This window comes from Meridianimarinicoccus roseus, from assembly GCF_003172915.1.
Lineage (GTDB): Bacteria > Pseudomonadota > Alphaproteobacteria > Rhodobacterales > Rhodobacteraceae > Meridianimarinicoccus > Meridianimarinicoccus roseus.
Genome location: NZ_QGKU01000030.1, coordinates 1 through 57175, shown reverse-complemented (window position 1 = coordinate 57175; position 57175 = coordinate 1). Strand labels below are relative to the sequence as shown.

The following is a 57175-nucleotide window of genomic DNA, read 5'->3' as shown; positions in this document are numbered from 1 at the left end:
CACACACCCGTCACCTTGTAGAGCATGGGTTTCAGGCTGTGCGAATTCTCGACAACCAGCTTGAGCGAGAAGTCCGACACCACGAACGCATAGGTGAGGGCCGAGAAGCTGAACGCGGTCAGAAGGAGTTGTGCCGTGGCGGCTGGAGCGGCCATCGCCATCCAGCCCGCCCAGCCTTTGTGCGCGCCCACCATCGGCACAACCGCCTGAACGAGTGCCACGCAGGCGGCCAGCAGCAACGCGAAATGCCCAAGCTCTGCAATCATGTCAAATCCCTGCCCTGTTTTCGTGACGGTGCGGTCGTGATCACCGCGGTCGGCTCGCCGCCCGGCGTTGGGCGACATGGTAGGCCCCCAAGGCCGGATCGCCAAGGGAAACACCGCCGCAGGTGGGCCCGTCGCCAGTTCTCACCATAGCGCCTTGGCAGCCCGAAGCCCGATCCCCGTTCCGCAAACCGGCCCTCGGTATGGGCGGCGTAGGTCAGCTTTCCGGTTCCTGATAGACGCCCTGTTCCTTGAGCGCGTCCACGACTTCCTTCGGCATGTAAGTCTCGTCGTGTTTGGCGAGAATCTCGGACGCCTCGAACACACCGTCCACCAGTCGCCCGGTGCCGACCATGCCCTGCCCCTCGCCGAAAAGGTCCGGCAGCACGCCACGGAAGGTGACCTGCACCGACGCGCCGCCATCGGTGACGACGAAGCGGATCGTTTCGCCCTGCCCGCGCTCCAGGGTGCCTTCCTCGACCAGCCCGCCGATGCGGAATGTCTCGGTCGGTTGCGGAGGCTCGGCGATCACCTCGGACGGGCTGCGGAAGAAGTTGATCCCGTCGCGCATGGCATAGCCGATCATTCCGGTGGCGATGACAAGCGCGACGGCGGCAAGCGCGATGACTTGGATGCGGCGTTGTTTCTTGAGGCTTTTCATGTGCGTTACGGAAACACCGGGGCCAGCATCAGGCCCGTGGTCTCCTCCTCTCCCAACATCAGGTTTGCGTTCTGAAGGGCCTGTCCGGACGAGCCCTTGGTCAGATTGTCCAGCGCGGCGATCACGATGGCGCGGTCCGGCCGACGGTCGCCGACCACGCCCAGATGGACGAAGTTGCCACCGCGCACGTGGCGCGTGGATGGATGCGTGCCGAAGGGCAGCACTTGCACGAACGGCTCGGCCTCATAGGCGCTGGTCAGTTCCGCATGGATCGCGGCCGGATCGCCCTTGACATAAACGGTGGCGAGAATGCCGCGATTGGCGGGCAGAAGATGCGGGGTGAACTGCACTTCCACCTTGCGCCCGGCAAGCGCGCTGAATTCCTGGTCGAACTCGCCAAGGTGACGGTGCACCCCGCCGACGCCGTAGGCATGGGTGCCCTCCGACAACTCCGCATGCAGCAGGTTTTCCTTGGGCGACCGGCCCGCGCCGGAAACGCCGGTCTTCAGATCGATGATGATGTCGTCGAGATCGACCAGCCCCGCTGCGATCAGCGGGCGCAACGCGAACTGTCCGGTCGCCGCGTTGCACCCGGTGCACGCCACAAGACGGGCTGCGCGGATCTCGTCACGGTAGAATTCCGTCAGACCATAGACCGCCTCGGCCTGCAATTCGGTCGCGACATGCGGCTGGCCATACCATTTCTGGTAGGCGGCCGGGTCGCGAAGCCGAAAGTCGGCGGACAGGTCAACGACCTTAAGATCGCGCGGCAAGCTATTGATCACGCTCTGTGTCGTTGCGTGGGGCAGCGCGCAGAACACAAGGTCCACGGCACTGAAATCGATTTCATCGATCTTGACCAGCGCGGGCAGGTCGAGGTGTCGCAGATGCGGAAACACGCTACCCATGTCCTGACCCGCCTTGCGGTCGGCAGACAGTGCGACGATCTCCATCGTCGGGTGGGTGGCCAGCAGGCGGACAAGTTCCGCGCCGGTGTAGCCGCTGGCGCCAAGGATGGCGATCTTGTGGGGCATGAGTTCCCTTTGACTTGTCAAATATCTAGGGCCGTCGGCGGGCCGTTGCAATTCACGCTGCGTCGAAGGTGATCTTTCGTCGCAAGAACTGCGTCGCCTTGTCCGACACCCGGTCCGGCCGCCCGGTGGTCAGGAACCGCCCCGCCGCGCCTGAGCCGAGCATGCCGGGGTGGCGGCGAAGATAATCCGCGAGGCTTTCGGCCACGATGTTGGCCTGGCTGTAGACCTTTACCTTCGGGCCAAGCGCGGCCTGAAAGGTCGTTTCCATCAACGGATAATGCGTGCAGCCGAGGATCGCCGCCTCGGGATGCGGCATCCGGCGTTGCAGCGCCTCCACGTGGCTGCGCACCAGTGCCTCGGCGAGGATCTCGTCTCCGGCTTCGATCGCGTCCACCAGTCCGCCACATGGCTGCGCCTCCACGTCCACGCCAATGGCGCGGAAGGCCAGTTCCCGCTGGAAGGCGCGACTCGAGACGGTTGCAGGCGTGGCGAAGAGCGCGACATGCTTGACCGCAACTTCACGCGGAGGCGAGCTGTCGCCCCACTGCCGTTCGGTCAGAACCTCGATCAGCGGCACAAAGACACCCAGCACACGCTTGCCTTGGGGCAATCCCGCCTCCTGCATTCGGCGCAGCGCCGCGGCCGAGGCGGTGTTGCAGGCAAGGATCACAAGGTCGCACCCTTCGTCCCAGAGCCGCTCCACCGCGGCGACAGTCAGGCGGTGTACGTCGTCTGCGTCGCGCACCCCGTAGGGCGCGTGGGCATTGTCCCCGAAATATACGAAAGGCACGTTCGGCAGGCGCCGGGTCACCGCGTCAAGCACGGTCAGCCCGCCCAGCCCGCTATCGAATATGCCAACGGCCATCTATTGCCTGTACCTGTCCTCGAACTCGAATCCGTAGCCCGGGTCGCTCATCGGCTCGGGGGACAAGCCATAGGTCTCGCGGCGCAGGAAGTCCATCATCGCCCGCGCGTCATGGATATAGGGCTGGAGCGCCGATTGCGGGATCGGTTCTCCAATCACCAGGTCCACGGGTTTATTGGTGCGGGCCTTGAACTCCTTGATGAGCAGGCCCATCCGCAACGTATAGTGCAGATGGCTGGCGAGCTGGAACACCCGCGAATTATGCCCGCAGAAATAGACCGGCACGATCTGCGCATCCGACCGCGCAACCATGCGCGCGGTGAACGACCGCCAGTACGGGTCCATAGGCTGCGAGAACGGCTTGGCCGAGGTGGACACGGTGCCACCAGGGAACACCCCGATCGCCCCGCCTTGCGACAAGGCGCGAACGGCGGTCTTGCGAGTCTGCAGGTTCAGCGCCATCGCATCGCGCGTTTCATCGAAGCTGATCGGCAGGATCACCTTGTTCAGGTCCTCGGCCTTGCGGAAGACCTGATGCGCAAGAATGTGGAAATCGCCCCGCACCTCGCTGAGGATGCGCCCCATGATGAGCCCGTCAAGAATCCCGAAGGGATGGTTCGCGATCAGGACCAGCGGCCCGGTGCGCGGGATGTTGTCGAGCGATCCGCCAATGATGTTCAGCGACAGCCCGTAGCGTTCGGTCATCACCTCCCAAAAGTCGCGGCCCTGCGCGACCTCGGTCTCGTAGCCCTGCGCGCGGCGGATCAGTTTCAGGCGCCCTGTCGCGTTCTCCATCACGCGGATCAGCGCTCGCCCGCCGCGTGTTGCGGCGGAATACGAATAGCTGATCTCGCGCGCCACGTGTTTGTTCGAAGCGATTTGTTTCTCGGGCACCTGCGTTTTCCAGACATGACTGAACCGGTGCGCCGGAATATCATCCGGAATGACGCATCGGCAAGAGGGCTGTCGCGCATCTGTTACATTGGCCGCGCCCTGCCCGCCCGGTCATTCCGCCGCATGCCGGGCCTGCGGCACTGACATCGCCTCGAAAGCGTCCCACAGCGCGGCACGTTCGGCCGCCGCGGCCTCAACCGCCGCCCGCTTGACCGGTCCGAAACCGCGGATCTTGCGTGGCAGGCGCGCAAGCTGCAAGAACACCGATCGGTTGTCCGGTGTCACGCGTGACAACAGGCCAGCCATGTCGGCCTCGAACTCGGTGATCAGGCGCCGTTCCATCCGGCGCTCCGCGCTGTAGCCGAATGGGTCAAGCGCCGTGCCGCGCAAGAACTTCAGCTTCGCCAGGAAACCCATTGCGCTGACGGCCTTTTCCGAAAAAGCGCGTTTCTTGGGCCTGCCGTCCGCGCCGGTTTTCGACAACACCGGGGGCGCAAGGTGGAAGGTCAGTCGCGCAGCGCCATCGATCTGCGCTTCGATCCGCCCGCGGGTGTCCTGCAACAGGCGCGCGACCTCGTATTCGTCCTTGTAGGACAGCAGCTTCTGATAGCTGAAGGCGACCGCCTCGCGCAGTTCCGCGTCATCGATCGGGTCCACCATCTGCCGAAAGCGCCGGGCAAGGCGCGCCGACTGGTAAGCGGTCAGATGCGCCGCCCAAAGGTCGATCTTGCCGTCGAGGTCCAGCGGGCTGTCCTGCGGTACCTTTGTCAGTGCCTGCACCGCGCTCGGATCGTGCGCCGCCCAGCGGCCAAGGTCGAAGGCGCGCAGGTTCGGCTCCACGGCCGCCCCGTTCAACTCGATCGCGTTGCGCAGCGCCTTGGGACCGAGCGGGATCAGCCCGCGCTGCCACGCCGCGCCCAGCAGCACCATATTGCTGTAGATGCTGTCACCCAGAAGCCGTTCGGACAGCACCGTTGCGTCCAGCATAAGCGCTCGGCCGCCCAGAAGACCGGTGATCGCCCCGCGCAGGCCGTCGCCCGGCAGGCGGAATTCGGGATCGCGGGTGAACGCGCCGGTGACCGTCTCGTGGGTGTTGCAGACCGCACCGGTGCGCACGCCGTCCAGCAACGTCAGAGTCTTCTGCCCCGCGGACACCACCAGATCACCGCCGATCAGCGCGTCCGCCTCGGCGGTGGCGACGCGGACGGCGCTGATCGCCTCGGGCCGGTCGGCGATCCGGCAATGGATATGCACCGCGCCACCCTTCTGCGCGAGACCGGCCATTTCCATCATTGCAGCCGCGCGCCCGTCCAGATGCGCGGCGGTGGCGAGGATCGCGCCGATGGTCACGACACCCGTGCCGCCCACGCCCGTCACGACGATGTTGTGCGTGCCGCGGATCGTGGGCAGCGCGGGCGCGGGCAAATCGTCGGGCAGGTCCAGCGCGCGGGTCGCGGCGCGTCGCGGGGTGCCGCCGGTCACTGTCACGAAAGACGGGCAGAACCCCTTCAGGCAGGAATAGTCCTTGTTGCAGGCCGACTGATCGATGGCGCGCTTACGCCCCATCGCCGTTTCGATCGGAACCAGCGCCACGCAGTTGGATTGCACGCCGCAATCGCCGCAGCCTTCACAGACCGCCGGATCGATGAAAAGCCGCTGGTCAGGGTCGTCGAAAGCCTTGCGTTTTCGGCGGCGGCGCTTTTCCGCAGCGCAGGTCTGCACGAAGATGATCGCCGACACGCCGACCACTTGCGCCATCTCGCGCTGGACCTCCGCCAGGCTTTCGCGCGGATGCACGCTGGCCCGGTCCGGCAGCGCCGCGCGGTCCACCGGTTCCTTTTCGTCGTGCACCACGGCGATCCGCTGGACGCCCATTGCCGCAAGTTCCCGCGCGATCTGTTCCGGTGTCAGACCGCCATCGTTCTTCTGTCCGCCGGTCATCGCCACCGCGTCGTTGAAAAGGATTTTGTAGGTGATCGTGGTGCCCGCCATCAGCGCCGCCCGGATCGCCTGCACCCCGGAGTGGTTGTAGGTGCCGTCACCCATGTTCTGGAAAACGTGCCGCCGCTTGGAAAACGGCGCCTCACCGATCCAGTTCGCGCCCTCGCCGCCCATATGGGTGAAGCCGGACGTGCTGCGATCCATCCACAACGCCATGATGTGACAGCCGATCCCGGCATAGGCGCGGCTGCCGTCCGGAACGACGGTGGAACTGTTGTGCGGACAGCCCGCGCAGAAATAGGGCAGCCGCGCGGCAAGGTCCGGCTGTGCCTCGGCAGCGAGCGCGGCGCGCTGGCGTTCCAGCGCCGCGGCGATCGCTTCGGTGGCGCGCCCTTCCTCGGTCAGGATCTCGCCCAACCGCACGGCGATCGTCACCGGGTCGAGCGCATAGTCGGCGGCGAAGAGCGGCGCGCCGTCCTTGAAGCCGCCATGCACCCGCCTGCCCCGGCGATCGTCGAAGATCGCCTCCTTGATCTGCACCTCGATCAGCTTGCGCTTTTCCTCGACCACGACGATCAGGTCCAGCCCTTCGGCCCAGTCGTGCAGACTTTCCATGTCGAGCGGCCAGACTTGCCCGACCTTGTAGATGGTCAGGCCCAGGCGCTCCGCCTCCGCCGCGTCGATACCCAGAAGCGACAGCGCGTGCACCAGGTCAAGCCAGCTTTTCCCCGCTGCCACGAACCCGATCTTCGCACCCGGCCGCCCCCAGACCCGCCGATCGATCCGGTTGGCGCGGGCGAAAGCCTCGGCCGCATAGCGCTTGTACCGCACGAGGCGCTGTTCCTGCGCGACCCAGTGATCGTCCAGCCGGATGTTCAGCCCGCCCTCCGGCATGTCGAATTCCGGCACCACGAGCTGCATCCGGTCGGCGCGACCATCGACCACCGCCGTCACCTCGGCCGTGTCCTTGACCATCTTCAGCCCGGCCCAGACGCCGGCGAAGCGGCTCAGGCCCCAGCCGTAAATCCCGTAATCCAAGATTTCCTGCACGCCCGCAGGCGAGAGCACGGGCATGTGTGCATCGACCAGCGCCCAGTCCGATTGGTGGCAGGTGGTGGAAGATTCTCCGGTGTGATCGTCGCCCATCGCCATCAGCACGCCGCCCAAGGGCGCGGTGCCAGCCATGTTCGCATGGCGCATCACGTCGCCCGACCGGTCCACGCCCGGACCCTTGCCGTACCACAGACCGAAGACGCCGTCGCCGCGGCCCTCGCCGCGCAGTCCGGCCTGCTGGCTTCCCCACATCGCCGTTGCGGCCAGATCCTCGTTCAGTCCAGGCTGAAACACCACGTCCGCCGCACTCAGCACGTCGTGCGCGCGCGCCATCTGCTGATCCACGGCGCCAAGGGGCGAGCCGCGATACCCCGTCACATAGCCCGCGGTCGCATGGCCCGCAGCACGGTCGCGCGCTGCCTGTAAAAGCATCAGCCGTACGAGCGCCTGCGTGCCATTCAGCAGAACCTCGTCCCTGGCAAGGTCGAACCTGTCCGAAAGCCGGAAATCACTGTGCTGCATCTATTCCACCCCGGGTTTATTGTAGCGGTATCATTGAAGCGAGGATACGGGTGATCATCTAGTCGTGACAGACGTGCCTCAGGGACGCATACAGGACCCGCCCGGACCGTCGGGCAGCACGAGACGAAAGAGGGCACGCGATGGACTGGGACAAGCTGCGAATTTTTCACGCTGTTGCGGATGCGGGCAGTCTGACCCATGCGGGAGATGCGCTGCACCTGTCCCAGTCGGCAGTCAGCCGGCAAATCCGCAGCCTGGAGGAAAGCCTGAACACGACACTGTTCCACCGGCATGCGCGCGGGTTGATCCTGACCGAGCAGGGCGAATTGCTGTTCGATGCGACCTCGGCGATGGCCAAGCGGCTCGACGCCGCATCGGCGCGAATCCGCGACAGCGAGGACGAGGTGTTCGGCGAGCTTCGGGTGACGACCACGACCGGGTTCGGCTCGCTCTGGCTCGCGCCGCGTCTGTCCAAGCTTTACGAAGCATATCCGGAACTGAAGATCGACCTGATGCTGGAAGAGCGGGTGCTGGATCTGCCGATGCGCGAGGCGGATGTGGCGATCCGCATGAAAGAGCCGTCGCAGGCCGACCTGATCCGCAAGCGGCTGATGAATGTCCACATGCGGCTCTATGCGACGCCCGCGTATCTCGAAAAGAACGGTACGCCCGAGGCTGTGACAGATATGCGACACCATCGCCTGATCTGCCAGAACCCCAGTAGCGTACAGGTCAGCGCCGCCGCGCGCATCGTGCAAATGCTGATGACTGAGGAGATTCGCTCCCTCTTGACTGTTAACAATTATTTCGGGGTGCTTCAGGCGGTCATCAACGATCTGGGAATCGGGGTTCTTCCAAACTACGTGACTGAGGATTTCCCGCACCTTGTCAGTGTTTTACCGGAACTTGTCGGCGGCTCTGTGCCCGTGTTCCTCGCGTATCCGGAGGAGTTGCGCCAATCCAAACGCATCGCGGCCTTCCGCGATTTCGTGATGGAAGAGTTAAACGAAAGCCGAAAGAAAACGCGCGAGTGACGCCGATTCGAGCATCCGCGCGGACAGCCATGTAACAGGCGCATGTCAGCCATGCTGCCCCTGCGGCATTAAACGCCTTGATGCAACTGGGGGCACTGGTTATCTGCAGACCAGAAGCACGGACGTTGTCCTGTTTCTACCTCCCTGTTGGACTTGGCCGAGCTTCTGCTCGGCCTTTTTTTTGCCCACTTTCCGTGTGGGTGACGGGCGCGCCAACACCGCGCTACAGCCCGGTGCGCACCGGGACCCTGTGTCGCGAAAAAGACACGGCTGCTTTTCCTTCTCCGCGCGCTCCCCTAAAAGGCGCGAAAGGGGAACAACATGCAAGAACCGGACATCACGCCAGACCTGATCGCGGCACATGGGCTCAAGCCCGATGAATACCAGCGCATCCTCGATCTGATCGGACGCACGCCCAGCTTCACCGAGCTTGGCATCTTTTCGGCCATGTGGAACGAACACTGTTCCTACAAGTCCTCCAAGAAATGGCTAAGGACCCTTCCGACGGAAGGGCCGCAGGTGATCTGCGGGCCGGGCGAGAACGCTGGCGTGGTCGATATCGGCGACGGGCAGGCCGTGGTCTTCAAGATGGAGAGCCACAACCACCCCAGCTACATCGAACCTTATCAGGGCGCAGCAACCGGCGTGGGCGGCATCCTGCGCGATGTGTTCACGATGGGCGCGCGGCCGATCGCGGCGATGAACGCGCTCAGCTTCGGCGAGGCCGCTCATCCGCGCACACGTCAACTCGTGCACGGCGTGGTCGAAGGCATCGGCGGCTATGGCAACTGCTTCGGTGTGCCGACAATCGCCGGCGAGGTACGCTTTCACGCGGCCTATAACGGCAACTGTCTTGTGAACGCCTTCGCCGCCGGATTGGCCGATGCCGACAGCATCTTCTATTCGGCCGCGTCCGGTGTCGGGCGGCCTGTCGTCTATCTCGGGGCCAAGACGGGCCGCGACGGCGTCGGCGGCGCGACGATGGCCAGCGCCGAGTTCGATGACACGATCGAAGAAAAGCGCCCTACGGTGCAGGTGGGCGACCCGTTCACCGAAAAGCGGCTGATGGAAGCCTGCCTCGAGTTGATGCAGACCGGCGCAGTCGTGTCGATCCAGGACATGGGCGCGGCGGGGCTGACCTGCTCAGCCGTCGAGATGGGCGACAAGGGCGACCTTGGCATTCGCCTGCGGTTGGATGACGTGCCGGTGCGTGAGACCGGGATGACCGCCTACGAGATGATGCTTTCCGAGAGCCAGGAACGGATGCTCATGGTGCTCGATCCCGCGAAGGAGGCCGTCGCCAAGGCTGTGTTCGACAAGTGGGACCTTGATTTCGCCATCGTCGGCGAAACCATCGCCGAGGATCGCTTCATCGTGGAACTGGGCGGCGCCGTGATGGCCGATCTGCCGCTCAAGGCGCTGTCCGGCACCGCACCCGAATACGACCGCCCCTGGGTGCCGACCCCGGAGCCGGACCCCATGGACCCGGTCCCCGAGATCGACCCGATCGACGGCCTTAAGGCGCTGCTTGGCAGCCCGAACTACTGCTCGCGCCGTTGGGTGTGGGAACAGTACGATAATATGGTGATGGGCGACACGGTACGTGTGCCCGGCCTCGGGGCCGGCGCGGTGCGGGTGCATGGCACCACCAAGGCGCTGGTCTTCACCTGCGACGTGACCCCGCGCTACGTGCGCGCCAACCCTGTAGAGGGGGGCAAACAGGCGGTGGCCGAAGCCTATCGCAACCTGTGCGCCGCCGGGGCGAAGCCGCTGGCGACGACCGACAACCTGAATTTCGGCAACCCCGAGAAGCCCGAGATCATGGGCCAGCTCGTCGGTGCGATCCAGGGCATCGGTGAGGCCTGCACCGCGCTCGACATGCCGATCGTGTCCGGCAATGTAAGCCTTTACAACGAAACCGACGGTGTGCCGATCCTCCCAACCCCGACCATCGGCGCGGTTGGCCTGCTGAGATACGCCAAGAACCTGATCGGCTGCGCGCCGAACGCGGGCGACCTTGCGATCCTCGTAGGCGAAACGACCGGCCATCTGGGCCAGTCCGCGCTTCTGGCCGAGGTTTTCAACCGGGAGGACGGCGACGCACCCGCCGTAGACCTCACGGCGGAGCGGCGGAACGGCGTTTTCGTGCGCAACAACCGCAAACTGATCACAGCCGCGACCGACCTTGCCGACGGCGGGCTTGCGCTTGCCGCGTTCGAAATGGCGGCGACCGGGAAGGTCGGCGTGACAATCGATGACGGTGACATGGCGCGCCTGTTCGGCGAAGATCAGGCCCGCTACCTGTTGGCCTGCCCCTACGACTGCGCCGAAACGTTGATGATCGCCGCGGGACAGGCTGGCGTGGTGCTGGAAACCGTGGGCCGGTTCGGCGGTGACAGCGTCAAGTTCGCGGGTGCTGAAGCCCCGCTGGAAACGCTCTCCGCGCTTTGGCGAGGCACCTTCGCCGACACCTTCGGCTAGGCGCGCGCGGCGCGGCCCGCGCGGCGAAGGGCCCCCAGCGCAGCAATTCCGCCAAGCCCCAGCAACAGCGTCGGCGGCAGCGGGATTGGTGGCGGTGTTACGTCGGTCAGTGTGACGCGGGCCCCGTTAGCGTCCTGCACCGCGAAGCCGACAGTGGCGGTAGACAGCGACGAGATGCGGAATTGAAGCCCCCACACGTCGAAATCGCCGAAAATGGCGGGCGGTTCAGGCTGCGGGTTGAATGACACGATATCGGTCGCGAAACCGCCGGACGAACTGGAGATGTCGATTTCCAGTCGCGAACTGGTACGTGGGCCGGCAAGGCGCACCTGCTGGACCGCCGGCAGGAGCAACGGGCCGACAGGCAGCCTTCGCGGCAGCGCGGTCAGATCCAGCGTGCTGCCCCGTCCCAGCCCGATCAGGATGACGAAAAGCTGATCGCCCGACACGCCGTCGATGCTTCGTGTGGCCGATGTACCACCGGTGGTCCAGAACCCCGTCGCGGCCGGTGGTTCGGGCTGGGGGTTGAAGCCGAACAGGATCAGCGGGTTGGTCGTTGCAAAACCTTGCTGGAAGATCCTGACCTGAGACCAGTCGGTCGGCGGCGGCCCGCTGGTGACGGCGGCCGCCACGGGCAGGCTTGGCAGCAGGAAAAGCCCGGCCCACAGCGCGATCAGCGCGCGCCGCGGAAAACGAAACAGAGGCAAATGGGCCTTGAGCATGGCGATGGCTCCTCGGATGCGTGGACTGTCGCGTTAACCATAACACGACTCAACATGACGTTTGGTAATGTTTTCTGCCATTGGCAGGTGCGGCGGACTCCGATGCCGACAGGGCGGTGCCACGCGATGCGGGTTGCAGCCGCCCGCGCCGCGCCATACATTTCGCTCAGGAACAAGGAGTGTGCCGATGCCCATCGCAGCGCAGGACATCGAGGATCTTTTGAGAGAAAGTTTCCCGGCAGCGAAGATCACCATCACCGATCTGGCAGGGGACGGAAACCACTATGCGGCCGAAGTGATCGACGAAAGTTTCCGGGGGCAGAATCGGGTCCAGCAGCAGCGCGCGGTCTATGCGGCGCTGAAGGGTAAGATGGATGGTGCGAACGGCGAATTGCATGCGCTCGCTCTGACGACAAAGGCACCAGACTGACCCTTGGGTGTTGGACAAATCATAGCATTGGCCATCGTCACACCTTTCACCGCCTTCTTCGCCTGGTCCACATTTCACGAATTGCGTCGACGCAGGCGCGAGGGGCCGCCGGACGACCCGAGAGATGCTTTCGAATTCGACGAGGACGCCCCGAGTTACGAAGAACCCGTCAGCGCCGAGACGACGGCACAGGATGACGACGAAGCGCAGGACACACCAACCGCGGCAGAGCCGGACGGCACCGGGCCGCAACACGAGGACAGAACATGACCGCCGAAGACCAGATCAAGCAGACCGTAACCGACCACGACGTGGTGCTGTTCATGAAGGGCACCAAGGCAATGCCGCAATGCGGCTTCTCAAGCCGAGTGGCCGGAGTGCTGAATTACATGGGCGTGGACTATGCCGATGTGAACGTCCTTGAGGACGAGGCCCTGCGCCAAGGCATCAAGACTTTTTCGGACTGGCCGACCATTCCACAGCTTTACGTGAAGGGCGAATTTGTCGGCGGCTGCGACATCATCACGGAAATGACCCTGTCGGGCGAACTGGACGAACTGTTCTCGACCAAAGGCGTGAACTTCGACAAGGCAGCGGCTGAAAAGATCCGCGAAGCGAACGCCTGATCCTCAAGAGCAGATCAAAACCTCCAAAGAAGCAAGGCAGCCCGGCCCTTCGCCGGGCGCATGCCCTGCCCGGCCGCCGCTAAGCCGCGCCGGGCTGTTCCATGTCGTCGGCCAGTGCCTCGGCTCGCGCGGCAAGCTCAGCCAGACTGTCGGCCAGCGCGGCCGGGATAACCGGCACCTCAACGCGCTGCGCCGGGCGGGCGCTGGCGTCCGACAACTGCGCCTTCAGCGCGGCGTTCTCCTCTTCCAGCGTGGCGACCCGATCTTCCATCGCGATGGTCTTGTCGGCCAGCAACAGACCCGACATCAGCAGCAGACGCGCTTCGGGGATGCGGCCCATTTGTTCCGTCATAGGCTGCGCCTCGGCGTCCAGCAGCGCGGCGGCGGCTTCAAGAAACGGCTGCTCGCCCTCCTGACAGGCCACTTCGAACTGGCGTCCGCCGATGGTGATGTGCACCTCAGGCATCTTCGGTTTCCTCCACAAGCGGTTTCAGGGCGGCAAGAATACTGTCGATCTCGGCGCGATCGGCAGCCCGTGCCGCCAGCAGCGCGTCGATCTCCAATTGCAGCGCGCCGTTGACAAGATCGGGATCGGCCATCCCGGCCTCGTGGGCCTTGCGCAGAGCGGAATTGTTCTGTCGCAGCTGGGCATTGACCGCCCGCAACTGGTCGATCCCCTGCTCCAGCGCGGTCAGTCGCGCCGACGCGCCCTCGCCGTCTTCTCCGGTCTGGATCTTCTCAAGCCGGGCGGCGGCGCGCAGCGCCTCGATCTCGGATCGTGCCTCGGCCAGCGCGGCGCGATCCGCCTCGGCCTGCCGTGCAATGCTCGCGCCCTGCTCTCGTTCCGCCTCGAGGGCGGCGGACAGGCGCGCGATCTCGGCCTCGGCCTGTGCCAAAGCATCCTGACTGACCTCCGAGGCGGCGGGCGGTGGCGCCGCTTCCAGTTCGGCGATGCGGTTCTGGGCCGCGTTGAAGGCCTGTCGCGTGGCCGCGTGCGCCCTGCGCATCCGCGCCAGCGCTTCCGCCAACCGTTGTTCCAGGTCCGAAATCTCTGCCATCGCGTCCACTCCTGCCGCCCCTGTTCTCGCCGTGCCCGCCCTAGCCGACCCGTTGCGCCCGGTCCGGGCAAAAAAACGGGAGCGCCATGCCGCAAACGGGTCGAATCGCGTTCGTGTCACTTCACTAAACATTTCCCACGGGAACAAGCCCCACGCGCGCCGGGCATGACTTGCACTTCCGCCCTCACTTGCTAAGACGCTAACAGCCGGGCCGGAGCGCCCGCCCTCGCCACTTCACCGGAGCTTGCCCGTGACCCTGACTGCCCTGCGCGAACGCGATCCCGACCATTGGCTGAAAGCCTGTGCCATCCGCACCCTGACGCTCGATGCGGTGGCGGGGGCCAATTCCGGCCACTCGGGAATGCCGATGGGCATGGCCGATGTCGCCACGGTCCTGTTCGAAAAGCACATGAAGTTCGACGCAAGCGCGCCGGAATGGGCCGACCGCGACCGCTTCATACTGTCGGCAGGCCACGGCTCCATGCTGGTCTACGCACTGCTGTACCTTACCGGATCGCCCGACATGCCGATCGAACAGATCAAGGCGTTCCGCCAGTGGGGCGCGCGCACGGCGGGCCACCCCGAATTCGGCCATGCCCGCGGGATCGAGACGACGACCGGCCCGCTGGGGCAAGGCATTTCCAACGCAGTCGGATTCGCGCTGGCCGAGGAAATGCTGCGTGCCCGCTTCGGTAAGAAGATCGTGGATCATTACACCTGGTGCATCGCTGGCGACGGTTGCCTTATGGAAGGCGTGAGTCACGAAGCGATCGGGCTTGCCGGCCGCCAGGAGTTGTCCAAGCTGATCGTGCTGTGGGACAACAACAACATCACCATCGACGGCAAGGTGGACATCGCCGACCGTACGGACCAGATCGCGCGGTTCCGCGCCGCGGGCTGGTCGGTGCATGAGTGCGACGGCCACAATCCGGCCGATATCGACGACGCGATCAGCGCTGCAAAGAAAACCTCCAAGCCGTCGCTGGTGGCCTGCAAGACCCACATCGCCATCGGTTCCGCCGCGCAGGACACCTCCAAGGGGCATGGCGCGCTGACCGATCCCAAGGTCGTGGCCGACACCAAGGCGGCATACGGCGTGGACTGGCCCGCCTACCATGTCCCGCCCGAGATCAAGACCCTTTGGGAAGAGATCGGCGCGCGCGGCGCGGCGGAGCGGGCCGCGTGGGAAAAGCGCCTCGCGTCGCTGTCCGGCGCGAAGCAGAAGGAATTCACCCGCGTCATGGCGGGCGAGGCACCGGCCAAGCTGTCCGCCGCAATCAAGGCGCTGAAGCGACAACTGGTCGAGACGCAGCCGAAGATCGCAACGCGTAAGGCTTCGGAGAACACGCTGGAAGTCATCAACGCGATCATGCCAGAACATGTGGGCGGATCTGCGGACCTGACCGGATCGAACAATACCAAGACGGGCGATCAGGGCGTGCACCTGCCGGGCAACCGCGACGGGCGCTACCTGCACTACGGCATCCGCGAGCACGGCATGGCAGCGGCGATGAACGGCATGATGCTGCATGGCGGCATCCGGCCCTATGGCGGCACCTTCCTGTGCTTTGCGGATTATGCACGCGGGGCAATGCGCCTGTCCGCCCTGATGAAGCAGCCTGTAACCTATGTCATGAGCCATGACAGCATCGGGCTGGGCGAAGACGGGCCGACGCACCAGCCGGTAGAGCATCTCGCGATGCTGCGGGCCACGCCGAACACCCTGGTGATCCGGCCCGCCGACGCGACCGAAACCGCCGAGGCGTGGGAAATTGCGGTGCAGTCGAGGACCGCGCCGACCGTGCTCGCGCTGTCGCGTCAGAACCTTCCCGCCCTGCGCACGGAATTCAAGGCGAAGAACCTTGTCGAACAGGGCGCGTATGTTCTGGCCGATGCGACCGGCAAGCGCGAAGCGCTGCTGATGGCCACCGGGTCGGAAGTGTCAATCGCCATGGCGGCGCGCGACCTGCTGCAAGCCGAAGGCATCGGCACGCGGGTCGTGTCCATGCCGTGTTGGGAACTGTTCGAGGAACAGCCCGAAAGCTACCGCCGCCGGGTGCTGCCAGCGGGCCCGGTGCGCGTCGCGGTCGAGGCTGCGATCCGCTTCGGATGGGATCGCTGGCTTTTCGGCGAGCGCGGCAAGCGCGAGAAGTCGGGATTCGTCGGGATGCACGATTTCGGGGCCTCCGCGCCCGCCGAAACGCTTTATGCCGAATTCGGCATCACGGCAGAAGCGGTCGCCGCCAAGGCGAAGGCGCTTCTCGGCCGCGAGTGACGCCAGCCCCGCCCCGCAAACGGGGCGGGCAATCGCGCAGTTGCCAGCGCGCCCGGCGGCGATAACCTGACAGCATGGACATCGTCGTCATAACCTCCATCGTCGCCGGGCTGTTCCTTGTGATCGGCCTGGCAGAACCGCTGGCCGCACGCCTGCGGCTTCCGTTCAGCGTAATCCTGGCCGCGGTTGGCATCTTGATCGGCTCCGGCGCGGCGTTCTTCTGGAGCACGGAACTGACGGACGCGCTGAACCCGGTCGCGCTGGCGATCCTGAACCTGCCGATCAGGTCCAACGTCTTTCTCTATGTGTTTCTGCCCACGCTGCTGTTCCAGGTCACGCTCGGGATGAACCTGCGCCGGATGCTGGACGACTGGGTGCCGATCCTCGTGCTGGCGGTCGTGGCAGTGGTGGCGGCGACATTCGCGGTCGGCTACGCGCTGTTCTATGCCAGCGCGCTGCCGCTGGCCGCCTGCCTCCTGGTGGGGGCCATCGTATCCACCACCGACCCGTCCGCCGTCGTCAGCATCTTCCGGTCGATCGCAGCGCCCAAGCGCTTGAGCCGCATAATCGAGGGCGAAAGCCTGATGAACGACGCAGCCGCAATCGCGCTGTTCGGGCTGTTCATGGGCTACGTCATGTCCGGCGTCCCCGACCCCGACATGGGAGCCGCGATCCTGGGCTTTCCCGTGCTGATGCTGGGCGGCGCGCTGACCGGTATCGCCATCGGACGCATAGCGGTCGGAGTGATGGTGCTGGTCGCGCGGTTCGAACTGGCGCTGATCTCGGTCTCGGTCGCGCTGCCCTACATTACCTATATCGTGGCCGAACAACTGGCGGGCGTGTCGGGCGTGATCGCTGTGCTTGGCGCCGGTCTGACACTGAACCTGCTGGGGCCGGGCCGCTTGCCCCCGCAAAGCTGGAACGCGCTGCGTGAGGTCTGGGACCTGCTGGCGCACTGGGCCGGCGCGCTGATCTTCATCCTCGCGGCACTGCTGATCCCGCGTCTGCTGGACGGGCTGCGCGTGTCCGATTTGGGGCTGATCGCGGTTGTGACGCTGGCGGCGATCGCCGCGCGTGCTGTGATCCTGTTCGGGCTGCTGCCGCTGCTGGCGCGGCTGCGCCTTTCGCCGCGGGTGGAACGGCCCTATCGCACGGCGATCCTTTGGGGCGGGCTGCGCGGTGCCGTCACGCTGGCGCTGGCGCTCGCGGTTACGGAAAGCTTCCGCGTCCCGATCGAGGTGAAGCGCCTTGTCGGCATCCTTGCCACCGGCTTCACGCTGTTCACGTTGATGGTGCAAGGCACGACGCTGCGGTGGGTGATCGGGCGGCTGGGGCTGGACAAGCTGGGCCCGCTCGATGCCGCGCTCTCGCAACAGGTGATCGCCGTCGCGCTTCAGCAAGTCCGCGAGGACATGGCCAGCACCGCCGAACAGTACCGCCTGACCCGGGACACCGTGCGCGCCGAAGCCAAGAAGTTCGCCCGGCGGCTCGACCGCGCGGTGGAGGCCGCCGAGGCAAGCGAGGAGATCCTTGACCGGGACCGCGTGACGCTGGGCCTTATCGCGCTGGCCGGGGCGGAACGCGACCTGATCCTGGAACGCTTCCGCGAACGGGCGGTGTCGGTACGGCTGGCCGACCGGATCCTGTCCAATGCCGACCGGCTGATCGAGGCAACGCGCAGCGGCGGGCGGCTGGGCTACCTGCGCGGGGCGCGCGCCGGAACCGGCGGCGGGCCGCGCTTGCGGGGCGCGGTGTTCCTGCACAATCGCTTGCGGGTGTCGCGCCCGCTGGCCCGGCTAACCGCCGACCGTTTCGAGATGCTGCTGGCCCAACGGCTGATCCTGAACGACCTGCACAGCTTCATCGACAACCGAATACGCCGGATTCACGGACGCCGTGTCGCCGACCTTTTGCACGACCTGCTTGACCGGCGCGGGGAGGAATTGCAGCAGACGCTGGACGGTCAGCGCCTGCAATATCCCGGTTATGCGGAGGAACTGGAACGCCGTTTCATTCGGCGCACCGCGCTGCGGCTGGAGGAACGCGAATACACCGCCATGCGCGAGGACGGCCTGATCGGGTCGGAACTGTACCAGACACTGATGCAGGACATCGCCGGGCGCCGGTCCGATGCTGAAGGACGCCCCAAACTGGACTTGCGGCCGCGCAAGCAGGACCTCGTCCGCCAGTCGCCGCTTTTCGCCGACCTCGACGACCGCACCGTACGGCAGCTCGCCCGAGCGCTGGTCACGCGCTACACCGCCGACGGTGAGCGGATCATTCGGCGCGACAGCCCGGCGCGCAGCGTGTTCTTCATCGCCTCGGGCGCGGTCGAAATGGACCTGCCGGGCGGGCCGAAGCGGCTGGGACGGGGCGAGATGTTCGGCCAGATCGCCCTGCTGCTGAAGCACCCGCGCCGGGCCGAGGTGCGCGCCATTGCACCCAGCACGCTGCTGATCCTCGACGAGGCGCGTTTCCTGCGGCTGCTGAAAACCTCGCCCGTGCTGCAGCGCGCCGTGCGCGACAGCGCCGCCGCTCGCGGCTTCGACCCAGAGGAGGTGTTCGCCGGACGGGACTGGAACACCGCCCCGCGCGGTGCCGCGACACTTGAACCGGACCAAACTCCGGACGCAGCGACCGCGGAAGGGACGTCAGATGCGCCGGACCGGGACGCCAGACCGCAGCGCCCCGCCTGAGCGGTCAGATCACCTCGAAGCGGTCCACATCGACCATGCCGTGATCGGTGATCTTCAGGTGCGGGATCACCGGCAGGCACAGGAAGGCCAGTTGCAGGAACGGCTCTTCCAGCGTCACGCCAAGCCCGCGCGCGGCGGCGCGCAGGTCGGTCAGGGCCGCGCGGACTTCCTCGAACGGGGCGAGGCTCATCAGGCCCGCGACCGGCAGCGCCAGTTCGGCCAGCACGCGCCCACCCGAGACCACGACGAAGCCGCCCTCGATCTCGCCCAGCCGGTTCGCCGCCAGCGCCATGTCGGCGTAGTCCGCCCCGACCACGGCGATGTTGTGATGATCGTGGCACACGGTGGACGCGATGGCCCCCCGAGTGATGCCGAACCCTTGCACGAAGCCGGTTGCGATGTTGCCGTTGCGTCCGTGCCGTTCGATCACCGCGACGCGCGCAAGATCGGGGCCCGGATCCGGCGGTCGGTCGCCCTCCACGGCGGCAACGGCGGCGCGGCGATGCTCGGTCAGAATCTTGCCGGGCCAGATGCCGATCACCGACACCTCGTCTCCGTCAGATGAATGACGGAAGACGGCAGGGTCTACGCGCGGGGCCTTCACACTGCCGCGCGCCACCGGCGCGACGCTTGCCCGCGCCGCGAACCCTTCGGCATCGGCGGGCACGCCGCCGCACAGAACCAGCCGCGCCCGGCACGCGGCAAGGTCGTCCAGCACGACGATGTCTGCGCGCTTGCCCGGCGCGATCTGCCCCCGGTCTTTCAGCCCGAACGCCTCCGCCCCTGACAGCGACGCCGCGCGATACACCGCCAGAGGATCGCAGCCCGCCGCGATCAGGCTGCGGATCATGTGGTCGAGATGCCCGTGCTCGCCAATATCCAGCGGGTTGCGGTCATCCGTGCACAGGCACATGTAGGGCGCAGTCAGTGGCGTCAGCAGCGGCGCGAGCGCGGCCATGTCCTTGCTGACCGATCCTTCCCGGATCAGGATGCGCAACCCCTTCTGCAGTTTCTCGCGGGCCTCCTCGGCGCTGGTCGCCTCGTGTTCCGTCCTGATGCCCGCTGCACAATAGGCGTTCAGGTCGCGCCCGGTGAGAAGTGGCGCGTGCCCGTCGATATGCCGCCCGGCGAAGGCCGAAAGCTTGGCCATGCAGCCGGGGTCGCGGTGGATCACGCCGGGATAGTTCATGAACTCGGCCAGCCCGATGACGCGGGGATGGTCCATCAGCGGCACCAGAGCGTCCACATCGAGGGTCGCTCCCGCAGTCTCCATATGGGTCGAAGGCACGCAGGACGACAGGTTCACCCGGATGTCCATCAAAGTGTGTGCGCTCGCCTCAAGAAAATAACGGATGCCATCCAGCCCCGCCACATTGGCGATCTCGTGTGGATCGCAAATCGCCGTGGTGACCCCGCGCGGCGCGACGCAGCGGTCGAACTCGAACGGGGTGATGCAACTGCTTTCGATGTGCAGATGCGTATCGATGAATCCCGGCACCAGCACCGCGCCGGTCACGTCAATCTCCCGTGCCCCGTCATACTCCGCGCCGATCCCGACGATCGTGTCGCCGCAGATCGCCACGTCGCCGCCGATTCGCGCGCCGGTGACAAGACACAGAACCTCGCCCCCTTTAAGCACCAGATCGGCGATCTCGTCCCCGCGCCCCTGCGCGATGCGGCGTTCCAGTTCCATGCGCGGTCCCCTTTTTCTGCGTTGCCGCAAGGGTCGTGCAGAACCGCGCAATGCGCAAGGTGGCGGTGACGCCGCCCACAGTGTTTGTGCCTGCGTTTACAGATGGGTTTTTTCCCGCTACGTTAACCAAACGGGCAGGACCAAAAGAAACCGATTTTCTCATCATTCTCATTGGGATGCCCGTAGCATGCACAATTCCTTTTCGTTGACTTTCCGCGGTGCGTTTGTCTGCCTCGCCCCGCTTCTGTCAGGTTGCGCAATCTTCGGTGGCGGCTCCGATCCTGAACCGATGGGCGGTGCTGGCGGCGGCGGCCTGGTTCTAGGGCCGACGCGACCCGCGCTTCTGCCCGAACCGATGCTCGGCAGCGCACCCGTGGCGTGGCTGTCACGGGAATACGCCAATTCCAACGGGCTCGCGCTGATCAGCGCCGCCGAAGGCTACGCCATTCGCCAACAGGGTGCACCAGGTGGACAGGGTCGGCGCGTGGCGATCCTCGACAGCGGCGTGGACGCGACGCATCCAGAGTTCGCCAACGCAGAGATATACGCCTTCGGCTATGATGACCGACGCGACCTGAACGGACACGGCACCCATGTCGCAGGCACTGCCACCGCCCGACGCGATGGCGCGGGTGTGCACGGCGTGGCCTACAACGCACAACCCGTCAGCTTGAAGGTGATGCGCAGTGTCGATGTCATCGGCGGAGTGGAAGCCCGGTTCGTGTCGATCGGGTCCGACCTTGCGACCGGAATTCTGTCGGCCGCGGGCATCGGCACGACGATCCAGCGGTTCGACGTGGTCGGAAACCCGCTTCTGTTCCGCGACGCGTTCGGGCGGTTGCAGTTCCAGACGCTCACATCGAACCCCGGCGCGCGGTCCGACGTGATGAACATGAGCCTTGGGGTGCCGGACCCGCGCGGTCAGGTTTTCGAGGCGATGTCCGCCGCAGCGCGGGCCGGAACGATCATGGTTTCGGCGCTAGGCAACGACAGCCGCGTCGGTCCGTCCGCCGCGCCCGGCATCTATACGGACCGGCTCGGAGGGCTGGCCATCGGGGTTGCGGCCCTCGATCCAAGCGGCACGCGCCTTGCCAGTTTCTCAAACACTTGCGGCGCGCTCTTCCACTGCATCTCGGCGCCGGGCGAAGGCATCCTGTCCACGGTTCCCGCCATAGTTGAAGGGACGAACTATGGCCGAAAAAGCGGCACCTCCATGGCCGCTCCGCATGTGGCGGGTGCCGCCGCGCTGGCGCAGGCGGCCTTTCCGGGTGTCGCGCCGCGCGACATCGTGGACCGCATCCTCCGAACCGCCGACCCCATCGGGCCGCGTCAGGTATTCGGCTTCGGACGGCTGAACATCGAACGGCTGATGGCGCCAGTCGGCATGCTGTCGGTGCCCACCGGCGCGACAGTGACCGGCGCGGCGGTGCCGCTATCCGCACTGCAGGCGACCTCTGGACCCGGCGGCGCGGGCGCAGCTCTGGCCGCCGCTACCGGCCGGATCATGGTTCTCGACAGCATGGGCTTTCCATTCGCTTATGACGCTGGCAGCCGCGGGGTCAGCCCGGGGCAGCTCACGCGGCAGGCACTCGATGATTTCATCGACCTGACCGTTGCGCCGCGCATGGACGTTGTCAGCCCTGAACTCGGCCTGCGCATCGTCGGCATCTCGACCACGGACGACCAGTACCGCGATTGGGTCCGCACCAGTGATCACCAGCGCGAAGACATCACCTTCTCGCAGATGGACGTCAGCTTCGATGCCTCCGATACCCTGCGCTTCGGCTTTTCCAGCGAAGCCGGGCCGGTCAGCGGCCTGCGCGGACAGCACGCGGCTCTTGTGTCGTCGGGCCTTCTGGGGTCCGACCTGTCGGACGTGAACCCGGTTCCGTTCAGCGGAGACGGAAACACCTTCCGCATGGCCTTCGCGGCCGGAAACGACACCTGGCTGGAAACCGCCTTCCACGAAGGCGACGGATATTACGGCGAGGGCGAGACGCAGACCTTCCTTGTCTCGGCGCAGCACCGGCGCGGCCCGTTCGAGATGTCGCTGCGGCTCGGGCAGACCGACGAAACCGGCGCCGCCGCCGGGGCGGTCTATTCGGGCTTCGCCAGCGACGTGTCGGCGCAGACCGTTTTCACCGGGGTCGATCTGGCTTGGCAAGCCAGCGACCGGGTCAGCCTCAGCGCGGGCTACAGCGTTGCGCAAACCTCCATCGACAGCGGCGGGCTGACCCGCTTCGGGGACCAGACCAGCGACGCCGCCTCCGCCGCGCTGTCGATCGGGGGTGTCTTTTCATCCAACGACCGCCTCACCCTGATCGCGGCCCTTCCCCACGCCACGCGGTCCGGCAATGCGACCGTGTCGGTTCCGCAGCGGCGCACGCCGGAGGGGGCGGTTCTCTACAACGAGATCTCGGCCGACCTTGCCCCGCAGGCGCGGGAAAAGTCGCTCCAGGCGGTCTATTCGCTGTTCTCGCGCGCGGGCCGCAGGCTCGATATCGCGGGATTCACCCGGTTCGATGCCGACCACGTGCAGGGAGCGCGCGACACCGGTGCCGCCCTGCGCGCGACCTTCACCTTCTGACGGGCGCGGCGCGGGCGCCGCAGCGATCCTCAGGCCGAGTAGTTGGGAGATTCGCGCGTGATCTGCACGTCGTGCACGTGGCTTTCCTTCAGCCCGGCCCCGGTGATACGTACGAACTGTGCATTGCGCCGCATCTGCTCGACCGTGGCTGCCCCGGTGTAGCCCATGGCGGCGCGCAAGCCTCCCACCAGCTGGTGGATCACCGCGCCCGCCGGACCCTTGTAGGGCACCTGCCCCTCGATCCCCTCGGGCACCAGCTTGTCGCTGGCCGCGTCCTTCTGGAAGTAGCGGTCGGCGGACCCGCGCGCCATCGCGCCAAGGCTGCCCATGCCGCGGTAGGACTTGAACTGGCGACCCTGGTACAGGATCACCTCTCCGGGGGACTCATCCGTGCCCGCGATCATCGATCCGATCATTGCGCAATGCGCGCCCGCCGCGATCGCCTTGGCGAAATCGCCGGAGAACTTGATCCCGCCATCGGCGATGATCGGTACACCCGAGGCTTCCGCCGCGCGCGCGCAATCCATGATCGCGGTCAGCTGCGGCACGCCTACCCCGGCGACCATCCGGGTGGTGCAGATCGAGCCCGGGCCGATCCCGACCTTCACCGCATCCGCGCCCGCGTCGATCAACGCGCGCGTCGCATCGGCGGTGGCCACGTTGCCGGCAACGACCTGAACGGAGTTGGAGGCCATCTTGATCCGTCTGACCACTTCCGAAACGGCGGCCGAGTGGCCATGGGCGGTGTCCACCACCACCATGTCGATGCCCGCATCGATCAGCGCCTCGGCGCGTTCGAACCCGGCATCGCCGACCGTGGTCGCGGCCGCAACGCGCAGCCGCCCAAGATCGTCCTTGCAAGCCTGCGGGTTCAGCACAGCCTGCTCGGTATCTTTCAGCGTCAGAAGCCCAGTCAGCTTGCCTTCGCCGTCCACCACCAGCAACTTCTCGATCCGCCGCGCCTTCATCAGGTCCTTGGCTTCCTCAAGCTCCGCCGGCTCGCGCAGCATCGCCAGCTTGTCCGAGGTCATCATCACCCGCACCGGCGTGGCATCGTCGGTCGCAAAGCGCATGTCGCGGTTGGTCACGATGCCCACGACGCGCCCGCCCGCGTCCACCACCGGAAACCCCGTGATCTTGTAGCGCGCGGCAAGCGCCTTGGCATCGGCCAGCGTCTGGTCGGGCGTCAGCGTCACCGGGTTATAGACAATCCCGCTTTCGAACCGCTTCACGCGGCGAACCTCGTCCGCCTGCTCCGCCACGGTCAGGTTTCGATGGATCACACCGATCCCACCGACCTGCGCCACCGCGATCGCCATCCGGCTTTCCGTCACCGTGTCCATCGCCGAACTCAGCAGCGGCACGTTCAGCCGGATCGACTTCGTCACCTGCGTCGAGGTGTCAGCCTGCGAAGGCATCACCGAGGACGCGGCGGGAAGTAGCAATACATCGTCGAAGGTCAGTGCCTCGCGAATCTCCATCGGGGTCTCCTGCGGGAGGTTGCGGTTGGCGCGTCCCTATCGCACGGATGCGCGGGCTGCGAAAGCCCCAATGCCCGCCGCCGACCTTGCACTCTCGAGATTTTGTGTCAGCATCCGTGCATGGCACAGCATGGGTATGACAGCGGGCGGCTCAACCTGCCCTTCACCGGGATCGCAACCTTCGCGAAAGCGCCCTACACACCGGACTGGCGCGTGCTCGATGCCGATGTCGCGGTGCTGGGTGCACCGTTCGACTTCGGCACGCAGTACCGGCCCGGCGCACGCTTCGGTCCGCGCGCGGTGCGCGAGGCGTCTACCCTGTTCAGCTTCGGCCATGCAGGTGCCTACGATCACGAGGATGACGCGACCTATCTCGGCCCGGACGTACGCATCGTGGATATGGGCGATGCCGACATCGTGCATACGGACACGGAAACCAGCCACGCCAACATCGCGGCGGGTGTCGCGGCGGCGCTGGATGCGGGCGCGCTGCCCGTGGTGATCGGCGGCGACCATTCGGTCAACATTCCCTGCATCCGCGCCTTCGCCGGGCGCGGCCCGATCCATGTGGTGCAGATCGACGCCCATCTCGATTTCGTGGACGTGCGCCACGGGGTGCGCCACGGGCACGGCAACCCGATGCGCCGGGCCGCCGAACAGGACCATGTCACCGGGCTGACGCAGCTCGGTATCCGCAACGTGTCTTCAACCGCGAAAGACGGATACGACGCCGCCCGCGCCATGGGCTCCGACATCCTATCGGTGCGGCAGGTGCGCCGCCTCGGGACACAGGCGGTGCTGGACCGCATCCCGCCGGGCGCCACCGTCTACCTGACGCTGGACATCGACGGGTTTTGCCCTTCCATCGCGCCGGGCACCGGCACGCCCAGTCACGGCGGCTTCCTGTATTACGAAGTACTGGAACTGCTTCAGGGCATCGCGCGCCGCCACCCCGTCGCGGGCATCGACCTTGTGGAGGTCGCGCCGGATTACGACCCGACAGGCAGCACCGGCATTCTTGCCGCGCAAGTGCTGCTCAATTTCCTGGGATTCATCTTCCATGCCCGCGCGGCGCGCGGGGAGGGGGCCGCCCTGCCCGGACGCCCCGCCACGTGAAGCCACCCGCTAGAGATAATGCAGAGACGTGCCGTTGTGGAACGCGTGCAACTTCTCGGGCACGGCGGTCAGGTTTAGCGTCTCGCCCCGCTTAACGTGTACGATGCCCGGCAGCTTCGCGACCATCTGCTTGCCCTCGTCGCCCTGCGCGGTGGAATAGACGACGGTCACATCGCCCAACCGTTCCGAGATCTCGACCTCAAACGGCACGAAACCCTTCACGCTGTCATCGGCGATGGTCAGATCTTCCGGGCGCACGCCCAGTTCCACCGTTGCGCCCATCAGGTTGTCACCCGATGGCGCGTGCACCGTCACCTCGCCGCCTGCGGTGCGCACGGTCGTCTGCGCGCCCGTGCCCGTGACTTCGGCCTTCATCAGGTTCATGGCGGGCGAGCCGATGAATTGCGCCACGAAGGTGTTCTGCGGCCGCTCGTAAAGCTCCAGCGGCGTGCCGACCTGGCTGATCCCGCCGCCCGCCAGCACGACGATGCGCGAGGCCAGCGTCATCGCCTCCACCTGGTCGTGGGTGACGTAGATCATCGTGCTGTCGGGCATCGATTCCTTCAGCTGCGCGATCTCGATCCGCGTTGCGACCCGCAGCGCCGCGTCGAGGTTCGACAACGGTTCGTCGAACAGGTAGACCTTCGGATCTCGCACGATCGACCGGCCGATCGCCACGCGCTGGCGCTGACCGCCCGACAGCGCCTTGGGCAGACGATCCAGATAGGGCTCCAGTTGCAGGATGCGCGCCGCATTTGCGACCGCCTTGTCGATCTCCTCGGGGGATTTCTTGGCGATCTTCAGCGCGAAGGTCATGTTGTCCCGCACAGTCATGTGCGGATAAAGCGCATAGGACTGGAACACCATGGCGATGCCCCGCTGCGCGGGAGGCACGTCGTTCATGCGCTGCCCGTCGATCTCCAGCGTGCCGCCGGTGATCTTCTCCAGCCCGGCGATCATCCGCAGCAGCGTGGACTTGCCGCAGCCGGACGGGCCGACGAAGACGATCAGCTCGCCCTTCTGGATGTCCAGGTTGATGTCGCTGAGGACTTTCACCTCGCCATAGGCCTTGGCGACGTCCTTCAGGTTCAATTCGGCCATTGGTTCCTCCCCCTCAATTCCGGTCTTGCTGGCGCAGCGCGAAACAGGCTTGCCACGGCGGCAGGTGCAGGCCGCGTTCGGTCTGGCGCGCTTGGAACGGCGCCCCCTTGTCAATCACCCATTCGCCGCCAGGCAGTTCCACGTCCACGCCCTCGCCGGACAGGTTGAAGGCGCAAAACACCTCGTGCCCATCATGAACGCGCGCGAAGGCGATAAAGTCGTCCCGCGCCTCGATCACCTGCATCGCGCCCTTGCGCAGCGCGACGTGCGCCTTCCGGAAGGCCAGCATGTCCCGGTAAAAGCTCAGTGTCGATCCGGCGTCCCGCTCCTGCACGGACACCGCGCGGCGCAGATGCTCCATCGCGACGGGCAGCCACGGGTGACCGTCGGTGAAGCCGCCATTGTGGCTGTCATCCACCCAGGGCATCGGCGTTCGGCAACCGTCGCGGCCCTTGAACTTGGGCCAGAACCGTTTGCCATAGGGGTCCTGAAGATCCTCGAACGGGACATAGGCCTCGGTCAGGCCCAACTCTTCGCCCTGGTACAGGCAGATCGAACCGCGCATGCACATCATCAGCCCGGCATAGGCGCGGGCGGCGGGTTCCTGCATGTTCCAGCGCGAGGTGTGCCGCACCACGTCATGGTTGGAATAGGCCCAGCAGGCCCAGCCCTCGGTCACGATCCGCTGGAACCGTTCCAGCACGCGGGCAACCTGCGTGCCGCTGGGATAGACGTTCGACAGGAAGTCGAAATCATAGCACATGTGCAGCAGGTCGTTGCCTGCGGTATAGTCCGCCTGCACCTGCGTGCCGCGCTGGCTTTCGCCGACCTCACCCACCGTGGTCGCGCCGGGATAGTCGTTCAGCACAGCGCGCAGCCGGCGCAGGAAGGCAAGGTTCTCGGGCTGGGTCTTGTCGTACAGGTGATCCTGGAAGTTGTAGGGATTCACCGCGGGCGCCGTGTTCTCGTTGCGGTCCTCCACGGCCAGCGGCGGGTTATCGCGCAACTGCTTGTCGTGGAAGTAGAAGTTCACGGTATCGAGCCGGAACCCGTCCACGCCCCGGTCCATCCAGTAGCGCGCCACATCCAGCAATTCCTCCTGCACCTCTGGGCAGTGGAAGTTCAGGTCGGGCTGGGAGGTCAGGAAATTGTGCAGGTAGTACTGCATCCGCTCCCCGTCCCATTCCCATGCAGAGCCGCCAAAGATCGACAGCCAGTTGTTCGGCGGGCTGCCGTCCGGCTTCGCGTCGGCCCAGACGTACCAGTCGGCCTTGGCGTTGTCGCGGCTCGACCGGCTTTCGCGGAACCACGGGTGCTGGTCGCTTGTGTGGCTCAGGACGAGGTCGATCAGCACCTTCAACCCCAACCCATGAGCCCGGTCGATCAGCGCGTCGAAATCCCCGAGGCTGCCGAACATAGGGTCAACGTCCCGGTAGTCCGACACGTCATAGCCGAAATCCAGCATCGGCGAGCGGAAGAAGGGCGAGATCCAGATCGCGTCCACGCCCAGCCGCGCCACGTGGTCCAGCCGGTGGATGATCCCGCCCAGATCGCCAATCCCGTCGCCGTTGCTGTCCTGGAAGGACCGCGGATAGATCTGGTAGATCGCAGCACCGCGCCACCAGTCCGGGTCGCTATTGTCCGTGCCGGTGGCATGCCCCGGCCGTGGATCGAGGTAACTCATGGCCCTACCCTTACTTACTTCACGGAACCGGCCAACAGGCCGCGCACCAGGAACCGCTGCATGGTGAAGAAGACCACCAGCGGCACGGCGATGGACACGAAGGCGGCGGTGGCAAGGATGCCCCAGTCTCCGCCGCGCGAGCCCAGAAGGTCGTCCGCGATCTTCACGGTCATCACCTTCGCCTCGTCGTTGGACGGCAGGAACACCTTGGCCACCAGCAGGTCGTTCCAAGTCCACAGGAACTGGAAGATCGAGAACGCGGCAAGCGCAGGCAGGCTCAGCGGAAGCACGATCTTGGTGAACACCTGAAAATCGGTCGCCCCGTCCACCTTCGCGCTTTCGATGATGTCACGCGGCAGGCCGACCATGTAGTTGCGCAGCAGGTAGACCGCCAGCGGCATCCCGAAGGCCGTGTGCGCGAACCAGATGCCGAGGAAGCTTTGTCCAATGCCCACCTGGTTGTGGAAATTCAGCATCGGGACCAGCGCCAGTTGCAGCGGCACCACCAGCAGCCCCACCACGGCGGCGATCAGCCAGCCCCGGCCCGGAAAGTCCATCCAGGCCAGCGCATAGGCCGCGAAGGCCGCGATCAGGATCGGGATGATCGTCGCCGGCACCGTCACCGTCAGCGTGTTGATGAAGGCACGGTCCATATTGTCGGCGGTCAGCACCTGCCGGTAATTGGCCAGCGTGAACTGCGGTGGCGTGTTGGCCGAAAAATACACCCGCTGCCCGCGGTTGCCCGGCTCCTCCGGACTGCGGAATTCGTAGCTGCCATCGGGATCGACGCGCAGGCTTTCGCCGTCGCCCAGATCGGCGGTCACCCCCGCGGGATGCTCCCCCGGCGTGAAAGCCGAGGTGGAAAAGCCCGTCACCGTGCCCTCACCCGCGCCAAAGGCTTCCTGAACCTCGGGCGCCTCGAAGATGTTGCCGCTCACGACCCAGGTATCGCCGTCCTGCACTGCGTCGCTGGCGGTGCGCCCCCGGAACGTCAGTTCGACCGAGAACGGCGCCTGCCACCAGCCCGAGGCGGAAATCTGGTCGCGGTCGCGGAACGACGACACCAGAAGCCCCACCGTCGGGATCAGCCAGATCAACACCATCACCACCACGGCCACGTTGGTCGCAATCGAAAGCCCGGATTTTTGTCCTGCGATATTGTCCATGTCTCCGCCTCCCTCAGCGCATTTCCTTGCGGGCCTGCACGATGTTCGAAATCATCACCGGCAGCACCACGATCATGATGACGAAGGCGACCGCGGTCGCGCGCCCGTCGTCGCGGAACATGAAGCTCATCATGTAGCTGGGCAGGATCTCGGTCCCGAAATTGCCGCCCGTCATCGCATAGACAATGTCGAACACCTTCAGCACCAGGATCGTGATCGTGGTCCACACCACAACGATCGTCCCCATGATCTGGGGCACCTTGATCTTGAAGAAGATCTGGAACGGGTTGGCGCCATCGATGATCGCCGCCTCGATCGTTTCCTCCGGAATGCCGCGCAGCGCCGCCGACAGGATCACCATGGCAAAGCCGGTCTGGATCCAGATCAGGATGAACATCAGGAAGAAGTTGTTCCAGAACGGGATCTGCAGCACGTCCACCGGCTCGGCCCCGAACAGGCTGGCGCGGACCGCGTTGATCAGCCCGATATCCGGGTCCACCGCATAGACGAACTTCCAGATCAGCGAGGCGCCGACGAAACTGATCGCCATCGGCATGAAGATCAGCGACTTGGCGATGTTGCCCCAGCGGAGCTTGTCGGTCAGCTGCGCGGCCAGCAACCCGAAGAAGGTCGCACCCGCGGGCACCACCACGACCCACAGAAGGTTGTTCAGAAACGCAGTTCGGAATTCTTGCGACGCCAGCAGCGTCGCGTAGTTGCCAAGGCCCACGAACTCCTCGCCCGAACGGTTGTAGAGCGAGCGCAGGAACGAGCCGAGCACCGGATAGACCAGATAAAGCGTCAGCACGAAGATCGCCGGAAACAGGAACAGCCATGGCCGCCACTGGTTCGCGCGGTTGATGTTGCGGCCCGGGTTCGGCCCGGTTGCCGGAAAGATCACCTTGTCGAGGATCAGGTTCGAGAAATAGAAATACCCGACACAGCTTCCGACGCCGATGATGATGGTGACGATGCCGCCCAGAAACGGATGCATCCTTCGCTCCCCCCTCGTGCTGTTGGATCAGGCCCGCGCCGTTCGCGGGCGGGCCTGCCTGTCTTCGGACGCGCTGTCTTAGCGGATCGAGTCCCAGCGCGCCTGGATGTCCGCGCCCACCGCCTGCGCATCGGCGCCGGTGGTGTAATCGACCATCCCGGTCCAGAACGCGCCGGCGCCGATCTCGCCCGGCATGAGGTCGGACCCGTCAAAGCGGAAGGTCGTCGCGTTGGTCAGGATGTCATTCAGAGCGCGCTGCGTGTCGGTCGGGAAGACATCGACATTCGCCTCGGTATAGGGCGTCAGGAACCCCGACTGCGCCATCCAGATTTCATGCGCGAGCGGCGTCTTGAGAAACTCGATCAGCCCGTGCGCGACCGGCGCGTCGTTGGTGATCGCGAACAGCGTGCCTGCGCCCAGCACCGGCTGACCCAGGTCCTTTTCAGCGTAGGCCGGGAAATAGAAGAAATCCACGTCCTCACCCATCACGGTGCCTTCCGGGAAGAAGGTCGGGATGAACGTCGCCTGCTTGTGCAGAAGACATTCCGGCGGAAAGTTGAACAGACCGGTCGGGCTGTCACGGAAATCGGTCGTGGCCGCTGCCTGGCTACCGCCGTTGACATAGGCGTCGTTGCGCACGAAGTAGCCATATTCCTCGATCGCACCCACCACGGCAGGATCGTCGAACGGGATCTCGTTGGTGACCCACTGGTCATAGACCGAAGGCGGCTGGGTGCGCAGCATCATGTCTTCGACCCAGTCGGTCGCGGGCCAGCCCGTCGCCGCGCCCGAGCCAAGCCCGATGCACCACGGCGTGCCGCCGTCCTCGACGATCTGGTCGGTCAGTGCCTTCAGTTCTTCCATGGTCTCCGGCACTTCATAGCCGAATTCCTCGAAAATCTCGGGCACGTACCAGACCAGCGACTTCACATCGACCTTGTAGAAGAATCCGAACAGGTCCTCCTCGCCGCCCGGTCCCGCGAATGTGCCCAGATCGACCCAGGACTGACCGGCGGCGTAATTGTCCAGCACCCACTGCTCGGTACCGTCCGCCAGCGGCGTCAGCGCGCCGCGCGCGGCCATGTCCGACGCAAGGCCGGGCTGCGGGAAGATCGCGATGTTCGGGGCAGATCCGGCCTGCACGGAAATCACGATGTCCTGCTCGAAGCTTTCCGACCCGGAATAGTTGATCTCCGCCCCGGTCGCGTCGGCGAAATACGCCAGCACGGAATTGACCAGATCGCCATCCGCGCCGGTCCAGGGACCGGTCAGCGACACGGTCTGCCCGGAGTAGTCGTGCGCGGCCGCGAATTCCTCAAAGCTCGCCCAGTTGAAATCGCCCTCTCCGACCGGAAATTTCAGGTCTTGCGCGTGACCGCTCCCCGCAACCAGTGCGAGAACCGCAGCACCGGCGTAAAGCCGTTTGGTCATTCGAACCTCCCAGTTCTGTGCTTGATTGATATTTGTCATTCGTAACGCGTGCCACGGACTGAGTCAAAGCCCCGTCAAAGCGCTTTGGTTGCGGCGACCCTTTCGCACCTTTGGTTAACTGTCAATCCCGATTCTCCAAAACTGCTGTTTTACAAGGCAATTCTGCAATTGCATTGCCGCGGCGCAGAATAAGTCACCGTTGACGCGCCGCTGCGACCGCCTTAGCCTCTCCGGTAATTGAAAGCGCTTTGGATAACACTCCGGCATGAATCTCAGGGATTTGGCGGTTGAACTCGGGTTGTCGCAGACCACGGTCAGCCGTGCGCTGAACGGCTATCCCGAAGTGTCCGAGGCCACCCGCCAGCGCGTGCTCGACGCGGCGCGGCAACACAACTACAGGCCGAACACCCGCGCCAAGGCGCTGGCGACGGGCCGCGCCATGGCGATCGGTCACGTGATTCCGCTCTCGACCCGCACCGAGATGGTGAACCCCGTCTTCGCGGACTTCATCGCAGGCGCGTCCGAAACCTACATGCGGCACGGCTACGACATCGTGCTGTCGGTGATCGGCGACGACCAGGAGGATCGGGTCTATCTCGACATGGCGTCCAAGCGCATGGTGGATGGCGTGATCGTGCAATCCCCCACGGTGGACGACCCACGCATCGCGCTGCTTCGGAAGGTCGGCCTGCCCTTCGTCGTACATGGGCGCGCCACCGACTTGCCCGACGACTACTCCTATGTCGACGTGAACAACAAGCGCGCCTTCCAGCGGGCCACCGAATTCCTCGTCGATCTCGGCCACCGTCGCATCGCGCTGGTGAATGGGCGCGAGAGACTGGGATTCGCGGTGCGCCGCCGCACCGGGTTCGAAGCGGGCCTCGCCGCGCGCGGCCTTGCTCCCGACCCAGCGCTGATGCTCACCGACGAGATGACCGAAGGGTACGGCTACGCCGCCATGCGCCACTTGCTGACGCAGGAAGATCCACCCACCGCCTGCCTTTCGGCTTCCGCCATCATCGCCTTCGGCATGCGACGCGCCGCCGACGAAGCGGGCGTGCGGCTCGGGCGGGACTTCTCGCTCATCACCTATGACGATGATCTGTCGTTCTTCCGCAACAGCGGCGACGAGGCGATCTTCACCGCCCTGCGATCGTCGGTTAGAACGGCCGGGCGGTTCGCTGCGGAGCAGCTGATCGACCTGATCGGCGACCCCGGCACCCCGCGCCAACGCCTGATGGAAGCCGAACTCATCGTCGGCCGCTCCACCGGCCCGCTGCGGCACGACACCAGGCCCTGAACGCCAAGGAAGGCACGCGCCATGACAGCAATAACACACACCCGCGACGATTTCCCAGACGGATTCGTGTTCGGCACGGCAACATCCGCCTACCAGATCGAAGGCCACGCCCAGGGCGGAGCGGGTCCGACCCACTGGGACAGCTTCGCCGCCACGCCCGGCAATGTCGAGCGCGCCGAAAACGGCGATCTAGCCTGCGACCACCTGCACCGCTGGGAGGCGGACCTCGACATGATCCGCGACGCGGGCTTCGACAGCTACCGCTTCTCGATGTCCTGGGCGCGGCTGCTGCCGGACGGGCGCGGAACCCCCAATGCCGAAGGGCTGGCCTTCTACGACAGGCTGATCGACGGTATGCTGGAACGCGGCCTGAAACCGGCCGCCACGCTGTATCACTGGGAAATGCCGCAGCCGCTGGCCGACATGGGTGGCTGGCGCAATGCCGACATGCCCGCATGGTTCGGGGACATGACGGACCTTGTCGCGCGCAAGTTCGGCGACCGGCTGTGGTCTGTCGCTCCGATCAACGAACCGTGGTGCGTTGCGTGGCTGTCGCACTTCATGGGCGTGCACGCGCCGGGCCTGCGCGATATCCGCGCCACCGCCCGCGCAATCCACCACGTGCTGAAATCCCACGGCACCGCGATCGGCGTGATGCGTGGCCACGGCATGACCAATCTCGGCGCGGTGTGCAATTTCGAATACCCCCACCCGCTGACCGACAGCCCCGAAGACGTAGCCGCGGCGGACCGCTATGACGGGTTCTACAACCGGGTGTTCCTGTCGGGCCTGTTCCACGGCCGCTACCCCGACAACGTGCTCGAAGGACTGGAGCCGCATCTGCCGTCCGGCTGGCAGGACGATTTCGGCGTCATCCAGGCTCCTCTCGACTGGCTCGGGCTGAACTACTACACCTGCAAACGCATCGCCCATGACGACACCGCATGGCCCGCACTGAAAGAGGTGGACGGCCCGCCGCCACACACGCAGATGGGCTGGGAGATCTACCCCGAAGGCCTCCACCACTTCCTGACCCGCACGGCGACCGACTACACAGGCGACTTGCCGCTCTACGTCACCGAAAACGGCATGGCCAACCCGGACGTGATCCGCGACGGCCGCATCGACGACCAGCCGCGCATCGATTATCTGAATTCGCACCTCGCCAGCGTGCGGCGTGCGCTGGACGACGGCGCGCCGGTCAAGGGCTATTACGTGTGGTCTCTGATGGACAATTACGAATGGTCGCGCGGCTACGACCAGCGCTTCGGACTGGTCCATGTGGATTTCGATACGCTCGAAAGAACGCCAAAGGCGTCTTGGCACGCCGTGCGCGACATGCTTGTTAGCGCGTGACACCGGCCCGCCCGATGCGACGGGCAGAAAGCAGGACCGACCCATGACAGCACTTGTGGCCGATATCGGCGGAACCAACACGCGCGTTGCGCTGTGCGACACGCCCGACGCCCCGCGCGAAATCGCCCGCTTCCGCAACGCTGAATTCGGCGCGCTGGACGCGGTTCTGCGCCATTACCTCGCCGGGCTGGGCGAGACGCGGATCACCGAAGCCTGCGTTGCCGTGGCCGGGCCGGTGCGCGGCGGCGTCGGGCGGATGACCAATCTCGACTGGACGATGGACGCCGCGACGCTCAGAGCAGCGACCGGCGCTGCGCGCGGCTTCGTGATCAACGATCTCGAAGCGCAGGGACACGCGCTCGAAGACGTGCCGACCCGGCGGCTGATGGGCACCGCCAATGCCGACCGGACCGAGGCGCGGCTGGTGGTCGGGCTTGGAACCGGCTTCAACGCGGCGCCGGTCCATGCCGTGCGCGGTCAGGAACAGGTCCATGTCGTGCCCTCCGAATGCGGCCATATCAGCTTGCCGGTCTGGAACGATGCGACCGTCGCGCTTGCCGGCGCGCTGGCGGACCGGCACGGTTTCGCGTCTGTGGAAGAGGCGCTGTCGGGGCGCGGTCTGCTGGCGGTGAACGCGCATGTGGCGGGCAGCTGTGCCCATGCCACCACGCAGGATCTTCTGGCGGCGTTGAACGGCGCGCCAAGCGCACAGGACCACGCAACCGCCGACCTGTTTTGCCGGATCCTGGGGCGCGTGCTTGGTGATCTTGCGCTGGTGCACCTGCCTTGGGGCGGGATCTACCTGATCGGCGGGTTGGCCCGCGCGATGGCCCCGTTCTTCGACAGCCACGGCCTGCCCGAGGCATTCCACGACAAGGGGCGCTTCGGTCCATTCATGCGCGATTTCAGCCTCTGGCTGGTGGAGGACGACTATTCCGCGCTGACCGGCTGCGCCCGCTACGCGCGCCGTCATGCCTGACGACGCGGCTGGCGATACGCCGGGTGGCGCGGGCAACGAACGACGTTTCTCCCCGCAGGAGGCCGCGTTGCTGCATGACGTGCTGCGCTGGCGGCGGGACGTTCGCCATTTCCGCCCTGACCCGGTGGCGCCGGAAGTGCTGAACCGGCTGCAAGCGGCGGTTGACCTCGCGCCCTCTGTCGGAAATTCGCGGCCTTGGCACTTCCTGCGGCTACGCGACCCCGCCCTGCGCGCGCGCATCGCCGCCATCTTCGAGGCAGAGAACACCCGCGCCGCGGACGGCTATGACGGCGACACGCGCGCCGACTATCTGGCGCTGAAACTGGCCGGACTGCGCGAGGCGCCCGAACATCTTGCCGTGTTCACCGACACCGATCCCGCGGAAGGGCGCGGACTCGGGCGGCAAACCATGCCCGAGATGCTGACCTACTCCACAGTCACCGCAATCCACACGCTCTGGCTGGCGGCGCGGGTGGAAAATCTCGGGCTCGGCTGGGTGTCGATACTCGATCCGGCTGCGGTCGCAGGTGCGCTCGACGCGCCGCCGCACTGGCGCTTCACCGCCTACCTGTGCCTCGGCTATCCACGCTTCAGCGACGACACGCCGCTGCTCCACCGCACCGGTTGGCAGCAGAACACGCGCGCGTCCTGGTCCGAGGTCTGACAGGCTCGCGCCCGGCGCCCAGCCGCCATCCACGCCGCATTCCGTCCACGCCGACGCGGCCCTGGCGTGCGCCGACAGGACCCCTACAGGAAACCTACAGCATCCCCGCATGGTTTTCGGCGCTCGAACGCGCCGCGACAGCGGCTTCCCCGACAACGCCGGTGGGGTGTCACACGTGGGGGCCGAGCCAGTCGGGAAGCGGTTTTCAAGGGGTCAGCGCGCCCCGTCCGGCGGGTCTGGGGCATCGCTGCCGAGCGCCGCATCGCCGTCGAACAGATCACCCTCTTCGCTCTCGGACGGGGCCTCGCCCTCGGTCTCCGCGCCGCTGGGCGGCGGGCGGTTGTCCAGCAGGCCGGCTGCGCGCAATTCCTTCAAACCCGGCAAATCCCGTGCGGATTCAAGGCTGAAGTGGTCAAGGAAGCCTTCGGTGACCACGAAGGTGACGGGGCGTCCGGGGGTCATCCGGCGGCGACCGATGCGAATCCACTCCATCTCCAGAAGCTGGTCGATGGTGCCGCGGCTGACACCGACGCCGCGGATCTCCTCGATCTCGGCACGGGTGACGGGCTGGTGGTAGGCGATGATCGCCAGCGTCTCGATCGCGGCGCGGCTCAGCTTGCGCGTCTCTACCGTCTCCCGGCGCATCAGGAACGACAGGTCCGGCGCGGTGCGGAACGCGAACGCCTCGCCCACCCGCACCAGACGCACCCCGCGCCCCTCGTAGCGCTTTTCCAGATGCACCAGCGCAGTCGTAGGGTCACTGCCATGAGGCAGCCGCGCGGTCAGGTCCTTGATCGTCACCGGGTCGGCCGACGCGAACAGGACAGCTTCGACCATGCGCTCCTGCTCACCCATCGGGGGGGCTTCGAACAGACTTGGATCAAGTTCATTTTCAGGGGCTTGCGGATCGTTGCTCATGTGTCGTCGCCCCGCTTGCGCAGACTGATCGGGGCGAAGGTTCCTGACTGGCGCAACTCGAGTTGCCCGGCCTTGGCCAGTTCCAGAACCGCCGCAAAGGTTGCCGCCGTGGCCGACCGGCGCCTAGCCGGGTCTGCCTGCCAGCCATCGGGCAAGTAGCTTGAAAGGTCGGTCCAGTCACCTGCGAAGCCGATCAGCGGGCGTATCCGCGCCAGCGCTTCTTCCATCGTCAGAATTGCCTTGCGGTCCATCACGAAGGGGCGAAATTCGTCCTTGGTGCGCAGCCGCGCATAGGCCTGCATCAGGTCCAGCAGAGAGGCGGTGAATTGCGTGCGCCGCACCCGGCCCACCGTTTCGGGCTCCCCGCGCGCGAACACGTCGCGCCCCAGCCGGTCGCGCGCCATCAACCGGGCTGCAGCATCGCGCATCGCCTCCAGCCGCTCCAGCTGGAACGCCAGATGCGCGGCAAGATCCTCGCCGGAAGGGCCATCATCCTCGGGGTCGGGGGGCAACAGCAGGCGTGATTTCAGGAAGGCCAGCCACGCAGCCATGACGAGGTAATCGGCGGCAAGCTCGATCCGCAGTTCCTTCGCCTTTTCCACGAAAGCGAGGTACTGCTCAGCCAGGGCAAGCACCGAAATCCGACGTAGATCAACCTTCTGCGTACGCGACAGCATCAGAAGCAGGTCCAGCGGCCCCTCGAAGCCGTCCACGTCGACGATCAGCGCCTCGGCCGCGCGCCGCGCGGAAATGTCTGTGACATTGCCCTCCGTCCCGTGCGGCGCATCGGGCGTGGGCTGGCCGGGCGTATCAGCCATGTGCCGCCTGCCCGGACAGCACGGCCAATTCCGCCTCAAGCGCGGGAATGTCGGCGGCGTCGGGCGCGCGCCGGGCCGCCAGCGCCCAGCCCGCGCGGGTAGCGGCCCCGGCTGAAAGCTGCCCCGCGGCCCCCGCGACAGCCTCCATCTCGGGCAGATCGCCGTTGCAATGCAGGATCACGTCGCAGCCCGCGGCCAGCGACCGGGCCGCCCGCTCGGCCACGGTACCCCGCAGCGCCCGCATCGACAGATCGTCTGTCATCACCAGTCCGCCAAACCCGATCTCGTCCCGGATGCAGGCCATCGACGCTGCCGATTGCGTCGCGGGCGCGTCGGGATCGAGCGCGTCGAACACGATATGAGCGGTCATGCCCAGCGGCAGATCGGCCAGCGCGCGAAAGGCGGCGAAATCCGTGCGGCGCAACTCGTCCAGCGGTGCGGTGACGCGGGGCAGGTCGAGATGGCTGTCAACCGTCGCACGGCCATGCCCCGGCAGATGCTTGAGCACCGGCAGCACGCCCCCTGCAAGCAGCCCTTCGGCGGTGGCCCGGGCGGATGAAATCACGGTGCCCGGCGTCGTGCCGTAGCAGCGGTTGCGCAGGAAAGGGTGCGTGTCGGCTCCGGCGATGTCGGCCAGCGGCGCGCAATTGGCGTCGATGCCCACGGCATGGAGTTCATGGGCCATGATACGCGCGCGCAGGTACATGCCGCGCGCACCGACCTGCGCGGCCTGCTCCAATGCGGGCGGCCAGTCACGCCAGTGCGGAGGCCGCAGGCGCTGCACGCGTCCTCCCTCCTGGTCGACGAGGATCGGCGCTTCGCGGCCCACTGTACCGCGAAGCGCGTCGCACAGGGCCGAAAGTTGCGCGGGGGCCTCCACATTTCGGGCGAAAAGGATGAAGCCCCATGGGTCGGCCTGCCGGAAGAACGCCGCTTCCTGCCCGGTCAGCACCGGGCCAGAACAGCCGAAGATCGTGGCCCCGGTGCTCATGCGCCCCTCCTGCCCAGCTTGCCTTGCTCGAAGCCTAGTCCGGCCCGGCCGACTTGGAAACCGCCCAACGCACCTACCGCTTCAGGGCGGGAATACAATCGGCCTTCTCGGCCAGCAGGACGGCACAGAAACTGCGCGCATCAGACAGCCCCTCAAACCCGTATGCCTGAAGGCGATACACGGTTTGCCCGCCAAGGTCCGCAACCTCGATCACGCGGGATTTAGGCGCCATGTAGTCGCCGAAGCGGCCCGACAGATCGCCCCATGCCGAGAGCGCGCCATCCTCGGTGTCGAAGGAGCCAAGCTGAACCAGCCGCGTGCCTGGAGGGATGAGGTCCGGGTCGATGGCCTCGGGCCGTGTGGCGATGGAGGGCAGAGCTGCTGTGGGCACAGCGCGGGTGACGATGTCGAGATCGGGGCGCTTTTGTGGGCGCGGGCGCAGGTCCATGGCTTCCGGCGCAGGCGCCGCACCATCGCCGCTGTCCGGCGCGGGCAACACACCAGTGCCCAGCACCTCGCTGAGTGCGCCATCGATGGCATTGCGCAGGCTGGTCGCCGGATCCGGCGGAGGCGCCGTGGCCACGGGAACGCCGATATCCTCGACGCTGGGGCCTACAGGTTCGGGCGCGATCACGACCCGCTCGCCCACCGGGGGCACCGGCGTGTCGGATGCCACCGCATTTACCGCGAAGCCCTGATGCGCGGCCTCGAAGCCGCCCGGATCGGCGGGCTGGACCCGCGCCGGGCCTTCCATCGCCCGCACAACCGGCACGGCGCGCGCATCGCGCGTCGCAAGGTCATGCACCCACACGCCCAAACCCGCCAGCAAAGCCACCGACGACAGCGCGCCGAGCCATCCCATGATACGCGAGCCGGAGACGGCGATCGCCCCCTGCGCATCCGGGTCGTTCCCGAAAGCCTCTGGATATGCCATTCTTGCCCCAATTTTCCCCGGCGCATCCGGGGATGGCCGGGCATCATCTGCCTGCTCGGCCCTTGGCGGTGTGCTTTTTGTCAGCGCATCTCGTCCAAGGGTTTGACGCCAAGGATACCAAGTCCTGCAGAAATAACAACGGCAACGGCGCGCGGCAGAACGATTTTCGCTGCGCCCCCCGCCGGATCATCGGGCAGGAAGCGGAGTGTAGGCGTGTCATTGCCGCGGTTCCACAGCGTATGGAACTCGCTGGCCAGATCGTAGAGGTAGAAGGCGATGCGGTGCGGCTCTCCGGTCTGGGCGGCGATTTCCACCAGCCGCGGCCATTCGGCAAGCTTGCGCGCGACCGCCAGTTCCGCCGGATGATCAAGCGCGGCAAGATCGGTGGCGGCCAGCGACGTGTCATCGACGGCGATCCCCGCCGCCGCGGCCTTGCGCAGCACCGAGCAAACCCGCGCATGGGCGTATTGCACGTAGAAGACCGGGTTGTCCTTGGACTGCTCCAGCACCTTGTCGAAATCGAAATCCAGCGGCGCATCGTTCTTGCGGGTCAGCATCACGAAGCGTGTCACGTCCGCGCCGACCTGATCCACCACGTCGCGCAGTGTCACGAACGTGCCCGCGCGCTTGGACATCTTCACCGGCTCGCCGCCCTGGGTCAGCTTGACCAGCTGGATCAGTTTCACCTCAAGCGGCACGCGCCCATCGGACAGCGCCGAAACCGCCGCCTTCATGCGCTTCACGTAGCCGCCGTGATCGGCTCCAAATACATCAACAAGCATGTCGAAGCCACGGGAAACCTTGTCGAAATGATAGGCGATGTCGGGGGCGAAATAGGTCCAGCCACCATCAGATTTCTTCACCGGGCGGTCCACGTCATCGCCATGGGCGGTGGAACGGAACAGGGTCTGTTCGCGCGGTTCCCAATCGTCGGGGGTCTTGCCCTTTGGCGGCTCCAGCACGCCCTGATAGATCAGCCCTTTCTCGGCCAGATCCTCCAGCGCGGCCTCGATCCGGCCAGTGCCATAGAGCGCCTTTTCGGAAAAGAAGCTGTCCATCTTCACGCCGAGCGCGGCCAGATCCTCGCGGATCAGGGCCATCATCGCATCGGTGGAAAAGGCGCGGACCTCGGTCAGCCAGACGTCCTCGGGCTGGCCCACATAGGCATCGCCGACCTTGGCCTTCAGCGCCTGCCCCACCTCGATAAGATAGTCGCCCGGATAGGTGCCGTCCTCGAACGCGACCTCCTGACCGTGGGCTTCAAGATACCGAAGGTACACGGAACGGGCCAGCACATCGACCTGTGCGCCGCCATCGTTGATATAGTATTCCCGCGTCACATCGTGCCCGGCATAGGCCAGAAGGTTCGCCAGCGCGTCGCCGAACACCGCGCCTCGGGTGTGGCCGACATGCATCGGTCCGGTCGGATTGGCGGACACGTACTCGATGTTGACCTTGCGCCCCTGCCCCATGCGCGACCGGCCATAGGAAGTGCCAGCGTCCACAACTTGCCCGACCAGACCCTGCCAGACGGCGTCTGCAAGGCGCAGGTTGATGAAGCCCGGGCCCGCAACCTCGGCCAGCGCAATGCGCGGATCGTCCGACAGGCGCTCCACCAACCCCTGGGCGATGTCGCGCGGTTTCAGACCGGCGGGCTTGGCCAGCACCATTGCGGCGTTCGTCGCCATGTCGCCATGCGCGGGATCGCGGGGCGGCTCCACGTTGACATTCCCGAGATCCAGCCCAGTTGGCAGCGCGCCCTGCGCCGTCATGGCCGCGAGCGTGTCCAGCACCAGCGATTTGATGTCGTCGAAAAGGTTCATGGCGTGTCCCCGGTCATTTCCGCGGGGTTTAGCACGCTGGGCACCGGGTGCAACGGTCAGCCGGTGCGCAGCGCGCCCGGAACCCCGTCGCCGGTCAGCCGCGCATGAGTCTGGATCGCGAACCGGTCCGTCATCCCGGCGATGTAGTCGGCCACGATCCGCGCCAGCGCCGTGTCCGTGCCCGCCGCGGCCACGTCCTTGCGCCACTGCTTCGGCATCAGGTCAGGTCGATCCATCAGCAGCGGAAACAGTTCCATCAGAACGCGCGTCACCTCGGCCCGCACCTTCACCACTTCGGGAGCGCGGTACATGCGGTGAAACAGGAAGGCGCGGATCACCTTCAGGTCGCTCCAGACCCCGTCCGAGAAGCGCACGACGGGTCGGCCCGCCGCGCGTATGTCAGCGCAGGAGGCGGGGTGAAGCTCGTCCAGCCGCAGCCGGGCCTGTGCGATCACATCCTCGACCAGAAGCCCGAAGAAGCGGCGCAGCGCCTCGTGGCGACGACGGTAATAGTTCAGCCCGGCATAGAGGCGGTCCACCTCGGCGAAGCATCCGTCCAGCAACGGCAGTTCGGCCAGCTCGTCGGTAGAGAACAGCTCGGCCCGCAGCCCGTCATGCAGATCGTGGCTGTTGTAGGCGATGTCGTCGGACAGCGCGGCAACCTGGGCCTCGGCGCTCGCATGGGTGTGCAGTTCCAGATCGTGCCGGGCGGTGTACTCGGCCAGCGCATAGTGCAAGCTGCCTTGCCGGTCGGCATCCAGAAGCGGGCCGTTGTGCTTGGCCAGCCCCTCCAGCGTTTCCCATGTCAGATTCAGGCCGTCGAAATCGGCATAGTGCCGTTCCAGCGAGGTGACGATACGCACCGCCTGCGCATTGTGGTCGAACCCGCCATGCGGCGCCATTAGCACGTTCAGCGCGTCTTCGCCCGTGTGGCCAAACGGCGGGTGGCCAAGGTCATGGGCTAGCGCCACGGCTTCGGTGAGCGCCTCGTTCAGCCCCAAAACTCCGGCGATGGTCCGCGCCACCTGTGCAACTTCGATCGAATGGGTCAGGCGGGTCCGGAAATAGTCGCCTTCGTGTTCGATGAACACCTGCGTCTTGTGCTTCAGACGGCGGAAGGCACTGGCGTGGATGATGCGGTCCCGATCGCGCTGGAACGCGCTGCGGAAGGTGCTTTCCTCTTCCGGGTATAGTCTGCCCCGGCTGTGGGCAGGGTCGCAGGCGTAGGGCTTTTGCATTGCATCGCCTTCGACTTGTTGCGCGCACATCCACTGCATATATTCGATGCAACACAAACACAAACGATCAGGAGGCCAGGATGGATCTGACCCTTCCGCCAAAGGTCACCCCGCGCGCCTTCGCCCGGCTGGCCGAGATCAACGACGGGGCCGAAAGCCCCAAGGCGCTGCGCGTCGCGGTCGAAGGCGGCGGCTGTTCCGGTTTCCAGTACGATATCAAGCTGGACGATCCGGCGAGCGACGATCTGGTCATCGAGGATGGCGGGCAGCGCGTTGTCGTGGACGCGACCTCGCTGCCGTTCCTGGAAAACGCGGTGATCGATTTTACCGAGGAATTGATCGGCGCACGATTCACCATCGAGAATCCGAATGCAGCGTCCAGTTGCGGATGCGGTATCAGCTTCGCAATGTGAGTCACAAAGCGGATAGAATAAAAGGAAAGGCGCGCAAGGGATTGCGCGCCTTTCTTCATGTTGGGCGCAGCGGCACCCCAAGTGCCGCAGCCCCGATCTCAGGCGATTTTGACCAGTTCGATGTCGAAGTTCAGGTCCTGCCCGGCCAGCGGATGATTGGCGTCCAGCACCACGGTATCCTCGGTCACTTCGGCGACGGTGACGGGCATGGTCTGCCCCTCGGCGGTCTGCACCTGAAGCTGCGTGCCAAGGTCCAGCGGAATATGGTCGGGGATTTCCTCCCGCGGCACGGGCTGGCGTGCTTCGGGGTTGACCGGGCCGTAGGCGTCGGCGGACGCGACGGTCACGGTCTTCTTCTCCCCCTCGGTCATGCCCGGAAGCGCGTTGTCGAGGCCGGGAATGATCTGGCCCGAGCCAACTTCGAACGACAGCGGCTCGCGGCCTTCGGAACTGTCGAAGGTGGTCCCGTCGTTCAGGGTGCCGGTGTAGTGAATATGGACGGTATCGCCCGCCTTGACCTCTGCCATGGCTTTCTCCGTTTTGTTGCGTTCTGCGTGGGGGTTGCGATTTGCGGCCGGGTTGGTGACGGATGGGCCGGATGAAGGCTTAAGGCTAACACGCCACGATCTGATGTAAACCCGAAGCCCGGCGGGTCCGGCTGCGCGGTTTCGTCCCCGCTTGTCACTGCCGCCTGGCGGTTGGCGCTGGTGGGGTCCGGTCAGCCCGTCGGACAGGCGGTCGCCAGCCGCGACAGCGGAAAGTCCCGTTCCAGCCCGAGCGGCAGAAGGGACAGCATCCCGTCGCTGGCGGCCAGCCGGGCCAGCGTGGCCATGTCGCCCGCCACGTCGCGCACCAGTGCCGCGCCGCGTGCCGGGTCCGGTTCGGAATGGGCGAAGGCCATCGGATCGGCCTGAAAGCGCGTCGCCAGCGTCGCGATCCGGTCCGGCGAGACGGGATGCGTGCTGCCCGGCGCGGCCTCAGCCAGCGGGTCCTGCCACCACGCAGCCATGTAGTAGAACAGCACGCCGAGAGGCATCGCGCCCAGCCGTGCGAAATGGTCCGCCGCGAAAGCATCGGCCGCGATCTCCTGCGCCTGACTTTGCGCGCCGCTCAGTCCGCCGCGATGGTCCAGCATCAGGTGCCCGACCTCGTGCGCCAGGATGAACTGCAGGGCCGAACTGTAGATCTTGCCCGAAACATCGTTGGTGAACGGGTCCGCCAGCGCGACCTCGCGGTCGATGGCGAAGGCGCGCAGCGGCGCAGGCAGCGGCCTGCCATCGCGCAGCAGCGCCCAGAGGTAGGTCTGGATCATTCCGGGCGCACAGCCCCGGCTTTCGAACCAAGCGAACAGCGTGGCGATGTCGTCGAGGAACCGGATGCTGTCCTGCGGAAAATGGATCACCCGGCTGCGCGGGTCCGCATAAAACGACAGCGGCGAAGGGCCGGAGGGCGGAAACACCAACCGGATCGACGCCGCTCGGGGCCGCTCCGCGCGCGGCAGGTTGCCGATGATATCCCGCTCCAGCACCGCCTGCAGGTTCGGCGCGGCCCGGGCCATCACGCGGGCGCGCTCCGCCTCGGTATACATCTGCGCGGTCGCGCCTCCGGCCGCGCCTGCCAGCAGCAAAGCCAGCGCACAGGCCGCACGCCTCAGCATACCGGGTGCACCGCGTTGAAAGTGGCGCGCGCCAGCGGGTTCGGGTCCGCCGGGTCGATCCCCGTGGCCCAGGCGCGGAACGCATCCTGCGCGCCCCAGTCGGCTGCCCAGACGGGCGCCATCAGGTCCAGCTTGACCAGCGCAAGATCGTCTTCCTGCCGGGCGGTCATCTCCCGCCCCTGCGCAAGGCAGTTCAGTGACCGGATCTTGCGGTCGGCTACCGCGCGGGCGTGATCGGGATCGCCGTCTGGAGCCGTGTCCGCGCCGGGCGGCACGGGCATGACCCCGATGAAGCCGGCAGCGGAACCGCCCGCTAGCTGCATCGCCTGCCCGGCAGCGGCCGGCGTGACGGTGATCGGCGCGGAAAGAGAAACATAGGCGTATCCGACAATCGTGAGCAGCACGAAAACCGGGGTGCTGAAAGCGAAGGACCCTGCGACGCCCAGCTTGCCACCCTCGGTCAGGTCCACGCGCTGAACCGTGCGCCAGAACCCGATCATCACGATCGCCGCGACGATCAGAACCACAAGCGTCAGCGTCAACCGCTCGGCGATGCGGAACAGCACGATCAGGTCGGTCGTGGGCGTCATGGCCTGCGCCTTTCGCTGCGTCACCCCAGAAGGATCATGCCGCAGCCGCGCGCAAATGCAAGCCCAGCCCCGGTCAGGTTTTCCGCCGCCCCGTCCCGCCCGGCGAAACCGCTGGACCTTGCCCTGCCCCCTGCCCTAGCAAGACCATACAAGACCGGAGAGACCCGCCATGAAGATCGCCACGTTCAACATCAATGGTATCAAGGCCCGCATCGGCGCGCTGACCGACTGGCTTTCGGAGGCGCAGCCCGATGTCGCGGTGCTGCAGGAGATCAAGTCGGTGGACGAGGGGTTCCCGCGCGAGATGTTCGAGGACATGGGCTACCAGGTGGAAACCCACGGCCAGAAATCGTTCAACGGAGTCGCGATCCTGTCGAAACTGCCGCTGGAGGATGTCCGGCGCGGCTTGCCCGGCGATGCCGGGGACGAGCAGGCCCGCTTTATCGAGGCCACGGTCTGCGGCGAAGTCCCGGTGCGGATCTTCGGTCTGTACCTGCCGAACGGTAACCCGGCGCCTGGGCCGAAATACGACTACAAGCTGGCCTGGATGGCGCGGCTGGAGGACCACGTGCGCGCAGCGCTCGCGCTTGAGGAACCGCTGGTCGTGTGCGGCGACTACAACATCATCCCCCAGCCCGAGGACGCCGCGCGCCCCGACGCGTGGCGCAAGGACGCTCTGTTCCTGCCCGCCTCGCGCGAAGCGTTCCGCCGGATCGTGGCGCTTGGGCTGACCGACGCCTTCCGCGCCACACACCCGCACATGCCGCCTAGCCCGCCGCCGCAGCAGTTCAGCTTCTGGGACTACCAGGCCGGCGCATGGAACCGCAACGATGGGATCCGCATCGACCACCTGCTGCTCAGCCCGCAGGCCGCCGACCTTCTGCGCCTGTGCGAGATCGACAGCGACGTGCGCGGGCGCGAGAAGCCCTCCGACCACGTGCCCGTCTGGATCGACCTCGCAGCCTGATCCCACGGCCCGACCGCCGGTTCAGCTGCCCCGCTGCGGCGTATGACCCGAAACGCGGGTCACGTCGTGGCGATAGAGCCAGCCCAGCCGCTTCAGCGCCGCGTCGGGCGCCAGCGCACCGCCGACTCGCAAGGCCGCGTGGGCGAGCGGGCGAATGGCGCCGCCAAGGTGATATGCCCGCGCATTCGCCCCGGCCGCCGCCACGATCCGCACGCAGCGGTCGCGCCGCACGTGTTGGTAAGCGGCGAAGGCGGCCTCGGGTTCGGCATGCTCCGCAAGGCATTCGGACAGCACCCATGCATCCTCCAGTGCCATGCAGGCGCCTTGCGCGAGGAAGGGCAGCGTCGGGTGCACCGCGTCGCCCAGCAGCGCCACTCGCCCCGAATGCCAGAGCGGCGCCACCGGATGACGGAAAAGGCCCCACAGGAACACCTCGGGCACGCGGTCCAGCAGCGCGCGGATCTCGGGCGTGAAATCGAAAAACGCGCGGCGAAGATTGGCCGGATCGTCGGCGTGATGCCAGCCCTCCTCGGCCCAGTTGCGCCGTTCCTGGACGGCAACGATGTTCATCAGGCGGCCGCCGCGCAACGGGTAGCACACGAGGTGCCGCCCCGGCGCCATGAAGACCCGCGCAACCGGCGCGCTGCTGCCATCACCCGGCACGAGCGCGCGCCAAGCGACCTGCCCGGTGAAGCCGGTCTCGGCCCCACTGCCCTGTGCGCTGCGCACCACCGACCGTACGCCGTCGGCACCGATCACGATCGGCGCGGTCAGGCGGCGCCCGTCCCAAAGATTAAGCGCCGCCCCTTCGGCCAGCATGTCGACCGCCGCTACCGGGGTGCCCGTCTCGATCTGCACGCCCGCCGCGCGCGCGGCATCGGCCAGGCAGTCCAGCAGGTCGGCGCGATGGACGAACAGCCACGGCTGCGCCGTCCCCAGTGCCCCGAAATCCAGCCGCAGCACGCGGCGTCCCGTCAGTCCGTCATGAAGCTGCACCGCTTCCCCGGCAACCGACCGCTCCGCCAACGTGCGCGCCAGCCCCAGCGCATCCAGAACAGCCATGCCGTTCGGGCTGATCTGCACCCCGGCGCCAACCTCGCGCAACGCATCGGCGCGTTCCAGCACGCGCACCTGCGCCCCGTGCCGCGCCAGTGCCAACGCAGCGGCCAGCCCGCCGATCCCGGCTCCGACCACGGTGATCTGTTGTCCGATCAGCATACCCGACCTTTGCCCCGCCGATACGAAAACACCCGGCGGCGACCGGGTGTTGTCCATTCCTCTTGCAGGCGCGCCGGGGCGCGCTCAGTCGTCGCGATGCACTTTCTCGCGGCGTTCGTGACGTTCCTGCGCTTCCAGCGTCATCACCGCGATCGGGCGCGCGTCGAGCCTCTTGAGCGAGATGGGTTCCCCGGTCGCCTCGCAATAGCCGAACTCGCCATTGTCGATCCGGCGCAGCGCCGCGTCGATCTTGGAGACCAGCTTGCGCTGCCGATCCCGCGTGCGCAGTTCCAACGCGCGGTCCGTTTCCTCCGACGCGCGGTCGGCGACATCGGGAATGTTCCGGCTGCCGCTGTCCTGAAGCCCTTCGATCGTGTCGCGGCTTTCTTCGAGGATCTCGTTTTTCCAGGCCAGAAGCTTCCGGCGGAAGTATTCAAGCTGACGTTCGTTCATGAACGGTTCGTCCTCTGCGGGACGATAGTCATCGGGCAAAAATACCTCGACCTTCATGTCTGCTCCCCTGTCCGGCCCGGTTGCCTTGGGCGATTTACCTGAAGACTGGTGAAATTCCGTGTTAAGCATCCCGCAACCTCCTGTGCCGGTCGCATACCCCAAGCCCCGGCGCGTGTCACGCAGATTCAGCCCGTCTGGCAAGCGTGCTTGCGGCGCTGCGGCAGTGTGCTAGGGTCAGCGCCGAGCTGACGAAAAAGGCGCATAATCAATCATGAAATTCACCGGTACAGAAAGCTATGTCGCCACCGACGACCTGACCGTCGCGGTCAACGCCGCTGTCGCTCTGGAGCGTCCACTGCTGGTCAAGGGCGAGCCCGGAACCGGCAAGACGGAGCTTGCCCGCCAGGTCGCAGGCGCGCTTGGCCTGCCGATGATCGAATGGTCGATCAAGTCCACGACAAAGGCGCAGCAGGGCCTTTACGAATACGACGCCGTCAGCCGGTTGCGCGACAGCCAGCTGGGCGACGCGCGGGTGAACGACGTGGCCAACTATATCCGGAAGGGCAAGCTGTGGCAGGCCTTCGAGGCGGACGGGAAAGTCGTCCTTCTGATCGATGAGATAGACAAGGCCGATATCGAGTTTCCGAACGATCTTCTTCAGGAGCTCGACCGGATGGAGTTCTTCGTCTACGAGACCGGCCAGACCATCGCCGCGCGCCACCGGCCCATCGTGATCATCACCTCCAACAACGAAAAGGAACTGCCCGACGCTTTTCTGCGGCGCTGCTTCTTCCACTACATCCGTTTTCCCGACATGGACACGATGAAGCGGATCGTCGAGGTGCATCACCCCGGCATCAAGCAGCGTCTGCTGACCGCCGCGCTTGAACAATTCTACGAGTTGCGAGAGACACCGGGCCTGAAGAAGAAGCCGTCCACATCCGAAGTGCTGGACTGGCTCAAGCTGCTGCTGGCCGAAGACCTGACGCCCGAGGACCTGAAGGGCGACGCGAACGACGCTCTGCCGCGGATGCACGGCGCGCTTCTTAAGAACGAACAGGACGTGCACCTTTTCGAACGCCTGGCCTTCATGGCGCGCAGCGGGCGGCGATGAGCGTCCGCGTCCGGCCGCTGGCCGCCGGGGATCGCCCTGACTGGGACGCGCTGTGGCGGGGGTATCTCGACTTCTACCAAACAACGCTGCCCGCCGCGCAGTTCGATCTGCATTTCGCGCGCCTGACCGGAGCGCACCATCCCGCCTGGCACGGGCTTGTCGCGATGGCCGATGAACGGCCGGTCGGCATCGCCCATGTGCTGCTGCACCCGCATGGTTGGCAGGCCGAAGACACCGCCTATCTGCAGGACCTTTTCGTCGCGCCGGAAGCGCGGGGGACCGGTGCGGGCCGCGCGCTGATGCTGGCGGTCTACGATCTGGCCGACAAGCTTGGCGCGCGCGGGGTTTACTGGACAACGCAGCATTTCAACACCAAGGCGCGCACACTTTATGACCGGGTCGGCACGCTGACGCCCTTCTTGAAATACGCGCGGGCCTGAGGATGCGGGCCGCCTCTGCCGCCATCGTTCTGGCCGCAGTGCTTGGTCTTGCGGGGTGCGCCGCACCGCCCGGACCGGCCCCGGTATCGCCCGAAGCCGCCGCCGCAGCCCGCGCACTTCCCGAGATGCGCCGCTTCGGCCCACCCGCACCGCTGCCTCCGGGCCGCGCCAATGCCGAGATGGCGGTAGATTTCCTCGACCTGACAATGCGGCTTGAAAGCGGCGCGGCGCTGCCGGTCTTTACCCGTTTCGAGCAGCCGGTGACCATTGCGCTCAAGGGGGCGGCAACGCCGATCTTCGAAAGTGAACTCGATCGACTGGTCGACCGGCTGCGCCGCGAGGCGCGCATCGACATCCGACGCACCGACGGGAGCGACGCTTCCATCACCGTGGAGGCGGTGCGACGCGCAGACCTCGACCGCGTGGTCCCTTCCGCCGCGTGTTTCGTGCTGCCACGTGCCATCGGATGGGACGATTTCCAGGGCAATGCGCGCCAGAGCGGCCTGAACTGGGCCGATCTGCGCACCCGCGAGACAGCGACGATCTTCATCCCCGCCGACATCAGCCCGCAGGAGGTGCGCGACTGCCTGCACGAGGAGACGGCCCAAGCGCTCGGCCCGGTGAACGACCTGTTCCGGCTGGAGGATTCGATCTTCAACGACGACAACATGCACGGGGTGCTGACCGGCTTCGACATGCTGATGCTACGCGCGGCCTACGATCCTGCGCTCCGCAGCGGCATGACCCGCGAGGACGTGGCGCAGCGCGTGCCGCGGATCCTGGCCCGGCTCAATCCCGGCGGCGAGGCGGTGCGATCGCGCGCGGTGTCGCCCAGCCCGCCGGAATGGCGCAACGCGATCACCGCCGCGCTCAGCCCCGGACGCGGGATAGGGCAGCGTCGGGCAGCCTCGCTCAGGGCGCTGGACCTCGCTCAGTCCGAAGGCTGGCAGGACACTCGGCTCGGGCTGTCTCTGCTGACGGCGGGGCGGCTGTCGTCGGGGCGCGACGGCGTCTTTGCGCTGGAAACCTTCTTCAAGGCCGGACGAGTCTATGGCGCACGGCCCGCGACCGCGGTCCATGCCGCCAATGTCGGCATCCAGATCGCCGCCTTCGCGCTGGTCGCAGGCGACTACGACACGGTGCTGCGGCTGACCGAGACGCACATCCCCGCCGCGCGCCGGGCCGAGAACGCGGCGCTCCTGGGCGATCTTCTGATGGTGCGCGCGGCGGCGCTGGACGCACGGGGCGAACGCGCCAAAGCGGCGGAAATCCGGGGTGACGGCTTCGGTTGGGCGCGCTATGGGCTACGTTCCGACATGGACGTGCTGCGCCGCGCCGCCGAAATCGCCGCGCTGACGCCGACACCGCAGGAGGGAACATGATCGTCATCGTCGCGGCCCTGATCGGGGGCATCTACGGCGGGCTCCAGGCCCGCCGCCGCAAGGGGCGGCCCGCCGACATCGCGCAATACGCTGCGGGCTATGCGCTCGCCTTCATGGTGCTGGGCGTGTTCGCGTCGGTACTGCTCAACCGGATGTGACCGCGCCGCGGCTGGGATTGCACGCACCCGCCCGTCTGTCGCATCCTCGATCCGCGCAACGCACCAGACAGAGGACCGGATCATGTTCCTGCGTTTCTTCGACACCCTGCGCAAGTTCAAGGTGCCGGTGTCCCTGCGCGAATACCTGTCCTTCCTGGATGCCATGCAGACCGGGCTGGTCAGCTACGATGTGGACGGGTTCTACTACCTCGCCCGCACGGTCATGGTGAAGGACGAACGACATCTCGACCGGTTCGACCAGGCCTTCGCCGAAACCTTCAAGGGCCTCGAGCATGCCGAACTGTCCGAGTTGGTGGAGCGTGCCGATTTGCCCCGCGAGTGGCTGGAGAAACTGGCCGAGAAGCACCTGAGCGACGCCGAGAAGGCAGAAATCGCGGCGCTTGGCGGGTTCGAGAAGCTGATGGAGACGCTGAAGGAGCGGCTGAAGGAACAGCAGGGGCGGCACCAGGGCGGGTCGAAATGGATCGGCACGGCCGGCACCTCGCCGTTCGGGGCCTATGGCTACAACCCCGAAGGCGTGCGCATCGGGCAGGACCGCTCGCGCCATCGCCGCGCCGTCAAGGTCTGGGACAAGCGTGAGTTCCGAAATCTCGACGACAGCGTCGAACTGGGCACACGCAACATCAAGGTCGCTCTGAAACGGTTGCGCCGCTGGGCCCGCGACGGGGCCCATGACGAACTGGACCTCGACGGGACGATCCGCGCCACCGCCGAACACGGCTACCTCGACGTAAAAACTCGTCCCGAGCGGCGCAACGCGGTCAAGGTGGTGCTGTTTCTCGACATCGGCGGGTCGATGGACGACCACATCCGCGTGGTCGAGGAGCTGTTCTCCGCCGCGCGGGCGGAGTTCAAGCACCTAGAGCACTACTACTTCCACAACTGCCTTTATGAAGGCGTGTGGCGCGACAATGTCAGGCGCTGGACCGATCAGATCCCGACTTGGGATGTGCTGCACACCTACGGCCCTGATTACAAATGCATTTTCGTGGGAGACGCATCCATGAGCCCCTACGAGATACTCTATCCCGGCGGCGCGAACGAGCACTGGAACGCGGAGACGGGCGAGACCTGGCTGCGCCGCGCCTGCGAGCAATGGCCCGACCACCTGTGGATCAACCCGGTCCCCGAGAAGCACTGGGGTTACACTCAAAGCATCGGGCTTGTCGGACAGATCTTTCCGGGCCGAATGGTCCCGATGACGCTCGATGGGATCGACCGGGGCATGCGCCTGCTGACCTGACCCCTCCTTTCGTCGCACCAAGACTGAACGGAAAGCTATGCGGGGCCGACGCCTGCGGCTCGCACGATACCTATGGCCCGGGGCGCCCTCGGCACGGATTGGGTAATCTCTCCGAGTATGTGAGCGAAAGAAAGAAAGCGGTGCCAATGACCTGTAAAACCATCAAAGCCCTTGCCGAAATGGTCCTTCTGGTCCTGTGTCTGTGCAGCCCGGTTGGGGCCGTCGCCTCGACGGTGACGGGAATGTACTGGAAGAGCAACGCCGAGTTTTTCCATGTGAACGAAGCGATCGGTTTCGCCAACAACAACGCGGACAGTCCGACAGCGACGTTCACTTCCAGCGGGATCGATTATCCCAATGGAAAAAAAACTTTGACCAGCAGTTCCACGCTCACGGACTTTCTCGGCGTCGACGCGGCGACCATCAAAGGCGACGGCTCGTCGCAGCTGGCGACATCGGTTTTCTATTTCACCGGCATGCTCAATCTGTTCGGCAGCAAGACCCTCAAGGTGGGCTCCGACGACGGCTTCGTGCTCGCGCTCGACGGGACCAACGTAATGTGGCAGGCGACCAACCGCGCCTTCGGCTACACGAGCACGAGCTACGACTTCACCGGACAGACGCGATTCAGCCTTCTCTACTACGAGAACAAAGGCAACACCGGCGTGGAATTCTCCATCGACGACTGGATCGTCGGAAGGGATCCGCAGCCTTCGAAGGTTCCGATTCCAGCCGCGTTGCCCGCGCTTGCAACCGGACTTGCCGGATTGATCCTGCTGAACCTGCGCGCACGCCGGACCGCCGCGCGTCGGCGTGTGGATGCGTGAAAGCGGCCTAATCGGCCCGAAACAGATCCACTGACCCCGCATTCCCTGTTGCCCTGCGTCACAGGCGCGATACCCTCGACACTGCTAGGCTCGACCCATCGGGCCTGGCGACACAAAAGGGGAGGACGACACATGCGTCTTTACGCAGTGACATTTGGTATAGCGGCGCTTGCTGCTGGTGTTTGCGGTGCTCAGGAGGATCGGTCTGGTTGGCCTGCGTCGTTCACGGTTGGCACGGCGTCGCAGGGCGGGACGTATTTCGCCTATGGCTCGGGCTGGGCGAACCTTGTCGCGGACGAGCTTGGCCTTTCGGGCGGCGGCGAGGTGACGGGCGGCCCGATGCAGAACATGGCGCTGGTGCACACCGGCGACGCGGCCTTCGGGATGACCACGATGGGCCCGGCCGCCGAGAGCCTCGCGGGCACCAACCCGATCGCGCCGGGCCTGGCGATGGACAAGGCCTGCGCGATGTTCCCGATGTACCAGACCCCGTTCAGCGTGACCGCGCTGTCGAGCAGCGGGATCACCTCGATCTCCGAGATCCCGGACGGCGCGCGGATCGGCTTCGGGCCCGCGGGGTCGACCTCGGACACGTATTTCCCGCGCATGATGGAAACGCTGGGCGTCAATTTCGAGCGGCGCAACGGCGGCTGGTCGGACCTTGGCGGCCAGTTGCAGGACGGTCTGCTGGACGTGATCGCCTTCGCCGCGGGCGTGCCCGTGCCGGCCGTCAGCCAGCTTGAAGTGCAGACCGACGTGAATATCATCGAGTTCACCGAGGCCGAGCAGGCCACGATCATGGAGGCCTTCCCGGTGTCCGAGTTCGAGATCGCGGCGAACACCTACACCACGCTCGAGGCGCCGGCGCGGTCGGTGTCGATGTGGAACTTCGCCATCGCCAACTGCGACCTGCCCGCCAGCTTCGTGAAGGCGGTCGTGGACGTGGTGATGTCGGACAACGAGCGGATGGTGGGCATCCACCGCGCCGCGCGGTCCACCGTGCCCTCGAACTGGGACAAGAACAAGGTCATGCCCTGGCATCCCGGCGCCGCCGAATGGTTCGCCGAGAACGCGGGGGCCGATATCCCGGCCGACATGATCTACGGCCAGTAAGCCAGCCCCCGCCCCGCGCGTCCGGCCCCGTGCCGGGCGCTTGCGGGGCGGGCCCGGCCCCGGACGGGATCCCGCACCGGCTCCGCACGGGCTCCCTGCACGGTCTTCTTAGGACGGACCTCTCGCACGGGGCGCGAACAGGATCGCGGCGCCCCCTGCCCGACCGGGCGCCAACCGGGCCCCGATCGGCCATCGATGGCCCCGGCACAGACCCGCGCAGCCCCCCGCGAAGACAGGGGGGCAGGCCGCGGCGGACGCATGGGGGCCGACCCGCCCCCGGCCAGACCGGCACACCGGCCCGGCCCTCCCCGCCACGCCAACCCGCCTTCACCCCGTCACTTCCCCCATTTCCGCCCGAACCCGCCATGCGCCCGGCCCGTCCGGCCCGCGCGGACCCGGACCCCACCGGAGGACCACCGCCGATGCACCCCCCCGCCCGTCACGACCCGTTTTCCCCCGGAGCCCGCACCCGGCCCTGCCGCGCCCCCGCCGATAGCGGCCGCGGCGACGCCGCCGCGCAGACCGACGAGCACATGATCGCCGACGGCGTCGACGACGAAGCCGTCGAGGCCAACCGCCGCATCTTCGAGGGATCGACCTTCTGGGCCATGGCCGCCCTCGCCACGCTCTACGCGATGTTCCACATGGCCGCGCTGAACGGGCTGTCGATCTCGGCCCTGACCGGGATCGAGCTGCCCTTCCTGCCGCAATTCCCGATGGAAACCTGGAACTTCCGCATCGTCCATGTCGCCGGCGCGCTGGTGCTGGGCTTCCTGATGTACGCCGCCGCCGACTTCCCCGGCGACGCGGACGCGCCCGGCACACCGGCCCGGCCCGCGCTGCACACCGCCGCCATCGCGCTCGCCGTCCCGGCGCTGCTCGCGCTCGGCACGGCGATCTGGTTCGCCCTGCTGATCGAAGGCGGCGCCATGTGGAACGGCATGGACGCCACCATCAAGTTCCGCGAGACATGGCTCTTCGGCGTGCCGCTGCTGCTCGCCACCGCAGGGGCCATCGGCCTGTCCTGGGCCCACAGCGCCCCGCGCGCGCGCCTCGCCGCGCCCGACATCGTGCTCGGCATCTGCGCCGTCGCCGTCGCCGCCTACCTGATCACCATCTACGGCACGCTGATGCGCAACTCCACCGGCACCCCCTTCGCGCCGATCGGCATCTCCATCGCCGCCGTCGCGGGCACCGCGCTGATCATGGAACTGACACGCCGCGTCGCGGGCCTCGCGCTCGTCATCATCGCGGGCGTGTTCCTGGCCTACGTGTTCGCGGGCCAGTACCTGCCGGGCTTCCTGAACTCCCCCGCGATCAGCTGGCAGCGCTTCTTCAGCCAGGTCTACACCGATGCCGGCATCCTCGGGCCGACAACCGCCGTGTCCTCGACCTACATCATCCTGTTCATCATCTTCGCCGCCTTCCTGCAGGCCAGCAAGGTCGGCGACTACTTCGTCAACTTCGCCTTCGCCGCCGCAGGCCGCACCCGCGGCGGACCCGCCAAGGTCGCCATCTTCGCCTCCGGCCTGATGGGCATGATCAACGGCACCTCCGCGGGCAACGTCGTCGCCACCGGCTCGCTCACCATCCCGCTCATGAAGAAGGTCGGATACCACAAGAAGACCGCGGGCGCCGTCGAGGCCGCCGCCTCGACCGGCGGGCAGATCATGCCCCCGATCATGGGCGCGGGCGCCTTCATCATGGCCGAGATCACCGGCATCCCCTATACCGAGATCGCCATCGCCGCCATCATCCCCGCCGTGCTCTACTTCGTGTCGGTCTTCTTCATGGTCGACTTCGAGGCCGCCAAGCTCGGCATGCGCGGCATGAACGCCGACGAGATCCCGAAACTCTCCACCATGATGCGCCGGGTCTTCCTGTTCCTGCCCATCCTCATCCTGATCGCCGCGCTGTTCATGGGATACTCCGTCATCCGCGCGGGCACATACGCCACGCTCTCGGCCGCCGTCGTCTCTTGGCTCACCCCCTACCGGATGGGGCCGCGCTCCACCCTCAAGGCGTTCGAGATCGCGGGCGTCATGTCGATCCAGATCATCGCCGTGTGCGCCTGCGCGGGCATCATCGTCGGCGTCATCAGCCTGACCGGCGTCGGCGCGCGCTTCTCCAACCTGCTGCTCGGCCTCGCGGGCGTCAGTCAGTTCCTGGCGCTGTTCTTCGCCATGTGCATCTCCATCCTGCTCGGCATGGGCATGCCCACCACCGCCGCCTACGCCGTCGCCGCCTCCGTGGTCGCGCCCGGCCTCGTGGAGCTTGGCATCCCGCAGCTGACCGCGCATTTCTTCGTGTTCTACTTCGCCGTGCTCTCCGCCATCACGCCGCCCGTCGCGCTCGCAAGCTACGCCGCGGCCGGCATCTCCGGCGCCAACCCGATGGAAACCTCCGTCGCCTCGTTCAAGATCGGCATCGCCGCCTTCATCGTGCCCTTCATGTTCTTCTACAACGGCGCGCTGCTGATGGAGGGAACCTGGTTCGAGGTGATCCGCGCAGGCGCCACGGCAACCGTCGGCGTGTTCCTGCTGTCGGCCGGCGTGCAGGGGTGGTTCATGGGCGGACGCACAGCGTGGTTCATCCGCGCAGGCCTCCTGCTCGCCGCACTCACCATGATCGAAGGCGGCCTCGTCACGGACATCATAGGCCTCGCAACCATCGCAGCCGCCTGGACAATACAAAAAACAATCCACCCAAACCCAGACGCAAAACTCAACGTCAAAGGCGCAGACTGAAAA

50 protein-coding genes (1 of these 50 cut by a window edge) are annotated in these 57175 nt (G+C 66.2%); 23 read left to right on the top strand and 27 right to left on the bottom strand.

Annotated features, from left to right (window positions below; translation table 11 throughout):
• The 6 genes from DKT77_RS07970 to DKT77_RS07945 form a co-directional block, all read right to left on the bottom strand.
• Positions 1–266, bottom strand: partial view of a heme lyase CcmF/NrfE family subunit gene (locus DKT77_RS07970; protein ID WP_109811179.1) — the beginning only. It extends 1723 nt beyond the left edge of the window; the window shows 266 of its 1989 coding nt (coding positions 1–266); it begins with the start codon at positions 264–266; its stop codon lies off the left edge, out of view.
• A gap of 214 nt (positions 267–480) precedes the next feature.
• Positions 481–924 carry a cytochrome c maturation protein CcmE gene (gene ccmE / locus DKT77_RS07965; RefSeq protein WP_109811178.1) on the bottom strand — a complete coding sequence of 148 codons (444 nt, stop codon included), beginning with the start codon at positions 922–924 and terminating at the stop codon, positions 481–483.
• Between the two features lie 5 nt (positions 925–929).
• A complete protein-coding gene (gene argC / locus DKT77_RS07960; protein WP_109811177.1) occupies positions 930–1958 on the bottom strand; it encodes an N-acetyl-gamma-glutamyl-phosphate reductase in 1029 nt (342 codons plus the stop codon).
• A 52-nt stretch (positions 1959–2010) separates the two neighbouring features.
• The gene (locus tag DKT77_RS07955) at positions 2011–2823 is read right to left on the bottom strand and encodes a glutamate racemase (protein ID WP_109811176.1); all 813 of its coding nucleotides are present in this window, start codon (positions 2821–2823) and stop codon (positions 2011–2013) included.
• Positions 2824–3702, bottom strand: a complete 879-nt coding sequence (locus DKT77_RS07950) for a lysophospholipid acyltransferase family protein (RefSeq protein WP_109811235.1) — start codon at positions 3700–3702, stop codon at positions 2824–2826. It abuts the gene before it with no gap.
• A gap of 126 nt (positions 3703–3828) precedes the next feature.
• Positions 3829–7233, bottom strand: a complete 3405-nt coding sequence (locus tag DKT77_RS07945; RefSeq protein WP_109811175.1) for an indolepyruvate ferredoxin oxidoreductase family protein — start codon at positions 7231–7233, stop codon at positions 3829–3831.
• 140 nt (positions 7234–7373) lie between these two features.
• Between DKT77_RS07945 and DKT77_RS07940 the strand changes: the two genes are divergently transcribed.
• Together DKT77_RS07940 and purL are read left to right on the top strand one after the other, a co-directional pair.
• Positions 7374–8267, top strand: a complete 894-nt coding sequence (locus DKT77_RS07940) for a LysR family transcriptional regulator (RefSeq protein WP_109811174.1) — start codon at positions 7374–7376, stop codon at positions 8265–8267.
• A gap of 321 nt (positions 8268–8588) precedes the next feature.
• Positions 8589–10748 carry a phosphoribosylformylglycinamidine synthase subunit PurL gene (gene purL / locus DKT77_RS07935; protein ID WP_109811173.1) on the top strand — a complete coding sequence of 720 codons (2160 nt, stop codon included), beginning with the start codon at positions 8589–8591 and terminating at the stop codon, positions 10746–10748.
• Here purL and DKT77_RS07930 read toward each other — a convergent pair.
• A complete protein-coding gene (locus DKT77_RS07930) occupies positions 10745–11470 on the bottom strand; it encodes a hypothetical protein (protein WP_109811172.1) in 726 nt (241 codons plus the stop codon). The two genes, purL and DKT77_RS07930, sit on opposite strands and share 4 nt — an antisense overlap.
• A gap of 187 nt (positions 11471–11657) precedes the next feature.
• On the opposite strand from DKT77_RS07930, the gene DKT77_RS07925 reads away from it, so the two are divergent.
• From DKT77_RS07925 to grxD, 3 genes are read left to right on the top strand one after another with little or no spacing between them, the layout of a single operon-like run.
• Positions 11658–11900, top strand: a complete 243-nt coding sequence (locus DKT77_RS07925) for a BolA/IbaG family iron-sulfur metabolism protein (RefSeq protein WP_109811171.1) — start codon at positions 11658–11660, stop codon at positions 11898–11900.
• Positions 11901–11903: 3 nt separating this feature from the next.
• Positions 11904–12170 carry a hypothetical protein gene (locus DKT77_RS07920; protein WP_146204977.1) on the top strand — a complete coding sequence of 89 codons (267 nt, stop codon included), beginning with the start codon at positions 11904–11906 and terminating at the stop codon, positions 12168–12170.
• Positions 12167–12526: a Grx4 family monothiol glutaredoxin gene (grxD, locus tag DKT77_RS07915; RefSeq protein WP_109811169.1), complete on the top strand. Its 360-nt coding sequence runs from the start codon at positions 12167–12169 to the stop codon at positions 12524–12526. The genes DKT77_RS07920 and grxD overlap by 4 nt, the downstream gene beginning before the upstream one ends.
• A gap of 79 nt (positions 12527–12605) precedes the next feature.
• Here the strand turns inward: grxD and zapA are convergent, their stop codons facing one another.
• Both zapA and DKT77_RS07905 read right to left on the bottom strand, forming a co-directional pair.
• On the bottom strand, positions 12606–12992 hold the full coding sequence (gene zapA / locus DKT77_RS07910; protein WP_109811168.1) for a cell division protein ZapA: 387 nt from the start codon (positions 12990–12992) through the stop codon (positions 12606–12608).
• Positions 12985–13584 carry a hypothetical protein gene (locus DKT77_RS07905; RefSeq protein ID WP_109811167.1) on the bottom strand — a complete coding sequence of 200 codons (600 nt, stop codon included), beginning with the start codon at positions 13582–13584 and terminating at the stop codon, positions 12985–12987. The genes zapA and DKT77_RS07905 overlap by 8 nt, the downstream gene beginning before the upstream one ends.
• Positions 13585–13834: 250 nt before the next feature.
• On the opposite strand from DKT77_RS07905, the gene tkt reads away from it, so the two are divergent.
• Both tkt and DKT77_RS07895 read left to right on the top strand, forming a co-directional pair.
• Positions 13835–15859: a transketolase gene (tkt, locus tag DKT77_RS07900; protein WP_109811166.1), complete on the top strand. Its 2025-nt coding sequence runs from the start codon at positions 13835–13837 to the stop codon at positions 15857–15859.
• A 74-nt stretch (positions 15860–15933) separates the two neighbouring features.
• A complete protein-coding gene (locus tag DKT77_RS07895) occupies positions 15934–18555 on the top strand; it encodes a cation:proton antiporter (RefSeq protein WP_109811165.1) in 2622 nt (873 codons plus the stop codon).
• 4 nt (positions 18556–18559) lie between these two features.
• Here DKT77_RS07895 and ade read toward each other — a convergent pair whose 3' ends face one another.
• Positions 18560–20248 carry an adenine deaminase gene (ade, locus tag DKT77_RS07890; protein ID WP_109811234.1) on the bottom strand — a complete coding sequence of 563 codons (1689 nt, stop codon included), beginning with the start codon at positions 20246–20248 and terminating at the stop codon, positions 18560–18562.
• 187 nt (positions 20249–20435) lie between these two features.
• Here ade and DKT77_RS07885 point away from each other — a divergent pair, with 187 nt between their 5' ends.
• Positions 20436–22835 carry a S8 family serine peptidase gene (locus tag DKT77_RS07885; protein WP_238547749.1) on the top strand — a complete coding sequence of 800 codons (2400 nt, stop codon included), beginning with the start codon at positions 20436–20438 and terminating at the stop codon, positions 22833–22835.
• A 29-nt stretch (positions 22836–22864) separates the two neighbouring features.
• Here DKT77_RS07885 and guaB read toward each other — a convergent pair whose 3' ends face one another.
• Positions 22865–24316, bottom strand: a complete 1452-nt coding sequence (gene guaB, locus DKT77_RS07880) for an IMP dehydrogenase (protein ID WP_109811163.1) — start codon at positions 24314–24316, stop codon at positions 22865–22867.
• A gap of 120 nt (positions 24317–24436) precedes the next feature.
• Between guaB and DKT77_RS07875 the strand changes: the two genes are divergently transcribed.
• Positions 24437–25432: an agmatinase gene (locus DKT77_RS07875; RefSeq protein WP_109811162.1), complete on the top strand. Its 996-nt coding sequence runs from the start codon at positions 24437–24439 to the stop codon at positions 25430–25432.
• A 9-nt stretch (positions 25433–25441) separates the two neighbouring features.
• On the opposite strand, the gene DKT77_RS07870 is transcribed toward DKT77_RS07875, so the two are convergent.
• The 5 genes from DKT77_RS07870 to DKT77_RS07850 form a co-directional block, all read right to left on the bottom strand.
• Positions 25442–26533: an ABC transporter ATP-binding protein gene (locus DKT77_RS07870; RefSeq protein WP_109811161.1), complete on the bottom strand. Its 1092-nt coding sequence runs from the start codon at positions 26531–26533 to the stop codon at positions 25442–25444.
• 13 nt (positions 26534–26546) lie between these two features.
• Positions 26547–28217 (bottom strand): alpha-amylase family glycosyl hydrolase, encoded by a 1671-nt coding sequence (locus DKT77_RS07865; protein WP_109811160.1) that lies wholly within the window; start codon positions 28215–28217, stop codon positions 26547–26549.
• Positions 28218–28231: 14 nt separating this feature from the next.
• On the bottom strand, positions 28232–29383 hold the full coding sequence (locus DKT77_RS07860; protein WP_109811159.1) for a carbohydrate ABC transporter permease: 1152 nt from the start codon (positions 29381–29383) through the stop codon (positions 28232–28234).
• Positions 29384–29396: 13 nt separating this feature from the next.
• Entirely contained in the window at positions 29397–30377 is a 981-nt protein-coding gene (locus DKT77_RS07855) for a carbohydrate ABC transporter permease (RefSeq protein ID WP_109811158.1), read from the bottom strand.
• A gap of 78 nt (positions 30378–30455) precedes the next feature.
• A complete protein-coding gene (locus DKT77_RS07850; RefSeq protein WP_109811157.1) occupies positions 30456–31808 on the bottom strand; it encodes an ABC transporter substrate-binding protein in 1353 nt (450 codons plus the stop codon).
• Between the two features lie 265 nt (positions 31809–32073).
• On the opposite strand from DKT77_RS07850, the gene DKT77_RS07845 reads away from it, so the two are divergent.
• The 4 genes from DKT77_RS07845 to bluB are packed head-to-tail and all read left to right on the top strand — an operon-like array spanning position 32074 to position 36107.
• Positions 32074–33108, top strand: coding sequence for a LacI family DNA-binding transcriptional regulator (locus DKT77_RS07845; protein ID WP_109811156.1), 1035 nt, complete (start codon positions 32074–32076; stop codon positions 33106–33108).
• A gap of 21 nt (positions 33109–33129) precedes the next feature.
• Positions 33130–34464 carry a GH1 family beta-glucosidase gene (locus DKT77_RS07840; protein WP_109811155.1) on the top strand — a complete coding sequence of 445 codons (1335 nt, stop codon included), beginning with the start codon at positions 33130–33132 and terminating at the stop codon, positions 34462–34464.
• 43 nt (positions 34465–34507) lie between these two features.
• Positions 34508–35443, top strand: coding sequence for a glucokinase (locus DKT77_RS07835; RefSeq protein ID WP_109811154.1), 936 nt, complete (start codon positions 34508–34510; stop codon positions 35441–35443).
• A complete protein-coding gene (bluB, locus tag DKT77_RS07830; protein ID WP_109811153.1) occupies positions 35436–36107 on the top strand; it encodes a 5,6-dimethylbenzimidazole synthase in 672 nt (223 codons plus the stop codon). The genes DKT77_RS07835 and bluB overlap by 8 nt, the downstream gene beginning before the upstream one ends.
• 213 nt (positions 36108–36320) lie before the next feature.
• On the opposite strand, the gene scpB is transcribed toward bluB, so the two are convergent.
• From scpB to DKT77_RS07800, 6 genes are all read right to left on the bottom strand, one after another.
• Positions 36321–37025, bottom strand: coding sequence for an SMC-Scp complex subunit ScpB (scpB, locus tag DKT77_RS07825; RefSeq protein WP_109811152.1), 705 nt, complete (start codon positions 37023–37025; stop codon positions 36321–36323).
• Positions 37022–37843 (bottom strand): segregation and condensation protein A, encoded by an 822-nt coding sequence (locus DKT77_RS07820; RefSeq protein ID WP_109811151.1) that lies wholly within the window; start codon positions 37841–37843, stop codon positions 37022–37024. Before DKT77_RS07820 ends, scpB begins: the two co-directional genes overlap by 4 nt.
• On the bottom strand, positions 37836–38834 hold the full coding sequence (locus tag DKT77_RS07815) for a glycoside hydrolase family 3 N-terminal domain-containing protein (protein WP_109811150.1): 999 nt from the start codon (positions 38832–38834) through the stop codon (positions 37836–37838). The genes DKT77_RS07820 and DKT77_RS07815 overlap by 8 nt, the downstream gene beginning before the upstream one ends.
• A gap of 73 nt (positions 38835–38907) precedes the next feature.
• Positions 38908–39768 carry an SPOR domain-containing protein gene (locus DKT77_RS07810; RefSeq protein ID WP_109811149.1) on the bottom strand — a complete coding sequence of 287 codons (861 nt, stop codon included), beginning with the start codon at positions 39766–39768 and terminating at the stop codon, positions 38908–38910.
• Positions 39769–39848: 80 nt separating this feature from the next.
• Complete coding sequence (gene argS, locus DKT77_RS07805) at positions 39849–41591, bottom strand: arginine--tRNA ligase (protein WP_109811148.1); 1743 nt, start codon at positions 41589–41591, stop codon at positions 39849–39851.
• A gap of 56 nt (positions 41592–41647) precedes the next feature.
• A complete protein-coding gene (locus DKT77_RS07800) occupies positions 41648–42829 on the bottom strand; it encodes a deoxyguanosinetriphosphate triphosphohydrolase (RefSeq protein WP_109811147.1) in 1182 nt (393 codons plus the stop codon).
• Between the two features lie 86 nt (positions 42830–42915).
• Here DKT77_RS07800 and DKT77_RS07795 point away from each other — a divergent pair, with 86 nt between their 5' ends.
• On the top strand, positions 42916–43242 hold the full coding sequence (locus tag DKT77_RS07795; protein ID WP_109811233.1) for a HesB/IscA family protein: 327 nt from the start codon (positions 42916–42918) through the stop codon (positions 43240–43242).
• 98 nt (positions 43243–43340) lie between these two features.
• Here the strand turns inward: DKT77_RS07795 and DKT77_RS07790 are convergent, their stop codons facing one another.
• From DKT77_RS07790 to DKT77_RS07780, 3 genes are all read right to left on the bottom strand, one after another.
• Positions 43341–43769: an FKBP-type peptidyl-prolyl cis-trans isomerase gene (locus DKT77_RS07790; protein WP_109811146.1), complete on the bottom strand. Its 429-nt coding sequence runs from the start codon at positions 43767–43769 to the stop codon at positions 43341–43343.
• 191 nt (positions 43770–43960) lie between these two features.
• The gene (locus DKT77_RS07785) at positions 43961–44899 is read right to left on the bottom strand and encodes a M48 family metalloprotease (RefSeq protein WP_109811145.1); all 939 of its coding nucleotides are present in this window, start codon (positions 44897–44899) and stop codon (positions 43961–43963) included.
• Positions 44893–45489, bottom strand: coding sequence for a hypothetical protein (locus tag DKT77_RS07780; protein ID WP_109811144.1), 597 nt, complete (start codon positions 45487–45489; stop codon positions 44893–44895). The genes DKT77_RS07785 and DKT77_RS07780 overlap by 7 nt, the downstream gene beginning before the upstream one ends.
• Before the next feature lie 169 nt (positions 45490–45658).
• Here DKT77_RS07780 and xth point away from each other — a divergent pair, with 169 nt between their 5' ends.
• Complete coding sequence (gene xth / locus DKT77_RS07775; protein ID WP_109811143.1) at positions 45659–46456, top strand: exodeoxyribonuclease III; 798 nt, start codon at positions 45659–45661, stop codon at positions 46454–46456.
• Between the two features lie 21 nt (positions 46457–46477).
• Here the strand turns inward: xth and DKT77_RS07770 are convergent, their stop codons facing one another.
• Positions 46478–47674, bottom strand: coding sequence for an FAD-dependent monooxygenase (locus tag DKT77_RS07770; protein WP_109811232.1), 1197 nt, complete (start codon positions 47672–47674; stop codon positions 46478–46480).
• 84 nt (positions 47675–47758) lie between these two features.
• Entirely contained in the window at positions 47759–48184 is a 426-nt protein-coding gene (dksA, locus tag DKT77_RS07765; protein WP_238547748.1) for an RNA polymerase-binding protein DksA, read from the bottom strand.
• 214 nt (positions 48185–48398) lie between these two features.
• Between dksA and DKT77_RS07760 the strand changes: the two genes are divergently transcribed.
• The 8 genes from DKT77_RS07760 (at position 48399) to DKT77_RS07725 (ending at position 57172) form a co-directional block, all read left to right on the top strand.
• Entirely contained in the window at positions 48399–49241 is an 843-nt protein-coding gene (locus DKT77_RS07760; RefSeq protein ID WP_109811141.1) for an AAA family ATPase, read from the top strand.
• Positions 49238–49681, top strand: a complete 444-nt coding sequence (locus DKT77_RS07755) for a GNAT family N-acetyltransferase (RefSeq protein ID WP_109811140.1) — start codon at positions 49238–49240, stop codon at positions 49679–49681. The genes DKT77_RS07760 and DKT77_RS07755 overlap by 4 nt, the downstream gene beginning before the upstream one ends.
• Positions 49682–49683: 2 nt before the next feature.
• Positions 49684–51063 carry a DUF2927 domain-containing protein gene (locus tag DKT77_RS07750; RefSeq protein ID WP_238547747.1) on the top strand — a complete coding sequence of 460 codons (1380 nt, stop codon included), beginning with the start codon at positions 49684–49686 and terminating at the stop codon, positions 51061–51063.
• Positions 51060–51221, top strand: a complete 162-nt coding sequence (locus tag DKT77_RS07745) for an apolipoprotein acyltransferase (RefSeq protein ID WP_109811139.1) — start codon at positions 51060–51062, stop codon at positions 51219–51221. The genes DKT77_RS07750 and DKT77_RS07745 overlap by 4 nt, the downstream gene beginning before the upstream one ends.
• Before the next feature lie 82 nt (positions 51222–51303).
• Entirely contained in the window at positions 51304–52485 is a 1182-nt protein-coding gene (locus tag DKT77_RS07740; RefSeq protein WP_109811138.1) for a vWA domain-containing protein, read from the top strand.
• A gap of 146 nt (positions 52486–52631) precedes the next feature.
• Complete coding sequence (locus DKT77_RS07735) at positions 52632–53312, top strand: hypothetical protein (protein ID WP_109811137.1); 681 nt, start codon at positions 52632–52634, stop codon at positions 53310–53312.
• A 132-nt stretch (positions 53313–53444) separates the two neighbouring features.
• Positions 53445–54425, top strand: coding sequence for a TAXI family TRAP transporter solute-binding subunit (locus tag DKT77_RS07730; RefSeq protein WP_109811136.1), 981 nt, complete (start codon positions 53445–53447; stop codon positions 54423–54425).
• Between the two features lie 533 nt (positions 54426–54958).
• Positions 54959–57172 carry a TRAP transporter permease gene (locus tag DKT77_RS07725; RefSeq protein WP_238547642.1) on the top strand — a complete coding sequence of 738 codons (2214 nt, stop codon included), beginning with the start codon at positions 54959–54961 and terminating at the stop codon, positions 57170–57172.
• The last annotated feature ends 3 nt before the right edge of the window (positions 57173–57175 follow it).

What these genes read in the sequence shown, in the direction of transcription:
- DKT77_RS07725 (WP_238547642.1), top strand. Translation starts at nt 54,959, where the DNA reads ATGATCGCCGACGGCGTCGACGACGAAGCCGTCGAGGCCAACCGCCGC.
- DKT77_RS07740 (WP_109811138.1), top strand. Translation starts at nt 51,304, where the DNA reads ATGTTCCTGCGTTTCTTCGACACCCTGCGCAAGTTCAAGGTGCCGGTG.
- DKT77_RS07815 (WP_109811150.1), bottom strand. Translation starts at nt 38,834, where the DNA reads ATGAGCACCGGGGCCACGATCTTCGGCTGTTCTGGCCCGGTGCTGACC.
- DKT77_RS07850 (WP_109811157.1), bottom strand. Translation starts at nt 31,808, where the DNA reads ATGACCAAACGGCTTTACGCCGGTGCTGCGGTTCTCGCACTGGTTGCG.
- DKT77_RS07820 (WP_109811151.1), bottom strand. Translation starts at nt 37,843, where the DNA reads ATGGCTGATACGCCCGGCCAGCCCACGCCCGATGCGCCGCACGGGACG.
- DKT77_RS07800 (WP_109811147.1), bottom strand. Translation starts at nt 42,829, where the DNA reads ATGCAAAAGCCCTACGCCTGCGACCCTGCCCACAGCCGGGGCAGACTA.
- DKT77_RS07870 (WP_109811161.1), bottom strand. Translation starts at nt 26,533, where the DNA reads ATGGCCGAATTGAACCTGAAGGACGTCGCCAAGGCCTATGGCGAGGTG.
- DKT77_RS07840 (WP_109811155.1), top strand. Translation starts at nt 33,130, where the DNA reads ATGACAGCAATAACACACACCCGCGACGATTTCCCAGACGGATTCGTG.
- DKT77_RS07855 (WP_109811158.1), bottom strand. Translation starts at nt 30,377, where the DNA reads ATGCATCCGTTTCTGGGCGGCATCGTCACCATCATCATCGGCGTCGGA.
- purL (WP_109811173.1), top strand. Translation starts at nt 8,589, where the DNA reads ATGCAAGAACCGGACATCACGCCAGACCTGATCGCGGCACATGGGCTC.
- argC (WP_109811177.1), bottom strand. Translation starts at nt 1,958, where the DNA reads ATGCCCCACAAGATCGCCATCCTTGGCGCCAGCGGCTACACCGGCGCG.
- DKT77_RS07760 (WP_109811141.1), top strand. Translation starts at nt 48,399, where the DNA reads ATGAAATTCACCGGTACAGAAAGCTATGTCGCCACCGACGACCTGACC.
- DKT77_RS07895 (WP_109811165.1), top strand. Translation starts at nt 15,934, where the DNA reads ATGGACATCGTCGTCATAACCTCCATCGTCGCCGGGCTGTTCCTTGTG.
- DKT77_RS07905 (WP_109811167.1), bottom strand. Translation starts at nt 13,584, where the DNA reads ATGGCAGAGATTTCGGACCTGGAACAACGGTTGGCGGAAGCGCTGGCG.
- DKT77_RS07945 (WP_109811175.1), bottom strand. Translation starts at nt 7,233, where the DNA reads ATGCAGCACAGTGATTTCCGGCTTTCGGACAGGTTCGACCTTGCCAGG.
- ade (WP_109811234.1), bottom strand. Translation starts at nt 20,248, where the DNA reads ATGGAACTGGAACGCCGCATCGCGCAGGGGCGCGGGGACGAGATCGCC.
- DKT77_RS07785 (WP_109811145.1), bottom strand. Translation starts at nt 44,899, where the DNA reads ATGCTGAGGCGTGCGGCCTGTGCGCTGGCTTTGCTGCTGGCAGGCGCG.
- DKT77_RS07930 (WP_109811172.1), bottom strand. Translation starts at nt 11,470, where the DNA reads ATGCTCAAGGCCCATTTGCCTCTGTTTCGTTTTCCGCGGCGCGCGCTG.
- DKT77_RS07845 (WP_109811156.1), top strand. Translation starts at nt 32,074, where the DNA reads ATGAATCTCAGGGATTTGGCGGTTGAACTCGGGTTGTCGCAGACCACG.
- DKT77_RS07770 (WP_109811232.1), bottom strand. Translation starts at nt 47,674, where the DNA reads ATGCTGATCGGACAACAGATCACCGTGGTCGGAGCCGGGATCGGCGGG.
- DKT77_RS07810 (WP_109811149.1), bottom strand. Translation starts at nt 39,768, where the DNA reads ATGGCATATCCAGAGGCTTTCGGGAACGACCCGGATGCGCAGGGGGCG.
- dksA (WP_238547748.1), bottom strand. Translation starts at nt 48,184, where the DNA reads ATGAAGGTCGAGGTATTTTTGCCCGATGACTATCGTCCCGCAGAGGAC.
- scpB (WP_109811152.1), bottom strand. Translation starts at nt 37,025, where the DNA reads ATGAGCAACGATCCGCAAGCCCCTGAAAATGAACTTGATCCAAGTCTG.
- DKT77_RS07865 (WP_109811160.1), bottom strand. Translation starts at nt 28,217, where the DNA reads ATGAGTTACCTCGATCCACGGCCGGGGCATGCCACCGGCACGGACAAT.
- DKT77_RS07745 (WP_109811139.1), top strand. Translation starts at nt 51,060, where the DNA reads ATGATCGTCATCGTCGCGGCCCTGATCGGGGGCATCTACGGCGGGCTC.
- DKT77_RS07955 (WP_109811176.1), bottom strand. Translation starts at nt 2,823, where the DNA reads ATGGCCGTTGGCATATTCGATAGCGGGCTGGGCGGGCTGACCGTGCTT.
- DKT77_RS07925 (WP_109811171.1), top strand. Translation starts at nt 11,658, where the DNA reads ATGCCCATCGCAGCGCAGGACATCGAGGATCTTTTGAGAGAAAGTTTC.
- guaB (WP_109811163.1), bottom strand. Translation starts at nt 24,316, where the DNA reads ATGGAGATTCGCGAGGCACTGACCTTCGACGATGTATTGCTACTTCCC.
- DKT77_RS07940 (WP_109811174.1), top strand. Translation starts at nt 7,374, where the DNA reads ATGGACTGGGACAAGCTGCGAATTTTTCACGCTGTTGCGGATGCGGGC.
- bluB (WP_109811153.1), top strand. Translation starts at nt 35,436, where the DNA reads ATGCCTGACGACGCGGCTGGCGATACGCCGGGTGGCGCGGGCAACGAA.
- DKT77_RS07730 (WP_109811136.1), top strand. Translation starts at nt 53,445, where the DNA reads ATGCGTCTTTACGCAGTGACATTTGGTATAGCGGCGCTTGCTGCTGGT.
- DKT77_RS07780 (WP_109811144.1), bottom strand. Translation starts at nt 45,489, where the DNA reads ATGACGCCCACGACCGACCTGATCGTGCTGTTCCGCATCGCCGAGCGG.
- argS (WP_109811148.1), bottom strand. Translation starts at nt 41,591, where the DNA reads ATGAACCTTTTCGACGACATCAAATCGCTGGTGCTGGACACGCTCGCG.
- DKT77_RS07835 (WP_109811154.1), top strand. Translation starts at nt 34,508, where the DNA reads ATGACAGCACTTGTGGCCGATATCGGCGGAACCAACACGCGCGTTGCG.
- DKT77_RS07875 (WP_109811162.1), top strand. Translation starts at nt 24,437, where the DNA reads ATGGCACAGCATGGGTATGACAGCGGGCGGCTCAACCTGCCCTTCACC.
- DKT77_RS07860 (WP_109811159.1), bottom strand. Translation starts at nt 29,383, where the DNA reads ATGGACAATATCGCAGGACAAAAATCCGGGCTTTCGATTGCGACCAAC.
- DKT77_RS07790 (WP_109811146.1), bottom strand. Translation starts at nt 43,769, where the DNA reads ATGGCAGAGGTCAAGGCGGGCGATACCGTCCATATTCACTACACCGGC.
- DKT77_RS07885 (WP_238547749.1), top strand. Translation starts at nt 20,436, where the DNA reads ATGCACAATTCCTTTTCGTTGACTTTCCGCGGTGCGTTTGTCTGCCTC.
- xth (WP_109811143.1), top strand. Translation starts at nt 45,659, where the DNA reads ATGAAGATCGCCACGTTCAACATCAATGGTATCAAGGCCCGCATCGGC.
- DKT77_RS07755 (WP_109811140.1), top strand. Translation starts at nt 49,238, where the DNA reads ATGAGCGTCCGCGTCCGGCCGCTGGCCGCCGGGGATCGCCCTGACTGG.
- DKT77_RS07750 (WP_238547747.1), top strand. Translation starts at nt 49,684, where the DNA reads ATGCGGGCCGCCTCTGCCGCCATCGTTCTGGCCGCAGTGCTTGGTCTT.
- grxD (WP_109811169.1), top strand. Translation starts at nt 12,167, where the DNA reads ATGACCGCCGAAGACCAGATCAAGCAGACCGTAACCGACCACGACGTG.
- zapA (WP_109811168.1), bottom strand. Translation starts at nt 12,992, where the DNA reads ATGCCTGAGGTGCACATCACCATCGGCGGACGCCAGTTCGAAGTGGCC.
- DKT77_RS07735 (WP_109811137.1), top strand. Translation starts at nt 52,632, where the DNA reads ATGACCTGTAAAACCATCAAAGCCCTTGCCGAAATGGTCCTTCTGGTC.
- ccmE (WP_109811178.1), bottom strand. Translation starts at nt 924, where the DNA reads ATGAAAAGCCTCAAGAAACAACGCCGCATCCAAGTCATCGCGCTTGCC.